The organism is Rhodoplanes sp. (assembly GCF_013377085.1).
In the GTDB taxonomy this organism is placed as follows: Bacteria; Pseudomonadota; Alphaproteobacteria; order Rhizobiales; family Xanthobacteraceae; genus Rhodoplanes.
This window is the reverse complement of record NZ_JACAAX010000031.1, coordinates 1-55,375: the sequence shown is the minus strand read 5'-3', so window position 1 is coordinate 55,375 and position 55,375 is coordinate 1. Positions and strand designations below refer to the sequence as shown.

Here is a 55,375-nt window from a genome sequence, read left to right as displayed (position 1 = left end):
CCCGAGCGCGGCGCCCGCGCCGAGCGCGCTGCCGATTATCACGACGCCGGCCGCGCCCCCCGTCATGCGTTCGTCGCCTTCTATCTGTGGCTGCGCCATGTCGCCGGAATCGATGCGCTGATCCACATGGGCGCGCACGGTACGCTGGAATGGCTGCCCGGAAAGTCGGTCGCGCTGTCGGGCGCCTGCTGGCCCGACGCCCTTTTGGGGCCGACGCCCGTCGTCTATCCGTTCATCGTCAACGACCCGGGCGAGGCGGCGACCGCCAAGCGGCGGCTCGGCGCCGTCACGATCGGCCACATGACGCCGCCGCAACGGCAGGGCCCGCTGCCCGAAGGTCTCCACACGGTCGAGCGGCTGCTCGACGAATACTCCAACGCCGACGGACTCGACCCGCGCCGCCGCGAACGGCTGGCCGCCGCGATCGTCGACGCCGCGCAGGAGACCGGGCTGGACCGCGACAGCGGGCTGTCGCCCGACATGGCGCCGCGCGAGGCCGTGGTGAAGCTCGATGCCTTCGTCTGCGACGTGAAGGCGACGCTGTTCTCCGACGGCCTGCATGTGTTCGGGCGTACGCCGGCTCTGCCGGAGATGACTGAATCCCTCGCGTCCATGCCGTTCGACCAGTGCGCCGAAGCGGAGCGCGGGGCGCTCCTCGCCGCATTGGATGGACGGCCGGTGGCGCCCGGCCCTGCCGGCTCGCCCTGGCGCGGCCGCCGCGACGTGCTGCCGACCGGCCGCAATCTGTTCGCCGTCGATCCCCGCGCCGTGCCGAGCCGGGCCGCCGACGACCAGGGCCAGCGCCTGGCCGATGCGCTCTTGACCCGACATCTGCAGGACCACGGCGAGTATCCGCGCAATGTCGTCGTCGATCTGTGGGGCTCGGCCACCATGCGCACCGCCGGCGAGGAGCTCGCCATGGCGTTGCGGCTTATCGGCGTCGTGCCGGTGTGGGACAATACCTCCGACCGCGTCTCCGGCTTCGAGATTCTGGCTTTGGCAAAACTCGGCCGGCCGCGCATCGACGTGACGCTGCGCATCTCCGGGCTGTTTCGCGACGTGTTTCCGAGCCTGCCGGTGCTGTTCGAGCAGGCCGCGGCGGCGCTCGCCGCCCGCGACGAGCCGGCGGAAGAAAACCCGTTCGTCGGGCGCGCCCCCAGCCCGAGAGTCTTCGGACCGGCACCGGGCGGCTACGGCGTCGGCGTCGCCGAAGCCGTCGATGCGCTGACGGACGAGACCATCGCGGCCGCGGCCGAGGCCTGGCTCGCCGGCAGCGCCTATGCGTATGGCGGCCGCGCCGACGGCGTCTTCGCCCGCGACGCGCTGGAAACACGCGCCCGCGCGGCCGACGCCTTCGTCCACACCCAGGACCTGCCCGAGACGGACCTCTTGATGGCGCCCGACTACGCCGCCCACGAGGCCGGCTTCGCGGCGGCGGCGAGAAAGCTCGGGGCCACGCCGGCGCTCTATCACGCCGATTCGGCCCGCGCCGAGGCGCCGCGCATGAGAACCCTGCCCGAAGAAATCGCCCGCGTCGTGCGCGGCCGCGCCGCCAATCCGCTGTGGATCGCCGGACAGATGCGGCACGGATTTCGCGGCGCCGCCGAGATCGCCTGGACGCTCGACCAGATGGCGCTGTTCGCGCATCTGGCCGGCGCCGTTCCGACCCATCACTTCGACCTCTATTACGACGCGACGCTCGGCGACGACGCTGTCCGCCGCTTCCTCGACGAGGCCAATCCGCGCGCCGCCGAGGCGATGCGCCAACGCTTCCGCCAGCTCGTCGACGCCGGCTACTGGACGACGCGGCGCAACAGCGTCATGGAGGCGATCGCGACCAGCGACGTCACCTCAACGACACGAGACACGATCGAAGCATTCGATGGTCATTCCGGGACGGCGCAGCGCGCCGGACCCGGAATCCAGCGGCAGATTCGGAAGTCGGGTCTGGATTCCGGGTTCGCACCTGCGGTGCGCCCCGGAATGACCGAGGAAAACCCTGCATGACTCACGTCTATGAAAAGGACGGCGCCGCGATCTACACGCGGTCCTTCGCCATCATCCGCTCGGAGGCGAAGCTGTCACGCTTCACCGCCGAGGAGGAGCGGGTCGCAGTGCGGGTGATCCATGCCAGCGGCATGGTCGAGATCGCCGACGACCTCGTCTTCTCGCCCGGTGCCGCCGCGGCGGGACGCGCCGCGCTGCGCGCGGGCGCCCCGATCCTGTGCGATGCCCAGATGGTCGCGCACGGCATCACCCGCGCCCGCCTGCCGATGGCCAACACCGTGATCTGCACGCTCGGCGACCCCGCCGTGCCGGCGCTCGCCGAAAAGCTCGGCACCACGCGCACCGCCGCCGCCATGGAGCTGTGGCGAGAAAAACTCGCCGGCGCCGTGGTGGCTATCGGCAATGCGCCGACCGCGCTGTTCCGCCTGCTCGAGATGCTGGACGACGGCGCCGGAAAGCCCGCCGCCGTGATCGGCATGCCGGTCGGCTTCGTCGGCGCCGCCGAGTCCAAGGAGGCGCTGCTGGCCGACCGCCGCATGCCCTGCATGATCGTGCGCGGCCGCAAGGGCGGCAGCGCCATGACGGCCGCCGCCGTCAACGCGCTGGCGAGCGACCGGGAATGACGATGGCTTTCGAACAAGGCAACAGCCCCGAGCTCCGCTCATTCCCGCGCAAGCGGGAATCCAGAGCCAAGCCCACCTGGGTCCCCGCTTTCGCGGGGACGAGCGGAGTGCGAGAGTCATGCAAGGGTACAATGGCTCGACAATCAAAGAGCCACCCATGACCGCGCCCGGCACCGTGTATGGCGTCGGGCTCGGGCCCGGCGATCCGGACCTGATGAGCGTCAAGGCGGCTCGGCTGGTGCGGACCGCCGGGGTCGTGGCGTATTTCTGCAAGGCGGGGAGCCGCAGCAATGCGCGCGGCATCGCGGCCGGCCTGCTGGCGCCGGGTGCGGTCGAGATCGGCATGGAATACCCGGTGACGACCGAGATCGCGGTCGCGGATCCAGCCTACAACGCGGCGCTACGCGGCTTCTACGAGACCTGCGTGGCGCGCCTCCTGGAGCACGCCGAAGGCGGACGCGACGTGATCGTGCTGTGCGAGGGCGATCCGTTCCTCTACGGCTCGTTCATGCATCTCTACACGCGGCTGCGCGAGCACGTCCCGGTGGTCGTGGTGCCGGGCATTCCCGGCATGTCGGGCTGCTGGACCGCCACGGGCCAGCCCATCACCTGGGGCGACGACGTGCTGACCGTGCTGCCCGGCACGCTCGACGAACAGACGCTCACCGACCGCATGGGCCGCGCCGACGCCATCGTGGTGATGAAGCTCGGCCGCAATCTCCCAAAAGTGCGCCGGGCCATGGCGGCGGCGGGCCTGCTCGATCGCGCGCTCTATGTCGAGCGCGGCACCATGGCGGGCGAGACGGTGATGCGGCTCGCCGACAAGCCCGACGACTCAGCGCCGTATTTTTCCATGGTGCTGGTGCCCGGCGAGGGCCGAAGACCATGACGGGTTCTTTGATTATCGTCGGGCTCGGTCCCGGCGCGGCGCGGCTGGTCACGCCGGAGGTGAGCGAGGCGCTCGGCGCGGCGACCGATCTGGTCGGCTACGGCCCTTATGTCGCCCGCGTGCCGGAGCGGCCGGGGCTCGCGCGCCACGGCTCCGACAATCGGGAAGAGCTCGACCGATCCCGGCTTGCGCTGACGCTCGCGGCCGAGGGCCGTCGCGTGGTGGTCGTGTCGTCGGGCGATCCCGGGGTCTTCGCCATGGCGGCCGCCGTGCTCGAGGCGATCGACGCCGGCGACCCGGCCTGGCGCGCCCTCGACGTCAAGGTGCTGCCCGGCATCAGCGCCATGATGGCCGCCGCGGCGCGGGTCGGCGCGCCGCTCGGCCACGACTTTTGTGCCATCAATCTCTCGGACAATCTGAAACCCTGGGAGCTGGTGGAGAAGCGGCTAAGACTCGCCGCCGAGGCCGACTTCGTGACGGCGCTCTACAACCCGGTCTCCAAGGCGCGGCCCTGGCAGCTCGGCCGCGCCCTCGAACTTTTACGCACGCTCCGCGCCCCCGACACGCCCGTGATCTTTGCCACCGCCGTGAGCGAGGCGAGCGAGCGCGTCGACACCGTGATGTTGCGCGATGCCGTCGCCGAGCGCGCCGACATGCGGACGCTGGTGATCGTCGGCTCGTCGCAGACGCGCCTGATCGCGCGCCCCGGCGGCGCGCCCTTCGTCTACACGCCGCGCTCGGCGTCTGCGGCGCCTGCGGCCGGGGCGTCGTCGTGAGCGAGCCACTCCATCACGGCCGCGACGCTGTCGACGCTCGGCCGTTCGGGAATGCGCGGCCGCCGCACCATCACGACCGGCAGCGCCAGCTCGCGCGCCGCCAAAATCTTGGCGACCGCGGCGGTGCCGCCGGCGTTCTTGGCCACCACGATCTCGGTGCCGTGCCGCTCCAGCAGGGCGCGGTCGCCGGCGAGGTCGAACGGCCCGCGCGCCACCACGACCTCTACGCGCGGCAGCGGCAGGTCTTCTCGCAGTGGATCGACCAGCCGGACCAGGTAGTCGTGCTGCGGGTTTCGCGCGAAGGCCGCGAGATGCAGGCGGCCGATACCGAGGAACACTCTTTTGGGATCGGCGCCGAGCGCGTCTGCGGCCTCTTCCAGCGTATCGACCTCGCTCCAGCGGTCGTCCTCGCCCGCCCGCCACGGCGCCCGCTCGAGCGCCAGCAGCGGGATTTTTACCGCCGCACAGGCCGCCACCGCGTGCGCGCTCATCTGCGCCGCGAACGGATGCGTGGCATCGACCACCCGGTCGATGCGCTCCGCCCGAAGGTAATCGATCAACCCGCCGATGCCGCCGAAGCCGCCGACCCGCCACGGGATCGGCACCGGCAGCGGGCTCTCGGTCCGCCCGGCATAGGACAGCACCGCATCGATACCCGGATCGCGCCCCAACACTTCGGCGAGCCGGCGCGCCTCGGTGGTGCCGCCGAGGATCAGGATTCGCGGGCGTGGTGCCGTAAGGGATCCCATGGTGCCGAGCGATGGCACACGGCGGGTCGGGCTGTCCATCCCGTGCGACGTCGCCTCTCCCGGCGGCGGCGCGGCATCGGTGGTTGCGCGGCGCGCGACCGGGATTCTAAATCCTGACCGGGGCATCCCCCTCCGACGATCGCCGCGCTCCCGGTTGCGGCATGAACATTTCGAGAGACCGCTGTCTCATGCAGGTTTCATCATCGCGCCTGGATGCGTCGCCGGCGGGCCGCCCCGAGGGCATGCCCACGGATCGCGTGCCGCCGCCGTGGGATCGCGTCGAGCTCGTCGTCGCCGGCACGCTCGCGGCGGCGCTGTTCGTCTATTTCTATCGCAGCTTCCTGCTGACCGGGTTCGACGGCATTTTCGGCGATCTCGGCGATGCCCGCATCCTGATCGCCATTCTCGAGCACTGGTTCGCCTGGGTTTCGGGCGCCGAACCGTCGTGGAGCGACACGGCCTATTTCCACCCGGCCAGCGGCGGGATCGGATTGACCGACGGCTATGTCCTCTACGGCCTGATCTATTCGGGCTTTCGCGCTACCGGGCTCGACATGTTCCGGGCCTTCATGGCCGTCATGCTGGTGCTGACGGCGATCGGTTTCGCATCGTTCATCGCCCTGGCGCGGGCCGTGTGGGGCGCGAGCCCGCTCGCTTCCGTGACGGGCGCGTCGCTGTTCGCCTTCGCCAACATGATGGCGGTCAAGATCGGTCACGCCCAGGGCGTCTGCGCGATGCTGCTGCCGGTGGTGATCCTGCTCGTGTGGTACGCCGTGGCTGCGTCGCGCCCGGTGGGCACCATCCTGGCAGGCGCGGCCGGCCTGCTGCTCGGCCTCGTCTTCTTCACCGCCTATCACACCGGCTGGTTCGCCGTGAGCTTCACGCTCGCGGTGTTCGTGATCCACCTCGGGCTCGGCGGCTCGGCGCGGCTGCGCGCCGTCGCGGCCACGGTGTTCGTCCGCCACGCCCACCTGACGCTCGGCTTCGCCGTGGGGCTCGGCATCGGCCTGGTGCCGTTCCTCGCCGCCTATCTGCCGATGCTGCGCGCCGGCAAGGCCTACGGCTTCGACGCCGTCGTGCTCTACGCCCCGCGCTTCGCCGACATCGTCAACACGGGCCACGGCAACGTCGCGTGGGGCATGCTCCTGACAGCGGCCGGAATTGCCGCCGTGGCGGGCCGGCCGCTCGTCGAGGTCGAGCTCGGCTATACGCCGCTGGTTTTCGCCACCGTCTGTGTCGCCGTGGCGGTGTGCACGGTCCGCTGGTTTCGCGGCCGGGGCGGCCGACGCGACGACGTCGCTCTCGCGCTCGGCCTCGCCCTCGTCGGCTACTGGCTGATGCAGCTCGACTATTTCGGCTTTCGCCCGTGGTCCCTGGTGTGGACGCTGGTGCCGGGCAGCATCGGCGTCCGGACCACGTTCCGCTCGCAGCTTGTCGTCAACCTCGCGGCCTGCCTGCTGGTCGCCTTCGCGATCGACCGTTTGGCGCGGCCGGCGCTGCGGCGCGCCGGGCCGGCCGGCATCATCGTGCTGGCCGTGCTGCTGGTCGGCGAGCAGGTGAACCGCAGCGCGCCGTCGCGCTTCTGGCGCAGCGAGCAGACGGCGTGGCTCGCCACCGTTCCGCCGCCGCCGGCAGGGTGCCGCGCGTTCTATCTGTCGCCGCAGCCGCAAGGCGGCCCCGACTGGTGGCGCCTGCAGTCGGACGCCATGATCCTCTCGGCGGCCTGGCGGCTGCCGACCCTGAACGGCAATGCGTCGCAATGGCCGGACGGCTGGCAGCTCGACGATCCGGCCGACCCGCGCTACCCCGACCGCGTCCGCGCCTGGATCGCCCGCCACCACATCACCGGGCCGCTGTGCGGGCTTGCGCTCGACAGCAAGACGTGGTCACGCGGGGCACCGTGAGATCGATGCGCACCAGACCCACCCGGACACGCCGACGGCTAGCCGCGCACCACCGGGGTGCGGGCGAGCAGCACGCCGGTGCGGTCGAACACCGCGACATCGATACCGACCGGCGTGCCGCGCAGCACCTGCGCCGCGGTCGCCACCGCCCGCGCCGCCACCACGGCCGCGATGTCGACGCCGTCGGCCTGCGCCTGCTGCAGCACGTCGAGCGCGCTGTTGGCGGCGGGTATTCGCTCCACCAGTGCGGCCGGCGCGCCGGCCTCGGCGGCGAGCCGTGCCAGATGGCCGAGATCGACCTCGCCGGCACGCGAGTGCAAATCCAAAAGGCCCTGCGAAAACTTGGTCATCTTGGCGAAGCCGCCCGCGACGGTGACGCGGTCGACCGGATGGGTGCGGACATATTTCAGCATGCCGCCGACGAAGTCGCCCATGTCGATGACGGCGACCTCGGGCAAGCCGTCGAGCGCGACGATGGCGGCCTCCGAGGTCGCGCCGGTCGCGCCGGCGATCTGCGCGACGCCCGCCGCGCGCGCCACGTCGATGCCGCGGTGTATCGAGTGGATCCAGGCCGAGCACGAGAACGGCACGACGATCCCGGTGGTGCCGAGGATCGACAGCCCGCCGACGATTCCGAGCCGCGGACTGAGCGTCTTCTGCGCCAGCGCCACACCGTCCGGCACCGAGATCTCGACCACGACGTCGCCGGCCGCGCCGGTCGCGGCGCACACCTCGGCGACGGCCGTGCGGATCATGGCGCGCGGCACCGGGTTGATGGCGGGCTCGCCGACGGCGAGCGGCAGACCCGGCCGCGTCACCGTGCCGACGCCGTCGCCGGCCCGGAACACGACGCCGGCGCCCGCCTCGCCCGGCCGCACCGTGGCGACGATCAGGGCGCCATGCGTCACGTCGGGGTCGTCGCCGGCGTCCTTGACGATGGCGGCGCGGGCAAACCCCTCGCCCCGCTCGCCGAGCGCGAGGCAGAACTCCGGCCGCTGCCCGCCCGGCAGGGCCACGGCGACGGGGTCCGGGAAGGCGCCCGTCACCAGCGCCTGGAAGGCGGCCCGCACCGCAGCGGCCGCACAGGTGCCGGTGGTCCAGCCACGCCGCAGCGGGGGTTTTTCGTTCATACGCGGGACTATAGGCGCGCGGCCCCGCAGTGTCAGGACGTGCACCATGGCTGACGCCTCCATCGGACACATCGCGCTGGTCGGGGCCGGGCCGGGCGACGCGGATCTGCTGACGCTGCGTGCCGTCGACCGGCTGCGCGCCGCCGACGTGGTGCTCTACGACGACCTCGCCAGCGGCGCGGCGCTCGCCCATGTCCGCGACGACGCCGAGCTGATCTCGGTCGGCAAGCGGGCCGGCCAGCACGCCCCCAAGCAGGCCGAGGTGAGCCGGCTGATGGTCGCCTATGCGCGGCTCGGCAAGCGGGTGGTGCGGCTGAAATCCGGCGACCCGACCATTTTTTCGCGGGCCGACGAGGAGATTTCGGCGGCGCGCGAGGCCGGAATCGCGGTCGAGCTGGTGCCCGGCGTCACCACGGCGACGGCGGCCGCCGCCTTCATCGGCACGGCGCTGACCAAGCGGCTGGTGGCAAGGCGCCTCCAGTTCATCACGGCCCACGAGGTCACCGGCGGCCTGCCCGACGACCTCGACCTCGCGGCGCTCGCCGACCCGGCCGCCACCACCTGCGTCTTCATGGGCAAGGCGACCTTCCCGGCGCTCGCCGAAAAGCTTCTGGCCCAGGGCCTGCCGGCCGACACGCCGGCCGCCTGGGTCGAGAACCTCGGCGCCGACACGCGCGCCGTCACCGGCACGATCGTCGAGATCGCTACGCGTTTACGCGAAGCTCCCCCGGCCGGCGCCTGTATGATAATCTATGGTAGAGCAATTTCGATTTCTCGCGTATAGAGAGACTCGCTCGACGCCTGACGAGGGTCGCGGCGAGAGGCGGTGCAGCCGAGGCGGACCGACAGGCGGCGGAGCAGCGTTTTGCCCGCGCGCGACTGGACGCAACGCGCATTTTTTCCGAGGGATCGGCGCCGCGCCAAGGCCGATCTTCTTTTCCGCACGGCGTTGACGGACCGCCGTTCGACGGGCCGAATGCGGCATCCCGTCGCGTCCCCGATGCGACCGGGTCGCGGGTTTTGATGGAGCAGCTTGCGCCGCGTCACCAACGCTAAAGCGCCACGAAGCGTCTTCGTGGGCTCCGATACTGGAGAGCGTCCCATGACGTTTCGTCCGCCGAGCCGAGCGCATCCGACCCGAGCGCAGCCGCCATCGCATCGGGACGCCCGCCGCGTCTCTGCCGCCACCGGCGTCTGTCGCGGCTGACTTTCGACACTGCGGAACGGCCTGCCCTGCCCGGCGCGAAATCGCCGGACGCTCCGTCGCGCCTCCGCGCGCCGGACGAATCCATTCGACCCTGGACCACCCGAAGGACACTGCCATGTCGAGCATCGATCAAGCGACATCGAGCGCCGCGCCGAGCGCCGCCGCACCGAGTGACGCCACGGCCCTGCCGATCCTCAACGAGGATTGGCTGTCGGTGGCGATCGGGCTGGCGATCTTCGGGCTGGCGCTCGGCACGCTGGCGGGTCCCGACCTGCTCGGCTGGGCCGTCTCCACCTCGGTGTGGACTGACCCGGGCACGGCGCTCGGCACCGTCTCCAAGGCCTATTCCGGGCTCGGCGGGTTCAGCGCCTTCGTCATCACGTATCTGGTCCTGCTCGCCGTGCTGACCGGCGGCGTGGCGCTCCTCAAGGCCAATCCCGTGCGCTTCGCCCTCGCGTTTACGGCGGTGTTCTGGATCGCCTATGCGAGCTGGGTGATCGGCTCCAACGCCTATCTGGCGGCGGTGACGCCGGCCGACCTGCAGAAATTCGGCATCGACTGGTCGCTCAAGCTGACCAACGAGGGCGGCTTCCTGGTGGCGCTGATCGCCGGGCTGGTCATCGCCAATGTCTTCCCGGCCTTCGCCGAGCGCATCAAGGAGGCGATCCGACCCGAGCTCTACGTCAAGATCGCCATCGTGATTCTCGGCGGCTTCCTCGCCGTCAACGCCGCCGGCAAGCTGTCCCTCGCCACCTCGGTGCTGTGGCGCGGCACCGCCGCGATCGTCGAGGCCTATCTGATCTACTGGAGCGTGGTGTACTTCGTCGCGCGAAAATGGTTCGGCTTCACCCGCGAATACGCCGTGCCGCTCGCCTCCGGCATCTCGATCTGCGGCGTCGCCGCGGCGATCGCCACGGGCGGCGCCATCCGGGCCCGGCCGGCCGTCGCCGTGCTGGTGTCGTCGCTGGTCGTCGTCTTCGCCGTCGTCGAGGTGCTGGTGCTGCCGTTCCTGGCCCAGCAGTTCCTCTCGCACGAGCCGCTGGTCGCGGCCGCCTGGATCGGCCTCGCCATCAAGACCGACGGCGCCGCGGTGGCCGGCGGCGGCATCACCGAGTCGCTGATCCTGGCCAAGAACGCGGCCGAGGGCGTCGTCTACCAGCCGGGCTGGATCCTCGGCACCACCGCGACCGTGAAGGTGTTCATCGACATCTTCATCGGCATCTGGGCCTTCATCCTCGGCTGGATCTGGACCCACCACATCGACGCCCGCCCGGACGGCGAGCGTGCCCGGCCGATCGAGATCTGGCACCGCTTCCCGAAATTCATCCTCGGCTTCATCGTGACGTTCGGGATCGGCCTGGCGCTCGCGCTGGCCGCCCCGGCCGCCGTCACGGCGAAGCTGCCGGCCGCGGTCGGCGAGGCCAACACGTTCCGGGTGATCTTCTTCATCCTGACGTTCTTCTCCATCGGCGTGCTGTCCAACTTCCGCAAGCTGTGGGCGGAGGGAATCGGCAAGCTCGCCGCCGTCTACGTGGTCACCCTGTTCGGCTTCGTCATCTGGGTCGGGCTGCTGATCTCGTGGCTGTTCTTCGCCGGCGTGACGCCGCCGCTCGCCGGCTGACCCCCTCGACCATCATTTGGAGCGACACGATGTCCGAGACCGACCTGAAGTCCGAGATCCAGACGCCCGTCCACGAGCCGCTGCTGCCGATCGAGAAGAAGCTGGTCGCCTGGAGCCTCGGCAGCGGCCTGGTGCTGCTGACGATCCTGATCCTGCTGACCCGGGTGAGCTGGGGCGGGTGATCCCTGCGGTCGGGTCTGAGCCGGGCGCAAGTCGGCGATCGCCGACTCGCGCGGCCGAGCTTTGAAGGATGTGACACCGCTCCCGGGGGGGATGCCCATCGGCCATTGCGATCGGGCGCCGCTCATACAAGACGCAAGGAATTCACGTCAATATATTGATACAAAAGATATTTTTGGAGCGGGTGAAGGGAATCGAACCCTCGTCATCAGCTTGGAAGGCTGTTGCTCTACCATTGAGCTACACCCGCCGGCGACTCGCGCCCCGAAGATGCGCTCCGGCGCCGAGGCCGTGGCCTTGAGGCCCGGCCGGCTTCTCGCATAGGACCGCGACGACTTCAACCCTGGTGCGGACCCGGTTGCGTCGCCGATGTTCCGTCGTGTGCCGCACAATAAAGCCAATTCGGCCACTTCGTGATCCGAAACTCTCCTTGGTCGCGTCACGCTTTCTTAAGGCTTGTCATACAGCCTCGTTCAAGTGTTCGCAGGGTAGCAATGCATCGATTGCATGTGCCCTTGTAGCGAAAAGTATTTTCGGCATGGTGATCTCTTTGGAGAGCGCAATCGTACATTGGAACGACTTGACCTTCGGCCAGACGTTGGTACCGATGGCGCCCTCCTGAAACCGGTAGACAAGAGACACCCCCATGACCCCCCATCGACATCCCGCTTCGAACGATCCCCCCACGGCGGTCCTCGCCATCCTGGACACCTTCCGGCACTCGCCGCATGCCGTGTCCGATCAGGCGCTCGAGACGCTGCGGGCGTTTGGCCTGATCGAACCGACGGACGCCGGCGCGCAGCGGCCCAAGCACCGCTGCTGAGCCCAAGCCGAGGCGAGGCGGACCACCGCCTCGCCTCGGCCGCTCCCGCGTCCCCGCACCGCGGTCGAGCTGTTCGGCCGAAAAAGCTCCCCAGACGATCCCTTTCGCCGCGCCGATGGTATCGCGCAGCGGCCACGGCGACTTGGCAGTGGCGACTTGGCCGCGGCGACTTGGCCGCGGCAGAGCCGGGTGGCCAGCACAAGCGTCGCGGACTGGGGCGCAGCGCCGGCCGGCGCACCGGCGGTGCGGGCGTATGGCGTCCACCGCCGCGCCACTTCACGAACATGAGATATGACAAGCACTTCGAGAGTCGGTCTTCTGCCGGCGAGTTGACCATCGTCAACTCGACCCGAGGGCTCGCGCGTAGTCTTGCGCCGCAATCAGCCCATCAGGCCACCGCGGCACGCCCGCGGCGGCTTTTCCAACGAGGAGACGAGCCATGAGTCGTCGAACGATCATCTCGCTCGGTGCGGCTGCGCTGGCGGGACTTTTCCTGGCCGCATCGATTCCGTCCGAGGCGGACGCACGAGGCGGTCGCGGCGGAGTGGGCGTCGGACGTGTCGGCGGATTTGGAGGCGCGCGGGTCGGTGTAGGCGGCGGCGTCTATCGCGGCGGCGTATACCGCGGCGGCGGCTACTATCGCGGGCCCGTATACGGCGGCTATCGCGGCCCCTATGTGCGGCCGGGCGTCGGCTGGGGTCTGGGCGCCGCGGCCGTGGGTGCTGCGGCCGGCGCGGCAGCCTATGGAGCCTATGCACCTTACGGATACGGCTATCCGGCCTACCAGTGCGGGTATTATCCGTATCCCGCGTGCTACTGACGTCCGGGGCACGGCCCCCTGCAGGCTGAGGGGTCGCCCTTCGGGGCGACCCGTCTGGTCGCCTGATTATCGGCGAGCGGCCGGTCAGCCACCCGGCCGCGCGTTCAGCAGTGGCGCGGGCTGTCCTGATCGATGCGGGCCTGGGCGAGCAGGATCACGGATCGTTCGTCCGTGCGCGGGCTCGCCACGGTGCCCACCAGACCATAGGTGCCGGGCGCATAGATTTCGGCGCACCACTCTTCCGTGCGCTTGGTGATGATGCGGTATCCACGGTAGTCACAGTCAGTCATGGTCGTCCTCCGTTCGTCCCGTGTAGAGGGAATTCCTGACCAGACCGTGGATGAATTGCGACGTTTGCCTAAAACGCTGCCCGAATGATTACCGGAACGGCAACGGATACGTGTTCTCCCGCGGGTGGACCGGCCGGGCTGCGCGTCGTCGTCCGGCGGATTCTGGCATCGGCGGCCCGGAACCGGGCCGGACACCGGGCTCGGCGGGCCTCTCGGCCCGGTTCACGAGTCGTCCGTGAAGAAAGCCGTTGCGCGTTTGGATCAGGCGCAACGCGGTGTGGCGACGGCGTAGAGGATGGCGGCCCAGAGGGTGCGCAAAAGCGCCTCGAACCACCGCAGGAGCAGGCGGACGGCGTAGCCGGCGGCGGCCAGGATGGCGTTGGCGCGGTCGCCATGTCTGCCGTCGAGGTGGTTTCGGCCCATGCGGTGCTCGGCCTTCGGGTGACCGATTACCGGCTCGACGGCGGCGCAGCACTTCATCTCGCGGCGGATCGCCTCGGTCGATGGACTCCCGTAAACGTCAAACTGCTGCTGCCACCCCGGCAGAGCCGGCGGGTCTCTCGCATTTTACTGGGCCGTGTACTCATAAACACGCGAGCCTACTTTGCTCGCCGAAAGACCCCCCTCTGCTGCAACGAGAACGCCGAAGATAGTCCGGAGTCTGCCAATAGCGCATTGCTTTGCGAAAGTTCGCGAGTCGCATCGCACCTGACTCGAAATCGTTGGCCGCGACAGCGGCGGCGCTCCAACTCTGCGGGGATCAGTCCGCGCGTAGGAAATTTACGAGCAATGCAACGAGCTCTTTACGGAAGGCGGGGTCCGTCAGCCATTCCGGCCGTTCGCAGACCGCCTCGTGAACAACCCAGGTCAGGGCATGGCGGGTGATGAACAGCATCATGTCCGGATCCTTGCCGGCGCGGCTCTTGGGCAGCAGAATTGCTGCGATCCTCGCTATTCGATCCGCCTCGAAGTCATCATGAGAGTGCCGTGTCTGGCGCGGCAAGGTGTCGAGGAACAGCCTGTGCATCGTCGGGTTCGCGGCATGCATCTCGAGCGCGACGTCGACGACGGAACGCACGACCTCCTCGAGCGACAGATCCCGCAGGCGCTCCAGCCACTGTGCATAGCCGTCATCCGGCGTCGCAATATGGCGGGTCTGTAGTGCCTCCAGAATCGCGAGCTTGTTGGGAAAATACTGATACAGCGACGAGATGTTCACGCCGGCACGTTCAGCGATGTGGTTGGTCGTAAAACCGGCGAGCCCACGCTCGGCCAGAATGTAAGCCGCCGCGTCAAGAATGAAGTCGACGGTCTGGTGCGCCCGCGTCTGGCGCGGAAGTTTCCTCATTTTTGCAATCACTTGGCCGGACCTCTCGATGGTCCGCTTTGCCACGTTTGAATGCGAGTTGTGAACATAAGTTATTACTTACATAGTCTTCAGCGTGAACGCAACCAATTTCGAAAGGACTCCACGTCCATGAAGCCGATGCTTGAACTCCTGCTGTTCGGGTTGGCGACCATTCTCCGCCGAAGCTCAAAGAATCCTCTCGTCCAAGCGAAGCTCCGTGATCGCAAGTGCGCCGTCCAGGTGCGCACCCGAGACAACAGCGTGGGAAGGTCCTTCGTCTTCTGCGGCGGTGCGGTCTTCTCGCAACGCGGCGTGCTTGCGAACCCCGACGTCTCACTCGTCTGGAAGGATGCGGCTGCAGCCACGTGCGTACTTCGAAGCTCTGATCTCGATGCACTCCAGAAGGCGCTCGCCGACGAATGGTTGAGCATTATTGGGAACGGCGAGGTCGCGACCTGGTTCGGAGACCTCGTGCGTTCGGCGCGGAACCGCACGCCGGCCGTGACGGGCGCAAAGCCTTCTGTGGCGGTCATCGGCCTCGGTCGCATGGGCTCCGGGATTGCTCGCAGTCTCCTGCGGGCCGGCTTCCCGGTGACGGTCTATAACCGCACCGAGGAAAAGACGCGTCCGCTTGTCGAGGCGGGTGCGACGGCGGCCGCGACTCCAGCGGCTGCCGCGCGGGGCGCTAATTTCGTCATCACGTCTCTGATGGGCGATGCTTCGGTCTTCGCCGTCGTCGAGGGGACGGACGGAATCCTCGCGGGCCTCGGGCGCGATGCGGTTCATATCGGCGCTTCGACCATCTCGGCAGACGCGACCCGTCGGCTCGTCGGGCTGCATGTCGGGCATGGTAGCGAGTACTTGGCTGCTCCGGTCCTTGGCCGACCTGATGCCGCCAGCGCGGGAGAACTCGTGGGACTTGTCTGTGGCAAGCAATCGGTTTTCGAGGCGAGCCGCGGGATCATTCAGAGCTACACGCGCCAGATTCAATACCTCGGCGAGGATCATGCGGTCGCGCTGGCCATGAAGCTGGCGGTGAACTACTCCGCGGCGATCGTCATCGACTTGATGGGGCAGGTTTACGCGTTCGGCGAGAAGAGCGGAATTCCGCTGACCGTCCTGCATACGATGTTCAGGATGTTGTGGGCGCAGCCGGTCTTGCAGGGATACGCAACGAGGATCTGGCGGAGGGACTTCGACGACTTGGGCTTCGATCTTCGAGGCGGTCTCAAGGACCTCACGCTCATGGTCGATGCCGCCAAGGAGATGGGAGTGCGCTGGGACTTCGCCGAACTGGTCCAGCGCAAGATGGCTCGGGGCGTCGAGATGGGACTCGGCCAGAAGGACTGGAGTTCCGTGTACGAGGTCACGCGTGCCGAGGCCGGCCTTGGCACCTAGCCGGGACGGCTCTTTGGGTGCTTATCGACCGACTGAAGTCCGTTAGAGTTGCCCTTGGCCACCACTCCAGCTGCCGGCTCGCGCCAGCAACTCAGCGGGACTCCTCAGCGCTCCTGGAGTCATCCCACGCGTTCAGCGTCGCCGAGAGATCTCGGCTAGCGGGATCGAGTGGGTAGCGGTGACGATCGCTTCAATGTGGCCGCAGCGATCACGCTGCGGACGACCGAGTCCAGAGTCCAACGACGACGTGACGATGGAGCAGCTTCGATCAGGCTGCAAAAATCGACGTCATGCCGCTCTAGACCGCAGCCCGCACGCGATCCCAGGCGCTCTCCATGTGCGCCGTCAACGCACGACCCAGGCGTTCGGCGTTTCTGGCCTCCAGTCCCGCGATGATCTCTTCGTGATCAGCGACCGCGGCAGCCCAGTTCTCCGACCCTTCGTGGCCCAGGTAGCGAATACGTCTGATCCGCGCCTGCATGATGCCGTGAACATAGGCGAGCGCGTCGTTTCCCGAAATGGCGACGATCTTCGTGTGAATGGCCTGGTTCAGCTTGAAATAGGTCAGCCTCGTTCGCTTGTTGTACATGTCGATCATCCGATCGTGGAGGTCCCTCACCTCCCGGATCTGCTGATCGGTCGCTTGGGCACAAGCCAGCCGGCCGGCCAGAGCCTCCAGATCACCGATCACGACCAGACTGTCGTGGATGTCCTTCCGGGTGAACTGCCGGACAACGGCGCCGCGCCCGGGAGACAGTTCGATCAACCCCTCGCTGGCCAGGCACTTGAGTGCTTCGCGCAGCGGCGTCCGCGAGACGCCGAGCTCGTGGACCAGGTTGCTCTCGTTGATGCGGGTTCCCGACGGGAGCGTGCCCTCGATGATCATGTCCCGGACACGCGTCACCACGGCCTCGTGCAGCGTTTGCCGCACGATCGGTCCGCGTTTCTCTGACGTCGCCAACACCATGTCTCCGGACTTCTCGGGCGCTCGCTGATCCATCGAAGCCAGTCGATTCATCGCCACTGGATTCGACATATCCGGAACCGCTTGTCTCTTCTATCGGATTTCACGCCTACGCACAATTGCATATTGCATGCAATATCCTTGATTTTGAATTCGACGGTGCTACGACTCCGCTGTCCACCAGGGGAGGCTCTCTCGGTGCACTCGCCCCAAAGTTCCATGGCAGGCAGTCGGCCGATCATCGCCCTCGCCATGGGCGACCCCGCCGGCATCAGTCCTGAGCTCGCAGCGAAACTGCTCAGCCAAGCCGACATCAGGTCCGCGGCCCGGATCGTGGTCTTCGGAGATCTCCGGGTTCTCGACCGCGGCGCTGCCGTCGCAGGGGTTTCGCTCGACATCGAAACGGTGTCGGCCGAGGACCAGATCCCGACCGACCCGACGCGGCCGATCCTGGTCGATCTGAAGAACCTCGACCCCGGCGACGTGACGATCGGTGCGGCGACGCTGCCGGGCGGCCGCTTCGCCACCGAGAATTTCCGACGCGCCCTGCAGTTCGCCGCCGCCGGACGGGCGCAGGGAGTCGTCTTCACGCCTTTCAACAAGAAGGCGATGCGGATGGCCTATGCGGGCTACGACGACGAGATCCGGTTCATCGCGGACGTTCTGAAGTTCGACGGTCCGGCGCGTGAGTTCAACGTTCTCGACGAGTTGTGGAACGCGCGCGTCACCTCCCATATTCCGCTTTCGGAGGTGGCCTCGTCGATCACCCCGGAGGCGATCCTGCGCAACCTCGCCTTGGCGGACGCCTGCATGCGCGCCGCCGGGTTCGAGCGTCCGCGGATCGCCGTGGCGGGCCTCAATCCGCATGCGGGCGACGGCGGCAACTTCGGTCGCGAGGAAATCGACGTCATCGAGCCCGCCGTGCAGCAGGGCATCGAGCGGGGCTTCGCCGTGGCGGGCCCGTTCCCGGCCGACACGGTCTTCGTGCGCGCCAAGCGCGGCGATTTCGACGCGGTGCTCACGATGTATCACGACCAGGGGCAGATCGCGATGAAGCTGATGGGCTTCGATCGCGGCGTCACCCTGGTCGGCGGATTTCCCTTCCCGATCTGCACGCCGGCGCACGGCACCGCCTACGACATCGTCGGCCGCGGAATTGCCAATATCGGCGCCGCCCGTCAGGCAGTGCTGCTCGCCGTTCGCATGGCGTCGCAGCCGCACCTCGACGACGCGCGGGATCCGACCCACGCGTGACAGCGGAGACGACGACCACCACCTTGCTTCGACGATACGAGATGACATGCACGCCGGGGCGCATTGAACGGAGGAAAAGATGCGCAAGCTCATCTCTCTCTCAGTCGCACTGCTCGCATCCGTGCCGATCGCGGCCGACGCCGCGTCATGGCAGCCGATAAAACCGATCGAGTTCGTCGTGACGTCCGGCGCGGGCGGCGGCACCGACAACTTCGCCCGCGTCGTTCAGGCGATCATCCTCAAGTACAAGTTCATCGATCAGGCGATCATCGTCACCAACAAGGGCGGCGGCAGCGGCGCCGAAGGCTTCGTCTACGCCAAGATGCAGGCCAAGGATCCCTACAAGCTGACCTTCGGCACCAGCAACGAGTACCTGCTGCCTTACGTCGCGCGGCTCGGCTACAAGCCGGCCGACCTGACCCCCGTGGCGAACATGGCGGCCGACGAGTTCCTGCTCTGGGTGAATTCCGCCTCGTCCTTCAAGGACGCGAAGGCCTATATCGACGCGGCCAAGGCGAGCCCGGGCACCTACAAGGCGGGCGGCAGCCAGTCGAAGGACACGGACCAGATTCTCACCGGCATGATCGAGGCTGCGACCGGCGCCAAGTTCATCTACGTGCCGTTCCAGGGCGGCAACGCCGCCGCCGTGCAACTGGCCGGCGGTCACATCGACTCCAACGTCAACAATCCGAACGAGAACATCGGCCACTGGAAGTCCGGCGCCGTGCGGCCCCTCTGCGTCTTCAGCCCGACGCGTCTGCCCGGAACCGCCAAGGTCGTCGGCGACATGGCCTGGTCGGACATCCCCACCTGCAAGGAAGCCGGACTGCCGGTCGATCAATTCCAGATGCCCCGCACCGTGTGGCTGCCGCTGGGCGTGCCGGCGGAAGCGGTCGACTTCTATGTCGACATCCTCAAGAAGGTCAGCGAGACGCCCGAATGGAAAGAGTGGCTCGACCGCAACCTGCAGACGCCACGCTTCCTGGCCGGTAAGGACTTCACCGACTTCATCGTCGCCGATGATCTCAAGAGCAAGAAGGTCATCGAGGCGCAGGGCTGGATCGTGAAGTAACGTCCGGCCGTCGCCGGTCGGGCCGCGAGGGCACTGCGCCCTCGGCCCGGACGGAGGCATGGAGAGCTGACATGATATCCCGGTTCACCGCCGAGCTCGCCACCGCCGTCGGCACGGCGACATTCGGTGCCGTCGTCCTCGGCGGGGCGGTCGAGTACGGGATCGGGTGGGACAGCGCCGGACCGGAGCCGGGCGCGTTTCCGTTCTACATCGGCGCCATGATCGTCGTCGCGAGCGGCGTGAACGCGGCGCGAACCGTGATGCAGCGGCCGCTCGCCGGCCGGGTGTTTCTCGATCGCGCGCGCTTCTCCCGAATCGCCAGCTTCTTCGGCCTCGCTGCCGCGTTCGTCCTGTTGTCCGTCTACCTCGGACTCTATGTCGCGACCGTCCTGTACCTGTCGGCGGCGATCTGGTGGCAGGGACGATACCGACCGTGGGTGGGCGCCGTCTGCGGGATCACGGCGAGCCTGTTCTTTTATTTCGTCCTCGAGAAGGGCTTTCAGGTACCGCTGCTGAAGGGCCCCATCGAGGCGATGCTCGGCATCTACTGACGGGAGGCCGGCTTGGAGAACATCGCCTCGCTCTTCTACGGCTTCGGCGTCGCGCTGTCGGCCTATCACATCGGGCTGATGCTGGTCGGCGTCCTGCTCGGCATTCTGGTCGGCGTGTTGCCCGGCCTGGGAGCGCCGAACGGGGTTTCGCTGCTCCTCCCGCTCACCTTCTCGATGGACCCGGTCGCGGCGATCATCCTGCTGACCAGCATCTATTGGGGTGCTCTGTTCGGCGGCTCGACCACATCGATCTTGTTCAACATCCCGGGCGAGCCGTCGTCGGTGGCCACGACCTTCGACGGGTATCCGCTCGCCCACAAGGGAAAGCCGACCGAGGCGCTGAGCTACGCGTTCCTGTCGGCCGGGTTCGGGGCGATGGTCGGCATCATCCTCATCACGCTGCTGTCGAGCTCGGTCGCCGAGTTCGCGTTGAGGTTCTCGTCGCCCGAGTTCTTCGCCGTGTATCTGCTCGCCTTCTGCAGCTTCGTCGGCCTCGGCGGGTCCTCGCCGTTCAAGACCATGGTGTCGATCGGCTTCGGCTTCGCCTTCGCGGCGGTCGGCATGGACTCGGTCTCGGGAAATCTCCGGCTCACCTACGGCATCGACGAGCTGCTCGCCGGCATCAGCTTCCTGGTGGCCGTGATCGGGCTGTTCGGGATCGGCGAGCTGATGCTCACGATCGAGGAGGGCTTCGAGCTGGCGGGAATTCGCGCCCGGATCAGCGTGAAGGACGTGCTCTCGACGGCAGCGACGATGCCGCGCTACTGGGTCGCTCTCCTGCGCAGCGCCGCGATCGGCTGCTGGATGGGGATCACGCCGGGCGGGCCGACAGCGGCATCGTTCATGAGCTACGCGCTCGCCAAGCGGTTTTCGCGCAATCGCGACAAGTTCGGCACCGGCGAGCCCGAGGGCATCATCTCGCCCGAGACCGCCGATCATTCGGCCGGGACCAGCGCCATGCTGCCGATGATCGCCCTGGGCGTGCCTGGGTCGGCGACCGCCGCCGTCATGATGGGCGGCCTGATGATCTGGGGGCTCAATCCCGGGCCGATGCTGTTCGTCGAGCGGCCGGACTTCGTCTGGGGCCTGATCGCCAGCATGTATCTGGGCAACGTCGTCGCCGTCATCCTGGTCCTCACGACCGTCCCGCTGTTCGCTGCGATCCTGAGAATCCCGTTCTCGATCATCGGCCCGATCATCGTCGTGACCTGCTTCATCGGCGCCTACACGGTCGGCAATCGCGCCTTCGATCTCTGGCTCGCCCTCGGGTTCGGCGCCATCGGCTATGTCTTCAAGAAACTCGATTATCCGATCGCCCCGATGGTTCTCGCGATGGTGATCGGGGACAAGGCGGAGGATGCATTTCGCCAGTCGATGATCATGTCCAGCGGCTCGATGAAGATCTTCTGGTCCAACACGCTCGTCGCGTCGTTGATGGCCGGCGCCCTGCTGCTCGCCTTTTGGCCGCTGATCACCGCCGGCGTCGACCGTCTGCTCGGTTCCGTCGGTGCAGCCCGCCGAGGACACACCTGAGACTCCCGATGGACTCGGCCGAGGCCCGAAGGCATTTCGACATGACAGCCCGAAGCAGCACCGTCGCATTTCTCGGAACCGGCCTCATGGGCTCGCGGCAGGCACGGCGCCTGCTCGATGCCGGCTACCACGTCGTCGTCTGGAACCGGTCGCCCGACAAGGCGCACGCGCTCGTGCCGTTCGGTGCGCGCGTGGCCGAGACGGCGGCCGCGGCTGCCGCCGCGGCTCCGCTCACCATCGCGATGCTGGAGAACGGGCGGATCGTCGACGAGGTGCTGTTCCGGCATGGCGCCGCCGCCGCGATGCCGCGCGGCGGCATCTTCGTCGACATGAGCTCGATCAAGCCGGCCGAAGCGCAGCATCACGCCGCGCAGCTCGGCGAGTCGGGGGTCCGGCACATCGACGCCCCGGTCTCGGGCGGCACGGTGGGGGCCGAGCAAGGGACGCTGGCGATCATGGCGGGCGGTGACGCCGATGCGTATCGGGCGGTCGAGCCGGTGCTGCGGATCATGGGGCGCCCGACCCATGTCGGCGGGCACGGCGCCGGACAGCTCGCCAAGCTCGCCAATCAAATCATCGTTGCGGGCACGATCGGGGCAGTCGCCGAGGCACTGATCCTGGCCGAGCGCGGCGGCGCCGATCCCGCCAAGGTCCGCGACGCGCTGCGCGGCGGGTTCGCCGACAGCCGCGTCCTGGAGCTTCATGGCGATCGCATGATCCGGCGCGACTTCACGCTCAAGGGCCGGTCCGTCACGCATCTCAAGGATCTCGACAACGCCCTCGATGCCGCGCGTACGCTCGGCCTCGGCTTCACGCCGTTCACGGCCGCGACGGAGGAGCTGTTCCGCGGCCTGCTCGAGCATTTCGGCGACCTCGATCATTCCGGCCTGTTCGCCGAGATCGAGCGGCGCAACCGACCGCTCCCGAACCCCGCCAATGAGGCCTAGAATGCGAGCCCTCGTCTATCATGGTCCCGAAGACCTTCGTCTGTCCGACGTCCCGGAGCCGAAGCCCGCGCCGGGCGAGGTGCTGGTCCGCGTGAAGGCCTGCGGCATCTGCGGCTCCGACGTGCACGGCTATCTCGGCATCACCGGGCGCCGCCTGCCGCCGATGATCATGGGCCACGAGTTCGCCGGCGAGGTCGCCGCCCTCGGCGCCGGCGTCGCCGGCGTCGCGGTCGGCGCTCGCGTCGCCGTGTATCCGATCGCCTTCTGCGGCGTGTGCGCCCAGTGCCGGCGCGGCAGCGTCCATCACTGCCTGAACAAGAAGGCGCTCGGGGTGCTCGATTGCAACGGCGCCATGGCCGAGTACGTCTGCGTTCCGGAGAGGAGCCTGTTCGAGATCGGCGACAACGTGCCGTTCGAGATCGGATCCATGATGGAGCCGCTGGCGGTCGCCTGCCGGGCCGTCAATCTCGCCGGGGACCTCGCCGGCAAGACCGTCGTGGTGGTCGGGGCCGGCACGATCGGTCTGTTCATCACGGTGCTGGCCAAGGCGAAAGGGCCGGCCAGGCTCATCGTTTCGGATCTGAGCGACTCCCGCCTCGCCGTCGCCAGGCGGATGGGTGCCGACCGCGTCGTCGATCCCTCGAAGGAGAAGCTCGCCGAGGTCGCCCGGGCCGAGTCCGACGGCGCCGGCGCCGACGTCGCCCTCGAGGCGGTCGGCGCGACGCCGACCGTGCAGCAGGCGATGGGATGCCTGCGGCTCGGCGGAACCGCGGTCTGGGTGGGCAACTCGGCCAAGATGATCGAGGTCGACATGCAGGAGGTGGTGACCCGCGAGCTCACGGTGCTCGGGTCGTTCCTCTATTCGCTCGAGGAGTTCCGCATCGTCGCCGAGCTGTTGAACGCGCGGACGATCGACGTCTCGCCGATCATCAGCGCGCTCGCCCCGATGGAACGGGGCGTCGAGTACTTCCGCCGGTTGGCGAAGGATCCGGGGCCGCTGCTGAAAGTCGTCTTGAACGCCTGAGACTCGAGCACGGCTCGCCGGAACAACACAGGAGATCCATCGTCATGGTCGCGCAAGAGCTGGTCCGGTCTCTCGAAGAGAAGGCGCTGCGCCTGAGAGAACTGATCGTCGACGATCTGATCGGCACCGAGAAGGTCGGGCATCTGGGCGGCTCGTGCTCCAGCGCCGAGATCGTCGCCGCGCTCTACTTCCACAAGATGAAGCACGATCCGGCCAGCCCGCACGCCCCGGATCGCGACCGCTTCCTGTTGAGCAAGGGCCACGCGGCGCTGGTGCAATACGCCGCGCTGGCGCTCGCCGGATATTTTTCGACGAGCGAGCTGAAGACGGTCAAGTCGCTGGGGTCGATCCTGCAGGGGCATCCGGACATGACCAAGACGCCGGGCGTCGAGGCGAACACCGGCTCGCTCGGCCAGGGGCTGTCGATCGCCAACGGCATGGCGCTCGGGCTGAAGCTCGATCACAGCAGCCGCAAGGTCTATGTCATCCTCGGCGACGGCGAGCTGAACGAGGGTCAGATCTGGGAAGCGGCGATGGCCGCCGCCCGGTTCAAGCTCGACAACGTGGTGGCGATCCTCGACCGCAACCGGCTGCAGGCCACCGGCCCGATCGCCGACCGGTTCGACATCGGCCCGGTCGCGCCGAAATGGGCGGCGTTCGGCTGGCACGTGATCGAGATCGACGGCCACGACGTCGCCGCCGTGGTCGAGGCTCTCGACGAGGCCGACGCGGTCAAGGGGCAGCCGACCATCATCGTCGCCAACACCGTGAAGGGCAAGGGCGTGTCGTTCGCCGAGAACAATCCGGCGTTCCACAACGGCGCGATGACGGCCGAGCAGTACGCTGTCGCGATGAAGGACCTGCAAGGGCTGCGGCACTGAGGACACTGGATCATGAGCACAAAGAGCCTTCGCACCGCCTACGGCGAGACGCTGGTCGAGCTCGGCCGGACGGACGAGCGGATCGTCGTCCTCGAGGCCGACCTCGGCAAGTCGACGATGTCGATCCTGTTTCAGCAGGCGTTCCCGGACCGGTTCTTCGAGATGGGGATCGCCGAGCAGAACATGGCGTCGACGGCCGCGGGCCTGGCCCTGACGGGTAAGATCCCGTTCATGAGCACGTTCGCGGTGTTCGCGTCCGGCCGCGCCTACGACCAGCTCCGCCAGACGATATCGATCGCCAGGCTGAACGTGAAGATCTGCGGGTCGAGCTCCGGCCTGTCCGATTTCGGCGACGGCTCGACGCATCAGGCGATCGAGGACGTCGCCATCATGCGGGCGATCCCGAACATGACCGTTCTGGTGCCGGTCGACGCGGTGGAGACCCGCAAGATGGTCGCCGCCATGGTCGAGTGGCCCGGCCCGGTCTACCTCCGGATCAACCGCAATGATCTTCCGATCTACACGGCCGACGACGCGTCGTACCGGATCGGCAGGCTCCATCCGGTTCGCGACGGGCGCGACGTCGTGGTCTTCGCCAACGGCGTCATGGTGTCGAAGGCGATCGCGGCGGCGGATGCGCTCGCCCGCGAAGGCGTGTCCGTCAAGGTCGTCAACGTCAGCACGGTGAAGCCGCTGGATCGGGACGCTGTTCTCGCGGACGCCAAAGGCTGCAAAGCCGTGGTGACGGCCGAGGAGCACAGCATCATCGGCGGCCTCGGCAGCGCGATCGCCGAGGCGCTGCGCGGCAACACCGGACAGCCGATCGAGTTCGTCGGCATCGACGACTGCTTCGGCACGTCGGCACACGGCTACGACGAACTGCTGGCCCACTACCGGCTCACGCCGGAGGCGATTGCCGATGCGGCGAGGTCGGTCCTGCGCCTGCCTGCCGGGTCGAGCAGCGGCGTGCGCCAGCTTCCCCGGGCGGCCAACTCGTGAGTCTCGACCGGCGGGCTCGGCGCGGTCCGAGCCCGCGGGTCATATGCGACCCAGGAAGGCGACCATGCGGGCAGACGCCTCCGGGCGGGAGGCGATCGCCGCCGCCACGGTCGAAGCCCGTCCGGACCGTCACCACCCCCGTCGAACGCAGTGTCCGATGCCTCGCCTCTCCGCCGATCTCGGCATCCTGTTCGCCGACCGCCGTCGAGTCCGACAACTTCGGTGTGCCGGTCGTCGTCATCAAGGCCTCGGATCTGCCGGCCGATCACACCTGATCGGACGCAGGCACGGCCGGCCATAGTCTCTCCGGAACCGACAGGACTCCGTCGATGAACTTCCACAGTTATTATGCGGGCGCGAAACGTGTCGTCGAATGCTGTGTGATCGGCACCGGCGGCTTCGGTCAGACGTTCATCACGCAGGCGATTCGGGCTCCGCTGCTCGCCGCTCGCGTGGCCGTCGACGTCGACGCGGAGACGGCTGCGAAGGCGTTCGCGAACGCCGGCATCGCCAGACGCGAGATCCGCATCTGCCGGACGACAGCCGAGGCGGCGCGCGCCTGGGCCGACGGCGAAACCATCGCGGCGAGCGATTTCGCCGCCGTCGCCGAGCTTCCGTTCGACGTCGCCGTCGAGGCGACCGGTCGGCCGGAGGCGGGAGCCCGGCATTGCCGTCTCGCCATCGCGGCCGGCAAGCACGTCGCCATGGTGTCGAAGGAAGTGGACAGCGTCGTCGGTCCCGGGCTCGCCCGGATGGCGGCCGACCGTGGATGCGTAGTCACTTGCGTCGACGGAGATCAGCCCAGCCTTCTGATCAACCTCGTCTCCTGGGCCGAGGTGCTCGGGCTCGACATCGTCGCGGCCGGCAAAGCGAGCGAGTACGACTTCGTGTTCGATCCGCCGAGCGGACGGATCGACAGCAACGGCTGCGCCCGCGAGGTCCCGGGCCTCACCCCGTACTGGGATCTGGGCGATCGTGACGCCACGGACGTCGTGTCGGCGCGCGCTGCGGCGCTCGCGGCTTTCCCGCAGCGCGCCGTTCCCGACCTCTGCGAGCTCGGCATCGTCGCGAATGCCACCGGTGTGATGCCGGATCGGCCGGACTTTCACGCGCCCGTCGCGCGCCCGATCGAGGTGCCGACCTTTTTCGCCGAGCGCGGCGATGGCGGTCTCCTCGGCGGAGGGCGACGCATCGACGTCTTCCACTGCCTGCGCCGTCCCGACGAAGCGAGTTTCGCGGGTGGCGTGTTCGTGGTGGTGCGGTGCAACGATCGCCCGAGCTGGGACGTGCTGCAGCAGAAGGGACACGTCGTCAGCCGGACCGGCGCGACCGCGATGCTCTATCTGCCGCGCCATATTCTCGGACTGGAGGCGGCGACGAGCGTGCTCGACGCCGCGATACATCGTGTTTCCGGTTACGGTGCCGATTATCGTTCACGCGTCGACCTGGTCGCCGTAGCGACGGCCGATCTGCCCGCCGGCACACGGCTCGGCATGGGCGGGCATCATCATGACATTGCAAATGTCACCGCCGAATTGCGGCCGGCCTGCCCTCTCGGCTCGACCGCGCCATCCCCGTTCTACCTCGCGGCCGACCGGCGCCTGACACGCGGCGTCTCGAAAGGCGAGGCGATCACGCAGGGCGACATCGAAACAGAGTCGGGGTCGCACCTGATGGCGGTGCGTCGCTTCCAGGATGCAGCCTTCTTCGGCACGGCGGTGGACGGATAGAATCCGGCCAGCATTGCCGCGGCGGCGTTCCTCGCCACGTTGCGGGCCGATCTCCAGCGGTCCGCACCTCTCGGCACCCTGGCAATCAAACAGCCTCGATCCCGCCGAAGGGCTCGTCGGTCCGCTGACGAATACACACCATCTCGCCGGCACTCGCTGCTGGCCTCACGGCGGGTCCAACCGGCGACCTCGCCATTACGAAGTCGACCGTGCATACCGCCGGGTCAACTCGTCGTGTCCCCCGCAAGTCCCCTGCATTTCGGGGGCGCATACCCTGACTTTCACAGGGCGCCCTGGGGTTCCGTTTTAGATTTCTCTTTGGAATCAAGGTGGTGGGGGAGGTAGGACTCGAACCTACGAAGGCGTAGCCAGCGGATTTACAGTCCGCCCCCTTTGCCGCTCGGGACACTCCCCCACGCTGCGGTCGGCACCGCCCGGGATCGAGGCCATCGAGCCGTCGACCCGGCGGCGCGCCGCGTGCCGGAGCCGGTCTTATGAGTACCCACCCCCTTGGTGTCAACTCGGAAAAACCCCCGTCCCCGCCCCAGGCCTCCGCCCGCGCCTTGCGGGCCGTGCCACCTCGCCGGCGCAGGAGCGATCCGCCGGTGTGGCAGGGACCTGCCGGACAATGCCGGGGTGGCGGTCCGGCCGCCCGGGCGCTATGCACATCGTCACCTGCGCACCGCCGGCCCCGCTTCGCCGGGTCGCCGCGCGCTCCGTCCCGGATCCGCCATGACCGACCGCGATCGCCCGAAAAAGCCGTTCCGTCCCGCCGGCAAGAAGCCCTGGCGCCCTGAGGGCGCTGGGCGTCCCGAGGGCACCGGCAAGGCGACGCCGTGGCCCAGGAAGGACGGCGGTGGCCCCGGCCACGGCGGTGGCGCCGGGCGCGGCGGCGCCGGCAAGCGCCCGTTCCGGCCGCCGCCGCGCGACCATGACGGCCCGGCGATCCTCTATGGCTGGCACACCGTGAAAGCGGCGCTGGAGAATCCGCAGCGCCGTTTCCACCGCCTGCTCGCCACCGAGAACGCGGCGCGGCGGCTCGAGGAGGACGGGGTTGCGCTCCCGGTGACGCCCGAGGTCGTGCGGCCGGAGACGATCGACGGCATGGTCGGGCCGGACGCCGTGCACCAGGGGCTTCTGGCCGAGGCCGATCCGCTCGACTCGCCCGACATCCAGGACCTTCCGGCCGAGGGCCTGATCCTGGTGCTCGACCAGATCACCGATCCGCACAATGTCGGGGCGATCCTGCGCAGCGCCGCCGCCTTCGCGGTCGCCGCCGTGGTGACGACGGCGCGCCACAGCCCGGAGGCGACCGGCGTGCTCGCCAAGGCGGCCTCGGGCGCGCTCGACCTGGTGCCGATCGTCACGGTCGGCAATCTCTCCCGCGCGCTGACCACCCTGAAGGACAACGGCTGGATGACGGTCGGGCTCGACAGCGCCGGCGACGCGGACCTCGCCGCGACGCCGCTGCGCGGGCCGCTCGCCCTCGTGGTCGGCGCCGAGGGCAAAGGCCTGCGCCACCTCACCCGCCAGACCTGCGACGCGGTCGCCCGCATCGACCTGCCCGGCAAGATCACCAGCCTCAACGTCTCGAACGCGACGGCGCTCGCCCTCTATGTCGCCTCGACGCGGCTCGCCAGCGGCGCGTAGACGCCGGCGCCTGCTCAGGCCGGTGGGCCGGCGGGGTCGACCGCTTTGGCCCGGCGGGCGCGCCGGCCGGTTGGTGCCACTGCGGCCGCGCGGCGCTGCAGCTCGGCCCGGCACAGCTCGGCGGTGCGCTGGAAGTGCCGGTTGAGGAGATCGACGGCGCGATCGGCATCGCGCGCCACCGCCGCCTCCATGATCTGCCGGTGCTCGTCGCGCACCCGCGCCATCGCTGCCTTGCGGGCGATGTGGCGATAGCGGTCGGCGACGTCGAAGAGCTGCTCGCAGAAGCCGATCAGCCAGCCCGAGCCGCAGGCCTCGATCAGGGCACGATGGAACGCGCGGTGCGCGCTCTCCCACTCCGGATTGGCGATCCCCTCCGCCTCGTCGGCCCAGCGCGGCAGCCGCGACAGCCGGTGGAAGGCGACCAGCAGCCGCTCCTCCCAGTCCGGGCCGCCGAGCGCGATCGATTCGCGCAGCGCCCGCTCGTTGAGCCAGCAGCGCGCCCTGATCATGTCCGCGAGGTCCTGCTCGCTGACCGCCGAGACGACGAAGCCGCGCTGGTCGTTGTGCGACACCAGATCGTCGCGGGTCAGCCGGTTCAGCGCCTCGCGCACCGGGCTCAGGCCGGTGCCGAACTGCGCCGCGAGCTGACGCACCCGCAGCCGTTGCCGCGGCGGAATCGCGCCCGAGATGATCTGGGCCCGCAGCTCGGCGAACAGCCGGCTGGCCAGCGTCGGGTCGCTCGCCGGCTTCGCCCCCCTGCCCGGCGCGCTCGTCCCTCCGCCCGGCGCGGATGCCGGCCCGCTGGCCGCGCCGCTCCCGGCTCCGCTCTTCTGCTCGCCCATCGGCGCGCCCCCTTGGTCGATCGTCCGATTATCAGGCGCGGCGCTCGCCGCCAATCTTCTGTCAATATATCGATCATTTTTGAATATACAAAAAATGATCGATCATCTGTTGACCCATCCGGCAGCCGGGGCTAACGCTGGGGTCCGAACCGGAGCGGCAGCGGCCCCCGCGGCATCGCGCGACAAGCGTCCGGAGCGAGATCGGCCGATCACGCGCGCGGTCGGCGGCCTGGAGGACAGAATGGATCAGCTCAGCGTCCACACCGGCGGCACCGAAATCCCGCTTCCCGAAAACTTTCGCTGGCCGGGCGGCAAGCGCCTCGCGGTGTTCTTCCGCGTCGCCTTCGAGGGCTGGTCGGACGGCCACTGGCCCGGCGTCGGCCCGATGGGCAATCCGCTGAAACCCGGCTTCCCCGACCTCAACGCCATGGGCTTCGCCGAGTACGGCCACCGCCGCGGCATTTTTCGCGCGCTCGACACGCTGGCGCGCAACGGCGTCAAGGCGACCATGATGGTCTCCGGCGTGATGGCCGAGCGCCATCCGGAGATTGTCAAGACGATCGCCGAGCAGGGCCACGACATCGTCGCGCATTCCTACGCCATGGACGTGATCCCGATTTATCTCGACGAGGAGGCCGAGCGCGCCAACATCCGCCGCACCGTCGACCTGATCGAAAAGGCCTGCGGCCAGCGGCCGACCGGCTGGATCAGCCCACGCGGCACCCCGAGCCCGCGCACCGGTCGCCTGCTGGCCGAGGAAGGCTTCGAGTGGCATGGCGACTCGCTCAACGACGACCTGCCCTACGGCGTCCGCTTTCCGGCCGGCACCATCGTGGCGTTCTCCAGCAACATGGAGTGCAACGACATGCCGCTCTACATGCGCTACGGCAACCCGCCCGGCCTGATGGTCGAGATCTTCAACGAGTGGCTCGCCTGGGTGCGCACCTACGAGACGGGCCCGGCGCGGCTCGATCCGACCATCCACTCGCATGTGTTCGGCCGACCGCTCGGCATGGCGGCGTTCAACAAGATCATGGAGATCGCCACGGCCGCCGACGACATCTGGATCGGCACCCGCTCGGGGGCCGTGAAGCACGTCCTCTCCGTGCTGCCGCGCTGAGCCACCTCGTCTCGGACCCATCGCCATGGATCTCGGACTGACCGGACGTCGTGCCCTCGTCTGCGCCTCCTCGAAGGGGCTCGGCCGGGCCTGCGCCACCGCCCTCGCCCGCGAGGGCTGTGAGGTGGTCATCAACGGCCGCAGCGCGGCAACGCTGGACGAGACAGCGGCCGACATCGCCGCCGCGACCGGCGCGCGCGTGCGCGCCGTGCGGGCCGACATCGACACCGAGGACGGGCGTCGCCTGCTGCTCGCGGCGTGTCCGGAGCCGGACATCCTGGTCAACAACAATGCCGGGCCGCCGCCCGGCCGGTTCACCGACTGGAGCCACGACGACTGGCTGAAGGCGATCGAGTCCAACATGCTGGCGCCGATCTTGCTGATCCGCGCCGTCCTGCCCGGCATGCGGGCGCGAAAATTCGGACGCATCGTCAACATCACCTCGGCGATGGTGAAGTCGCCGCGCGGCCACATGGGCCTTTCCACCGCGGCGCGCACCGGCCTGACGGCGCTGTCCAAGGCGATCTCGTTCGAGGCCGCCGCCGACAACGTCACCATCAACAACCTGCTGCCGGAGCGCATCGATACCGGCCGCCAGGTCTTCATGGTCGAGCGGCTGGCGAAGGCCGACGGCATCACGCTCGCGGAAGCGCGCAGCCGCATCACCGCGACGGTCGCGGCCAAGCGGTTCGGCCGGCCGGAAGAGTTCGGCGACGCCTGCGCCTATCTGTGCAGCGCCCAGGCGGGATTCATCTCGGGACAGAACCTGCAGCTCGACGGAGGATCGTATCCGGGTCTGATGTGAGGCCCGCAGTCACACGTTCAGACGCGTCATGCCCGCGCTTGTCGCGGGCATCCACGGTCTCGAAACGTCCGCCGACGAGGACGTGGATGGCCGGGACGAGCCCGGCCATGACGACGGAGAGACAATCGGATCACGCGGTCCGCAATACAATCCGGATCCCCAGATCACAACGAAGGGACCGGGAGGACGTAGGAAGGGAGACCCGGATGAAGCCACTTCGCATCCTGATCGCGGTCGTTCTCGTCGCGCTCGCGACCGGCCCGGCGCCGGCCCAGAAATTCCCGTCGAAGCCCATCACGCTGGTGGTGCCCTATGCGGCGGGCGGCAATGTCGACACCACGGCCCGCATTCTGCAGGGCGCGATCGGCAACTCGCTCGGCCAGCCGATCATGGTGGAGAACCGGCCCGGCGCCGCCGGCTTCATCGCCGGCGCCGTGGTGGCGCGATCGGAGCCCGACGGCCATACGCTGTTCGTCGGCTCCAACGGCCCGCTGCTGCTCGGCCCGCTGGTGCTGAAGGCGCCCTATACGCTCGAAGCATTCGAGCCGATCAGCCTGCTCACCGTCGGCACCAACGTCCTGCTGGTCCGCCGCGACCTGCCGGTGAGCTCGGTGAAGGAGCTCGTCGCCTACGCCAAGGCCAATCCGAGCAAGTTCCAGGTCGCCGTCGATACCGGCGCCAGCATCAACAACTTCCTCAGCGAGATGCTGAAGCTGCATGCCGGCATCGACTGGGTGGCGGTGCGCTATCGCGGCAACGCGCCTGCCCTGACGGATCTCATCGCCGGGCATGTCGACGCCGGCTTCGCCCAGCTCACCGAGTCGATCGAGCACATCAACGCCGGCAAGCTGCGGGCGCTGGCCGTGATGATGACGGACCGCTCGCCGGCGATCCCGGATGTCCCGACCATGGCGGAGGCCGGTTATCCGGGCGTCGAGGGGATCATCTTCATCGGGCTTCTCGCGCCCAAGGGCACGCCGGCCGATGTCGTCGACACGCTCAACGCCGCTGTGCGCAAGGCCCTGGCGCAGCCGAGCGTGGCCGATCAACTGGCGACCTTCGGGGCCAAGGTGGTGACCGGCTCGCCGGCCGAGTTCGCCACCTTCCTCAGGGTCGAGAACGACAAGTGGACCGAGGTCGCCAAGAAGGCGAACATCAAGGTCGCGGAGTGAGCAGAGCTGGATTGATCATACCGGATCCGGTTGATCGCGTCCGCGGTCCGGGATGGCGCGAAGCGCCGGGCCCCGAGTCCAGCCCCGGCCTTCGCACAGATCTCGTTTCACCGAGGCGATCTGTTTGTCGTGCGCGGCGGATTCCGTCGGCTTCCGCGTCATCGCCGGCTTGACTCGGCGATCCATCGTCTTGCGAAGGAGCCCTTTTTTCTGCGTTCTGGACGGATGCGCGGGTCGAGCCCGCTCAAGACGGCTCTCGTGCATCGCAAGCGATGTGTGCATGCCATGACGCAACGACGGGAAGCCGATCAGCCAGATGTCGTGTCAATCGGTGCCCACGGCGAAGAACTCCATCGGGCCGGCCCCTAAGAGTGCGAGCCTGGCGCGGGCCGCGAGCGGGATCGGCAGCCGCCGGAACGCCGGGCGCCCCCAGAACAGCGCCATGCGGGCCGCGTTGACATAGACGATGCGGATCGCGCGCGGGCCGGTCTGGCTCGCAGCCTCGATCCGGTCGGCGACCGCGTCGAGCACCGTCGCGGTGAACGGGTTGTAGAAGAACAGCATCAGATCGCCGGCCGGCGGCACGAAATCGGCCGCGTTCATGTGCACGACCTGCAGGTCGCGGCAGGCCAGCCGGTCGCGCGGATAGGCGGCGATGTTGTCGCACGCTTCCGCCTGCAGGGTGGCGGAGAACTCCACGCCGATGCAGCGCGCGAACGGCAGCCGCGCCGCCGTCAGCAGCGCGCGACCGCGGCCGGCGCCGTAGTCGACAAAGGTGTAGCGGGCCGGATCGATCCGCAGGGCGGCGATCGACCACAAAAGCGGCAGGCGCGGAATGGCCTCGTAGCGGCGGTCGCGATGATGTCCGGGGGCGCCGACGACATCGTCCGACGCGACGGTCAGGCTCTGCCCCGTCGGCCAGCGCTCCACCGCATCGCACGCCCGGTCGTAGAGCGCGTGATGGGCGAGGATCCGGGCCTGCCGGACATAGTAGCTCACGGGGTCGGTCGACCGGTCTCAGCGCTTGCCGCGGGTTTCGGGCCGCGCCGGGACGGACCCTGTCGCGCCGGGAACCGCCGGCTGTTCGGCGTGGGCGAGCTGTTGGACCTGGATGATCTTGGCGCCGGCGGCCGGCCGGACCTCGTAGGCGCCGTAGGGTGGCGCACCGGCGACGCGCGTCTCCGGTCCGATATAGCCGTAGCGCCGCGGCGGATAGGCGTTGGGGCGCTTGTAAGGACCATGGCCGCCGTACCACGGGCCGGTGGTGTAGGGGTAGCGGATCGAATAGGCGTAGCCGCCTTCCGAGAAGGTCGGCACCGCATAGATGCCGGGCCCGCGATAGACCGGCCCCTGGTTCACCACATAGATGGGCGGACGGGCGTCGGACGGATCGAGCATATAGCCGGTCGGCGGCACGGCGGGCGGCACCGGCGAGGCGCCGTAGACGATCACGGGTCCGCCGACGCAGCAGCCCGCCTGGGCCACGGCCGGCGTGACGCCGAACGCCAGGGCACCGAGGACCGCGCCGCTCACCGCGGCGCCGACGACGACGCCGCTCGCAAAACTCCGACGCTGAACGCTCCGACGCATGACATGTCCCTTCTGGTCGGCACTTGCCGTCGCGGACTCGGCGGCCCGCGATGGAAAAACTCTACGACGGGCCGGGCCCGGCGGGAAGCCGCGCCCCGCCGTCCGTCCCGCCTGCATGGTCACCAGCGCCGGCCGCCTCCGCGCCCGTATGGCGCGACGACGACACCGGGCATGTCGTAGGAATAGTCCGGCGGCATGATGGTCGCCGGCAGGTCCTGCGATTTCGCCGACCAGGACTCGTGGTACGCCTGCGCCTGTTTCGGCTTGCGGTTCTTGCCCGGATCGTATTCCAGACGGCCGTAGCCCGGCATCTGCCCGGTGGTCGGGTAGTAATGCTCGAACCCGTGGCCGCGCACCGGCGGGCCGCCGCGGCTCCACAGCGGCTTGATCACGGTCGGACTGATCCAGCCCGCCCGATAGAGCCCCCAGTCGCTTTCGACGACGGCGTAGGACGCCTCGCGACCGTTGATGAAGACCGGGACGTCGTGCCGGCCCGGAATGACGATCACGGGCCCGTTGTCCTGGGCGACCGCCGGATCCCCGACCGCCGCGACGGCCAGCACGGCCAGTCCGATCATCCGCGCAAACGACGTCATGTCCCCCTCCCGCCCGGCTCGGACCGGGTCTGCGAACCCCCGCCGGGCGAGACGCCCGCACGCCCCCAGCACAACCCACAAGGGTCAAGATTCCGCTGGGTTCGACGCCGGCCGTGCGGGATTTCAGCCGGTAACCCTAACAACTCTTCGCGCTGCGATGCGGGACCCGTCCGGCCGTGCGATCCGCCACCTCCAAGCTGGTCAGGCGACGCCCCGCCCCGTTCAGGTTCGACTTTCGGCTAGGACCGGCAATCCGCAGGAGACTTGCCGCAGCCTGCGCCTTACATCTGTGGGGGACGGACGACGCGACTGCGTCGGACCAGTCCGAACGACAAAAAGACGACACGCGGAAACGTCGAGGGCAGAGATGGTGGTGCAGACCCGGATTTCGGCGCGCGGCGCCGGCATGACGAAGGACGAGAAGTTCGTCATCTTCGCCTCGTCGCTCGGCACCGTCTTCGAGTGGTACGACTTCTATCTCTATGCGACGCTGGCGCCGTTCTTCGCGGCGCTGTTCTTTCCGCCCGGCAACGACACCGCCGCCCTCCTCTCCGCCTTCGCGACCTATGCGGCGGGCTTCCTGGTGCGCCCTTTCGGGGCTCTGGTGTTCGGTCGCATCGGCGACCTGGTGGGGCGCAAATACACGTTCCTGATCACCATCTTCGTGATGGGCGGCGCGACCTTCCTGGTCGGCCTGCTGCCGACCTTCGCGACCATCGGCTGGGCGGCACCGCTGCTGCTCGTCGGGCTGCGGCTGGTGCAGGGGCTGGCGCTGGGCGGCGAGTATGGCGGGGCGGCGACCTACGTGGCCGAGCACGCGCGACGCCGCGATCGCGGCTTCTCGACGAGCTTCATCCAGATCACGGCGACGCTCGGCTTCTTCCTGGCGCTCCTGGTGATCGGCGCCTGCCGCATCATCATGGACGCGGAAAACTTCGCGCTGTGGGGCTGGCGCATTCCGTTCGTGATCTCGCTGGTGCTGCTGGTGTTCTCCGTCTACATCCGGCTGCGCCTGAACGAGACGCCGATCTTCCAGCGCATGAAGGAGGAAGGCAAAGGCTCGAAGGCGCCGCTGACCGAGAGCTTCTTCCGCTACCCCAACAACAAGTACGTGCTGCTGGCGCTGCTCGGCGCCACCGCGGGCCAGGGCGTCGTCTGGTACACGGGCCAGTTCTACGCGCTGTTCTTTCTACAGATCACGCTGCGGCTCGACTATCTGCTCGCCTATCTGCTGGTCGGCGTCTCCGTTCTGATCGGCACGCCGCTGTTCATCGCCTTCGGCTGGCTGTCGGACCGCATCGGCCGGCTGCGGATCATCCTGCTCGGCTGCCTGCTCGCCGCCGCCACCTATTTTCCGCTGTTCGAACTGCTGACGCGCGCCGTCAATCCGGATCTCGCCGCCTTCCAGGCCCGCTCCGCCGTGACCGTGTCGGCGGACCGCGCGACCTGCGGCGTGCACGTCTTCGCCGGGCCGTGGTCGAGCTTCTCCGACTGCGACCGTGCGCAGGACTTCGTCACCAAGCTCGGCGTGTCGTTCCGCCGCGTCGACACGCCCGGCGCCCCGATCGCCCTGTCGATCGGCGACACCCGGGTCGAAGGCTGGAGCCAGGCCCGCTGGCAGGCCGCGTTCGAGGGCGCCGGCTACCCGACCTATGCGGATCCCGGCAAGGTCGACTGGCTGATGGCGGAGCTCGTGCTGCTCGTGATGGTGCTCTACGTCACCATGGTGTACGGGCCGATGGCGGCCTTCCTGGTCGAGATGTTCCCGACCCGCATCCGCTACACCTCGATGTCGCTGCCCTATCACATCGGCAACGGCTGGTTCGGCGGCATGCTGCCGCTGCTCGCCACCGCGATCGTCGCCGGCACCGGCGATATCTATGCGGGCCTGTGGTATCCGATCGTCGTCGCCGGCGTGACCGTGGTGATCGGCGCGATCTTCCTGCGCGAGACCAAGGACGTCGACATCTCGACCGAGTCCGGCGTCGACATCTCGCGACGCGGATGACGCTCAGGCCGGGCGCGGCCGCATGATCAGGGCGTGCAGCACCCACACGGTCAGCGCCGTGAGCACGGCCGACATCAGCACGTCGGAGGCGAAGTGGCCGCCCATGGCGATGCGCACGCCGCCGACCGTCGCGGCCCAGAGAAGCACGAGCGCGACGCCGAGCGGGCGCCAGCGCGGCGGCAGCAGCACGGCGACGGCGAGGAGCCACATGGCGCTCGACATCTCGCCGGAGGCGAACGAGCAGTTGCCGTCGCAGCGGCCGTACGGGCTCCACCACGGCACGAAGTCGAGCGTGCCGCCGAACTGCGTCACCTCGATCGGGCGCGGCCGCCCGCCATGCGGCTTGAGCAGCCCATTGATGATCAGCCCCGGCGCCACCGCCAGCGTCGCCAGCACGAACAGGGCGGCGCGCAGCGACAGCCCGGCGGGGAGACGCTCGCGGGCAATGCGCGGCACGGCGAGCCGCAGGATCAGCACCAGGCCGGCCGCCACCGCGACGCCGCGCACCACCGCGTCGTTGACGTCGCGGATGCCCTGCAGGGACGGCGTGTAGGCATAGGGCCAGGCGCGCTGAGCGGCGTCGTAGATCTGCGCCGTGACGGCGAGGTCGAGCTGCGGCCAAAACCCGAAGACGAGCCCGACCGCGAGCCCGACCACCAGGATGGCGGCGAGCGCGAGGCGCGCACCGCGGCGCGGCGGGCGCGCCAGCGTGGCGGGCGGCACCCGCAGGGCAGTCGGGAACGAGGTCGGCATGATCACTCCGGCCGGGGGGATCGGCACGGCCGGACGCGGACGACCCGCGTCGCCCGGCTGCCCGGCCCGGAGCCCTTAAAGCAAGTCCCGGCCGCCGACGGAAGAGGCCCCGCCCTGCCCGGCTGACGGCCGTCCGGCTCGCCGCGTCAGCGGCCGGCCTCCTCGACGGGCGCGACCGCGATCGCCAGGCGGTCGACCGTCGCGCCGCTGAGCTGCACCACGGCCGGGCCGCTGCCGAGGCGGAACCGCACGCTCTTGCGCAGCCCGGGACAGTCGGTGCGCCCGGAAAAGCCGGCCGAGGGCAGCCGCGCGCCGTCCTGGACCACGTCGATCCAGGCCTCCGCCGACAGCGTGATCTGATAGACGCCGGTCGGCACGGCGGCGAGCGGCAGCACGGCCCCACGCGTGTCCGGCGTCTTCGGGGCGCGCTCGGGCGGACTCGTCCAGGTGACTGCGGCAGCCGGGCCGAGCGCGACCTCGACGGCCGTCCCGAGCGGCAGCGGGGCGCCGGCCCCGAGAGTCGCCGGGCCGGCCGCGAACCACGCTTTCTCCCGCCCCAGCGACCAGGCGAAGCTCCGGCAGCCGTCCTCGGCACGCGCGGCCGGGGCGGCGGCGAGGATCGAGACCGCCAGCGCGACGCCGAGCGCGCATCGCGCCGTCATTTCGCCTCCGGCGCCAGCACGGTAAATCCCTGCGCCACGAACACGGCGCGGGCTGCCGGCGCGCGGAGATAGGCAAGGAATTTGGCCGGGCCGTCACCCTTCGCGCCGACCGTGAGGGCGAACGGATAAACCACCGGAGGATGCGAGTCGGCCGGGAACACCGCCACCACCTTGACCCGCGGCTCGGCCTTGGCGTCGGTCTCGTAGACGATGCCGAGCGGCGCCTCGCCGCGCGCGACCAGCACCAGCGCGGCCCGCACGCTCTCGGCCTGGGCGAGCTTCGGCTCGATCGCGCCCCACAGGCCGAGCGTCTCCAGCGCCGTCTTGGCGTATTTGCCGACCGGCACCGAGGCGACCGCGCCGGTGGCGATCCGGCCGTCGCCGAGCGCCGCGCGCACGCCCGCCTGGGTGAGCTCCACGGATGCGATCTTGCCGTCGGTCGGCGCCACCATCACGAGGCGGTTGCCGAGCAGACTCGCCCGGGTCTTCGGATCGATGAGCTTGCGGGTCTCCGCCCAGTCCATCCATTCGAGGTCGGCAGAGGCGAACAGGTCGGCCGGCGCGCCCTGTTCCATCTGGCGAGCGAGCGTCGATGACGCCGCATAGGAAAACCGCACCGGCACCTTGGTCTCGGCCGTGAACGTCTTGGCGATGTCGTTGAGGGCGTTCTGCAGCGAGGCCGCGGCGAACACCGTGACGGGCGCGGCGTCGGGCGCCGGCTGGGCGCAGGCCGGCTGCCCGATCGACACCGCAAGGAGGGCTGCGACGAGCGCGTGGACGACGGACCGGATCATGGCGAAGGAGTCTCCGTATGACGATGGCGTGCCGACCTCGCCCGCGGCCGGGCCGACACGACGACCGCGGACCGGCAAACGACGGCGCGGCACGCCGCTGAGCTATATTAAGTACGATATAGCTTCCACGGTTCCGGCCGGTCAAGCCGCGGCTGACCGAGGGGCCGCCCGCCCCTGCGCGGCCGGCCCTCGGCAGCCGTGGCGTCCGCGCCCGGTGTTTGTTATAGAGCGCGGGTTCGACGGGACGGCCCCGCGGCCGGACCGACCCGGTCGCGGCAACGGCCTTGCCGCTCGTCGGCACGCCGGCTTAGCTCAGCAGGTAGAGCACCTGATTTGTAATCAGGGGGTCGGGGGTTCGAATCCCTCAGCCGGCACCAGGCACCTAAGACGATCATCTCGACATATCGAATGATCTGCGTCCCGCGCGTCATCTGGCGCCGGGCGACATTCCGGTGACGTTCGAGCCCATGGGCCCGGCGAAGCGACGGAACGACGCGCGAAACCCATCGCGCACGGCGGCACTTCGTCGCGTCGCGTTCCGCCCCGTTGCGCTCAGACCCGTGCCGGGCATTCGCCGGCGACGCCGACGACGACCGCCGGGATGCGGACGTCACGGTCTCGACAGGGACACGCTCCCGGATGTCCGCAGCCGCGTCGCCGATCGTGTCCTGAAATTCAACGGATGGTAAAAATTAGAAAATGGACGTGCACGGTGCTTTGGGCAATCGATGGTGGCAGGACAACTGAATGAGGTCTGCGGAGCGCATGCCGACCACCATCCTCGTCACCGTTCCGGCCCTTGCCCCGGCAGGGCTCGAGGTGCTTCAGGCCGAAGGATGCCACGTCATCCTCACCAGCAAAGGCGGCGGCGTGCCGGAAGTGCTGCGGCACTTGGCACGGGAGTCGGTCGACGGCGTCATATCACGCACCCTGCCATTTGGCGCCGAGGCCTTCGCGGCCGCCGGCCCGAGCCTCAAGGTGGTGTCCCGCCATGGCGTCGGCTTCGACAATGTCGACGTCGCGGCGGCGACGGCCCGCGGCATTCCGGTCCTCATCGCCCCGGCCGGCAACGGCCAGTCTGTGGCGGAGCTCGCCATCGGCCTGATGCTCGCGGCAGCGCGCCGAATCACGGTGCAGAATGCCGCGATCCGCGCCGGCACATGGGATCGCAGCGGCAACGGGCTACAGCTTTCCGGCCGGACACTGGGACTGGTCGGCTTCGGCGGCATCGGCAAGGCGGTGGCGCGCGGCGCGCTCGGGCTCGGCATGCGGGTGATCGCCTTCGATCCGGTCGCCAGGCCGGAGCCCGGCCTCGCGGTGGAGATGGTCGAAGACCTCGCCACCCTGCTCCCGCGCAGTAATTTCCTTTCCCTCCACGTGCCGCTCACGGCGCAGACACGCGGCCTGATCGGCGCAGCCGAGCTCGCCGCCCTGCCGCGCGGCGCCGTGGTGGTGAACACGGCGCGCGGTGGCCTCGTCGACGAAGCCGCTCTGGTGGCCGCGCTCGCGAGCAGCCATCTCTCCGGGGCCGGGCTCGACACTTTCGCCACCGAACCGCTGCCGCCGACCCATCCGCTCTGCACCCGCCCCGATGTCGTGATGACGGCGCATATGGGCGGCTCGACCGACGCCGCGCTCGACGCCACGGCCCGCACGGCTGCGCTGCATGCGCTGGCGATCATCCACGGCCGGCCAGTCGACCGCGCCGTCTGCGTGAACCCCGAAACCTTGAAGGACGTCCGCTCGTGACAGACACCAAGACGTGGCCACCGGGCTACAAGGTCAATCCTCGCGTGGACGTCCTCCCGCCGGCGCTGATCGCTGCGTTCAAGGGCGTGCCGGCGGCGCAGGCGGGCGACAATATGGGCCGCGCCCTCGGCGCTGTCGGCCTACGCTTCTACCACAACGACCTCAAGCTGATGGTCGCCGGCCCGGCCATGACCGTGCGGGTGCGGCCCGGCGACAATCTGATGATCCACCAGGCCATCGCGATGGCGCAGCCCGGCGACGTGATCGTCGTCGACGGCGGCGGAGACGTCAGCCAGGCCCTGATCGGCGGACTGATGCGGACCTCGGCGATCAAGCGCGGCATCGCGGCCTTCGTCATCGACGGCGCCGTGCGCGACATCGCCGAATGGGCCGAGGGCGGCATTGCCTGCTATGCGCGCGGCCACACCCATCGCGGCCCGACCAAGGATGGGCCGGGCGAGGTGAACATTCCCATCGCTTGTGCCGGCATGTCCGTCTGCCCGGGCGACCTCGTGCTCTGCGACGCCGACGGCGTGATCGTCGTGCCCGCGGCCGAAGCCGAGGCGCTGCTCCCCCGCGTGAAAGCTCATGCCAAACGGGAGGATCAGATCCGCGTCGCCAACGCCGCCGGCACCACCGATCCGGAGCGATTCAACGCACTGCTGCGGTCGAAGGGATGCCCTGTTTGACGCGACCTCCGCCAGATCTGCTGGCCTCTCTCCCCGGGGATGGCCCTTCCTTCGTCTCGCTGCCGGTGGCGGAGGCCGCGGGAATCGCGCGCTTCAGCGACCTGCCGGCCAGCCTGATGATCCTGGCCGAGGACGCACTGCGCCACGGCGAGACAGCCGCGGCCGCCGCCATCGCGGGCCGTCGCCACGACGCCACCGTGTTGTTCCGACCGGCCCGCATCCTGATGCAGGACAGTTCCGGCATTCCGGTTCTGGCCGACCTCGCGGCACTGCGTGACCAGGCGCCGGACGGCGCCCGGGTGGAGCCGCAAATCCCGGTCGACATCGTCGTCGACCATTCGGTCGAGGTGGACGAGCACGGTTCGGCAGGCGCGCTGGAGGCCAATCTCGCCATCGAGTTCAGGCGCAACACCGAGCGGTATCGTTTTCTGCGCTGGGCCGAAGACGCGTTCGAGGCGCTGCGCGTGGTGCCGCCCGGCCGCGGCATCTGCCACCAGATCAATCTCGAGGTGCTGGCGGACGTGGTCGGCGTGCGCGACGGCATCGCGCGGCCCGATACCATGCTGGGCACCGACAGCCACAGTACCATGGTCAACGCGCTGGGCGTGCTGGGATGGGGCGTCGGCGGCATCGAGGCGCTGTCCGCCATGCTGGGCCGGGCCGTCGCCCTGCGGGTGCCGAAGGTGGTCGGCGTGCGCCTCGCGAACCGGCTGCCCGCCGGCAGCACCGCCACCGATCTGGCGCTGACCCTGACCGCGCTGCTGCGGCGCCACGGCGTGGTGGAGAAGGTGGTCGAGTTCCACGGCCCCGGTCTCGGCGCGCTGCGCCTGCCGGATCGCGCCACGGTCGCCAACATGGCCCCCGAGTACGGCGCCACCATGGGGTTCTTCCCGGTCGACGAGGAGACGCTGGCCTATCTGCGCCTGACCGGGCGCTCCGCCGCGCAGGTCGCGCTGGTGGAGGCCTATGCCCGGGCGCAGGGCCTGTGGCACGCCGCGGAAGGGCGCGTTTTCGACGAACAGCTCGACTTCGACCTCGCCGGCGTCGAGCCGAGCGTCGCCGGCCCGTCACGTCCCAACCAGCGGCTGAGCCTGTCGGCCGTGCCGGCGTCCCTGCCGGCGCCGCGCAAGGATATGGCCGCCGCGGCGGCCGGTCCGCTCCGGCACGGCGACGTCGTCATCGCCGCGATCACGAGCTGCACCAACACGGCCAACACCGACGCCATGCTGCGCGCCGGCCTGCTGGCCCGCGCGGCGCGGGCGCGCGGCCTGATGCCGCCGGCCCGGATCAAGGCGTCGCTGGCGCCCGGCTCGCGCGTCGTCAGCGACTATCTGGGCGCCGCCGGCCTCTTGGACGATCTGGCCGCGCTCGGATTCGCGCTGGTCGGCCACGGCTGCATGACCTGCATGGGCAATTCCGGCCCGGTCGCGCCCGAGATCGAGGCCGCGATCCGCGCCGACGACCTGACCGTCGCCGCCGTGCTCTCCGGCAACCGCAATTTCGAAGGCCGCATCCACCCGCTGTGCCGCGCCGCCTATCTGGTGTCGCCGCCGCTGGTCGTCGCCTATGCGCTCGCCGGCGACATGCGCCGCGATCTTACGCGCGAGCCGGTCGGGACCGACCGAGAGGGGCGGCCCGTGATGCTCGCCGACCTGTGGCCCGACGATGCCGCCGTCGCGGCCGCCGCAGCCGTGCTGACGCCGGAGCGCTACGCGGCGCGGGCCGCCACGACCTTCGAGGGGCCGGCAGCCTGGACGGCGATCGCCGTGCCGGCGGGCGAACGCTTCGCCTGGCAGCCGGACAGCCAGTTCATCCGGCCGCCGCCGTTCGCGGCCGGCGCGATGGCGGCACCGTTGATCGCGGGTGATCTCACCGGCGCCCGCATCCTGGCTTTGCTCGGCGACGACGTGACCACGGATCACATCTCCCCCATCTCGCGTATCCCATCGGACTCCGAGGCCGGACAGTGGCTCCTCGAGCACGGCGCACCGCCGGCGGGGCTACAGTCCTACAGCGCCCGGCGCGTCAATCACGACGTGATGGCGCGCGGCACCTTCGCCAATCTGCGCCTGCGCAACCGGCTGGTGCCGGAGCGCGAAGGCGGCTTCACCCGTCTCGCTCCCGGCGGCGATATCGTCACCATCCACGCCGCCGCGCAGGTGCTCCGGCATGCCGGAACGCCGCCCGTGATCGTCGCCGGGCGAAACTACGGCGCCGGCTCGGCCCGCGACTGGGCCGCCAAGGGAACGCGCATCCTCGGCATCTCGGCCGTCATCGCCGAGAGCTTCGAGCGCATCCACCGCGCCAATCTGGTCGCGCTCGGCGTGCTGCCGCTGCAATTCGCCGACGGACAGGGACCGGAGCAGCTCGGCCTCGACGGCTTCGAAACCATCGACATCACGGGAATGCGGAGGCTGCGTCCCGGCGGCGCCGTGATCGCCCGCTTTCACAAGCCGGACGGCCGGATCGTCGAGGCGACGCTGCTCTGCCGCATCGAGACCGACGAGGAGGCCGCGGATCTGCTGGGCGGAGGTGTTCTGCCGGTCGTTCTCCGCGGCTTCGCCGCGACGGCGGAGGCCACGCACCGCTGAGTCGTCTGCGTTCAGGCGCGGGTTCTTTTCAAACAGAGAGAGACCTGTCCATGCAAAGCCGCCGTCGTTTTCTGAAGACTGCGCTCTGCGCAGCACCGGCCATGGTCGTACCCTTCGGCACGGCGCGGGCCACGGACTGGCTGCCCGGCCGGCCGATCCGGCTGATCGTGCCCTATGTCGCCGGCGGCGCCACCGATATCGCCGGGCGGATCCTGGCCGAGGCCATCGCCGAGCCGCTGAAGCAGCCGATGGTGGTCGAGAACCGCGGCGGGGCGGCCGGCAATATCGGCGGCGCGTATGTCGCCAATGCCGATCCGAACGGGCTGACCCTGCTGCTCGGCGCGGTCGGACTGCTGACCACCAATCCGTTCCTCTACAAGAACATGGGCTTCAGCCCGGCGAAGGACCTGACGCCGATCTCGATGGTCTACACCTCCGACCTCGTGCTGGTGGTGCGCGCATCGCACCCCGCAAAGACCGTGCAGGAGTTCGTGGCGCTGGCGAAAGCCAAGCCCGGGAGCATGAATTTCGGCTCGAGCGGCAACGGCGCCTCCACCCACACGGCGATGGAGCTGTTCAAGCTCGTCGCCGGAATCGACGTGCAGCACGTTCCCTATCGCGGCAGCGCCGCTGCGTTCGCCGACCTTCTCGGCGGCCACCTCCAGGTCATCATGGTACAGGTGCCGACCGTCGTCGCCTCGATCCAGAGCGGCGATCTCCGCGCCCTGGTCGTGACGGGGGAACGGCGTAATCCCGCCCTCCCCGACGTCCCCACGATGGCGGAAGCCGGCTACAAGGGCGCCGACGCCATGGCGTGGGGCGGCCTCTTGGCGCCGGCGCGGACGCCACGCGACATCGTCCAGACGATCAGCGCCGCGACCGTACTCAGCCTCGGCAAGCCGGACGTCAAAACCCGCATCGCCAACACGGGTCTCGACGCCGTGAGCTCGACGCCCGAGGCGATGGCGGCATACATGGACGAAGAGACGCGCAAGTGGGAGCGCGTGGTCCGCGAGGCTCACATCACGGCCGATTGAACGCAGACGCCGGCACCGTATCGGCGACGGCGCTCAGCGCTGCACGCTCGCGACACGATCCGGCGCGCGCCCGGCAGCGCGCGAATCCCGTCCCACGGGTCGGCGATCCGGTGTCGCTACAACCGGATTTCCGACGGCGAACCGGTCCCGCTTCGCCGAGAAAATACTCTAGCGCTTGAGCACGAAGATCCGGCACCAGCCCTTCGCGGCGATCTCGCCGTCGACGGTGGCGCAGCCGTTCGGCGGACGCCAGTTCGAGCAGATGTCGCACGTCTTGTCGTCTTTCGGCGTGTCCTGGTAGCCGACGGCCTTCTGCGCCATCTTGGCCGACGCCGTGGTCACACCAGCGCCCAGAACGGCAGCCGCGCCGGCGGCGGTCGCCGCCGTTCGCAGCAGCTTGCGGCGCGAGACCTCGGTCGAATCGTGTGTCGGCTTCTCACTCATTGATGCTCTCCCACTGAAATATCGAAAGACCTGCGACATCCGAGCGATGACCGCATACCGCGGGCCTGCGAATGATCGTGCCATGGTAGAATCACTTTAGAATAATGACAAGATTTGTTGACACCGGAAGGTGTCAACATTGCTGTAAATCGGGGCATGACGAGACGAAATTTCCGCGTCCGCGCACGCGCGGGCCGGTTCCCGGCTCGGTTGCAGTCGGCGCTGTGCCGGCCAGAGGGCTCCGACGGGGATGGCGGGCGGGATGTTGCACTCGCGCGACCCGTCACCACATCGGTGACATGTCGACCACGCCCCTGACCAAACTGCCCCCACGCCGCGTTCGTGCGCTTTCGGAAGCCGCGCGATCCACCGACCTGCCGGCGCCGCGCTTCGGCCCGCGGCTCGAGCCGGACGGCACCCGGTTCCGCCTCTGGGCCCCGAAGGCGGATCGCGTCACGCTCGAGCTGGTGCGGGACGCCCGCCGCCTGCCGATGACCCCGGCGGAGGACGGCTGGCACGAGCGCGTCGTCGCCGACGCGGGTCCCGGCACGCTCTACCGCTTCGTGCTGCCGGACGGGCTCGCGGTGCCGGACCCCGCCTCGCGCTTCCAGCCCGACGACGTCCACGGACCGAGCGAGGTGATCGACCCGGCGGCCTATCGCTGGACCGCCACCGGCTGGCGCGGCCGGCCGTGGGACGAGGCGGTCGTCTACGAGCTGCATGTCGGCGCCTTCACGCCGGAGGGCACGTTCCGGGCCGCGATCGACAAGCTCGATCATCTGGTCGCGCTCGGCGTCACGGCGATCGAGCTGATGCCGGTCGCGGATTTTCCCGGCCGGCGCAACTGGGGCTATGACGGCGTCCTGCCCTTCGCCCCGGACGCCAGCTACGGCCGGCCCGAGGATCTGAAAGCCCTCATCGACGCGGCGCACGCCCGTGGCGTGATGATGCTGCTCGACGTCGTCTACAATCACTTCGGCCCGGACGGGAACTATCTCGCCGCCTATGCGCCGATCTTCACCGAGCATCACCACACGCCGTGGGGCGCCGCCGTCAATTTCGACGCCGCCGGCGCCGCCATGGTACGGGCTCTGGTGATCGAGAACGCCGTCACCTGGATCGACGAGTTCCGCTTCGACGGCCTGCGGCTCGATGCCGTGCATGCAATTCTGGACGACAGCGACGACCACATCCTGCACGAGATCGCCCGCACGGTGCGGGCCGTGACGCCGGACCGGCCCGTGCACCTGACCCTGGAGAACGAGGCGAACGCGGCGACGCTTTTGACACGCGGCGCCGGCGGCGCGGCGACGCTCTACACGGCACAATGGAACGACGACGTCCATCATGTGCTGCACTGCGCGGCGAGCCGGGAGAGCGCCGGGTACTACGTCGACTACGCCGGCGATACCGAGAAGCTCGGCCGGGCGCTCGCCGAAGGCTTCGCGTTCCAGGGCGAGATGATGCCCTATCGCGCCGCGCCGCGCGGCGAGCCGGCGACCGACCTGCCCTCCACCGCCTTCGTCGCCTTCATCCAGAACCACGACCAGGTCGGCAACCGCGCCTTCGGCGATCGGCTGACCGCCTTCGCCCCGGAGGAGGCGGTGCGTGCCATCGCGGCGACCTATCTGCTGCTGCCGCAGGTGCCGATGCTGTTCATGGGCGAGGAATGGCGAGCCGAGCAGCCGTTTGCGTTCTTCTGCGACTTCGAGACGCCGCTCGCCGATGCCGTGCGCGAAGGCCGGCGCGCCGAGTTCGCCCGCTTCCCCGAGTTCCGGGATCCGAAGCAGCGCGAAAACATCCCCGACCCGACCGCGCCGGAGACGTTCCTCTCGGCGAAGCTCGACTGGACGGCGCTCGGTCGCGAACCGCATGCCACGTGGCTCGCCTTCTATCGGGATATCCTGGCGGTCCGACACCGCGAGATCGTGCCGCGGCTGCGTGGCGGCACACGCGCCGGCCGCTACGAGGTGATCGGCCCCGGCGCCGTGCGGGTCGCGTGGCGGCTCGGCGGCGCGACGCTGCGTCTCCTCGCCAATCTCTCGGCCGATCCGCTCGACGGCGTCGAGGCGCCGGCCGGCCGGCAGATCTGGTGCGAGGGAGCCGTCCAGATGGTCGGCTTCGCCCCGTGGACCGTGGTGTGGACCCTGGATGACGGCAGTGCCTAGGGTCGTCGCCGCCACCAGCAGATGCGCGAAGGCGCGCCCCATCGGAGCGCGCCTTCGGCCTGCTTCGGCTCGCGTCTTCATGGACGCGAGCCTTTGTTATCCGCGGCGAACGGCGTCGACCGCTACGCCTTCTTGGCGACGGCGATCAATTTGGTCGGATCGATGAACGCCATCGCGATGATGCCGATGATCGGCAGCAGCGAGAGCTCGATCAGCGCGGCCCCGCCCCAGCCGAAGGCGCCGACCAGGTAGCCCATCAGCCAGCCGGCCGTCGACGCCGCCCCGAACACCGAGGTGAGGAAGATGCCGGAGGCGCGACCGACCATGTGCGGACGTACGCTGCGCTGGAGCAGCGTGAGCAGGTTGACGAACACGAAGCCGGACGCGAAGGCGCCGGTGAGGAACGACAGCATCGACTGCATCGGCAGCGTGGTGGCGACGTTGTACATCGTGTAGCCGACCAGCGAGAGCAGCGCGAAGGCGATCGCCGTCACCCAGCGCTGCGGGAAGCGGTCGCCGAACCACCCGCCGACGAACGACATCAGCCCGCCCAGCCCGAAATAGCTGAAGGCCGCGGCCGCGTCCGCCTGCGAGAAGTGCAGCGTCTCCTTCACATAGGTCGTGTAGAGGCCGAGATAGCCGTAGAGCGAGAAGCCGAGAATCACGCAGCCGACGAAGGCCAGGATGACGTTGCGGTTCCACAGCTCCGTCGGCATGTGGGCGAGCGCCGCCTCGTCCATGGCGCTGGTGCTCTGCGGACCCTTGCTCTCGGTGAACTCCTTCGGCACGACGACGAGGACCACCAGGGCGAGCACGATGCCGACCCCGGCGAACCAGACGAACGGCGTCTGCCAGGCGCCCGAGGACTGCACCAGCATGGCGCCGGCGCGCGGGCCCAGGAAGGCACCGACCCCGTAGGCCAGGATCATCCAGCCCATGAAGAACGAGCGCTTCTTGTAGAAGAAGCTGCCGATCGCGGCGAACAGGGCCGCCATCTGCATGCCCTCGCCGACGCCGGTCAGGGCGCGGTAGAACAGCATGTCCCAGAAGCCGAACGCCAGGACGGTGGCGAGCGTGAACACCGAGTAGATCACCATCGCCGTGATGATGATGGTCTTGCGCGAGGTGCGGTCGACCAGATAGCCGGACGGGATGCCGGCGATCGCCAGACCGAGCGTGAAGATCGTCGACATCAGCCCGGCCGTCTTCAGGTCGTAGCCGAAATGCTCGCGGATCGCCGGCAGCAGGGTCGGGAAGATCTGCCGGTCGGCCGCGTTGATCGAGTAGGCCAGGCAGAGAATGACCAGAAAGGCGATCGAGGCTGCCGAGTAGCCGAGCGCCGTGCCGGCGCTGGGACGCTGGGATTTGCTGTCGAGCGAATTCGTATGCGCGCTCATGTTTCCCCCTTGCGCGTTGTCCGCCGACCCCTCGGGCCGGCGGCGAAAAGTCTGGCCCGCACGGGCATGCGGTCGAGCTTCGACGGTCGCGGAGCGGGACGCGCGCGAACGCAGCTCCACTGCGCCCGGCACGTCCGCGCCGCGGTTTTTTCTCGTGACAAGGTGTGGCAGAGGTCGGCGAAACGCCGACTTGATGTAACAATCATTGTGTCCGGCCATTGCCGGCTTCGTCCGCACTATCCCGGATCGGGACGGCATGGATGCCATGCTTTTCAGGGGGAGCCAGAGGCGCGCAATTGGCACCGAATCCAGCCGCGTTTCGCGAATCTCGGGCTCACGCTAAAAGCGTCGCATCGGGACCGCGCCCGCCGGGCGACGCGACCCGCCGTGGAGCCCGCCTGCATGCGCCTCGCCGCCTTCACCAATCTCGATTTGCCGCAGTTCCTGGACACGCTGATCAGCCTGACCACGGCCTTCGTGCTGGGCACCGCGATCGGCGCCGAGCGGCAGTGGCGGCAGCGCACTGCGGGCTTACGCACGGCGGCGCTGGTCGCGGTCGGCGCCGCCGCCTTCGTCGACATCGGCATGCGCCTCAACGGCAACGCCTCCGCCGTGCAGGTTCTTGCCTATGTGGTGTCGGGCGTCGGCTTCCTCGGCGCCGGCGTGATCATGAAGGAAGGCCTCAACATCCGCGGCCTCAACACGGCCGCGACCCTGTGGGGCTCCGCCGCGGCGGGCGGCGCCGCGGGCGCCGACCTGATCGGCGAGGCCGTGACCATTGCGGCGTTCGTGCTGATCGCCAACACGGCGCTGCGGCCGCTGGTCGACCTCATCAACCGCCAGCCGCTCGACGAGGCCACGACCGAGGCGACCTACGACATCCGCGTCAATGTGTCGGCCGACGAGATGCCGGTGGTCCGCACCGCCCTGCTCGATCAGCTCGAGGCGAAGAGCTATGCGGTGCGCCAGACCGCCGTGCAGGAGCAGGCCGAGGAAGCGCTGGAGCTCGCCGTGACGCTGGCCGGCTCGACGGCCCGCGCCGCCGATCTCGACGCGATCGTCAAGACCATCGAGGCGTTGCCCGGCGTCGAGCACGCCTCCTGGGCGATGCGCACGGCGGACTGACGGTCAGGGACCGGTCCGGCTGCATTGCGGCGACGCGTTTGACGGCGACGTTCTTGCAAGGCGCAGGCGCTGATCGATGCGACCGGGATGACCGCGGGGGGGGGGGTCGGCGCCGGCGCGTCAGCGGATCGGCAGGTGACGAAACGCGACCGGCGGCGGACCGAGGCCCGCCGCCGGAAAATTCGAACGCGCCGTCAGGCGTTGCAAGGCGACGGCCTTACTGGCCGGCCGCCATCAGCGGGATCGACGGGTCCATCGGGCCACGCGCGATTTCCGGCCGCGGATCGTCGTTGAGCGCATAGGTGAGGTCGGCCGCAGCGCCGTCCTCGAAGGCGGCCCGGATGGTCGCCGCGTCGAACTGCGCGCAGGACCAAGTCTCGGACACCGGCGCTGTCGCCATCCAGCGCTGCTCGATGAGCTGGCGCACGTCCAGCGACTGGGTCTCGGCGCTGGCGGCGCTGATACCGGCGATGGTGAGCAGCAGGGTCAGGGTCTTCATGTCCACCTCCCGTTCGAACACCGGCCTGTCGGGCAGCCTTTCGGCGTCACGACCCTGAACAGACTCTGGCGTCGGCCTCGACAACATCCGGTCGGCTTCGAAACACGGTGGAACGACGACGTCGTGCTCCCCCTCACGACCGAACCGGCTGCCATTACAACCGTCGAGGCGGCCGCCGGTTCCAAGCCACCAACAGATAATTAGGCATGTTGCGTCGATGCGGCCGGCCTGGCCCGGTGGAGCAGACGCCCCCCGCCCGGCCTGGCTCAAAAGCTCGCCTGTCCGCCCGACAGGTCGAACACCGCGCCGCTGTTGTAGGTGCAGGCGTCGGAGCACAGCCAGGCGACCAGCTCGGCCATCTCGGCGACGGTGCCGAGGCGCTTCATCGGGCTCCTGGCGATCATGCCGTCGATCGCCGCCTGCGGCATCACCCGCACGAACTCGGTGTCGATCGCGGCCGGCGCGACGCAATTGGCCCGCACGGGCGTGTCGGCGAGCTCCTTGCCCAGCGCCTTGGTGAAGGCGACGATGCCGGCGCTCGCCGCCGAGAAGGCTGCGAGCCCGGGCCGGCCCTCCTTGGCGGCCAGCGAGGCGACCGTGACGATGCGGCCGCGTCCCGCCGCCCGCATGTGCGGCACCACGGCACGGCAGACCTGGAAGACGCCCGTCAGGGTGATGTCGAGAACCTGCCGCCACTCGGCCTCGGTCACGGTCTCGAGCGGGTGCCGCGAGCCGCCATAGCCGGCCGCCATCACCAGCATGTCGATGCCGCCGGCCGCGACGGCGCGCACCACCGCTGCCGCGACCTGGTCGGCCGACGTGACGTCGACCGCGACCGACGCGATCCCGTCGACCGGAACCGGCGCGATGTCCCAGGCCTCGACCATGGCGCCGGCGTCGCGCAGCCGCTCGGCAATGCCGCGACCGAGCCCCCTCGCCCCGCCCGTCACCACGGCCCGACGGCCCGAGAAGTCGTAGCAGACCGTCATGGCGCTCTCCCGCCTGCGACCCCGACGAGCACCGCCGGTCAGGCGGCGCCGGCGTCGCGGGCCGGCCGGTCGCCCTCGGCGGCGTAGCGGTCGGACGCTTCGCGCAGGATGCGGGCGACGTGGCGCGGGCCCAGCGCCTGCGCGAGGCTGCGCGCGGCGACCTCGAGCAGGACCACGGCGCCGTCGCCGGCACCGGCCTGCACGGCCTGCGCCTGCAACTGGGCGATGCCGCTGCGCCAATAGGCGTCGCTGCGGGCCCGCTCGGCGGCCAGAATATCGGTGATCGGGGCGGTCCCGTCGGCCGCGGCAGCCGGTACGGCCGGCGCCACATAAGGCGTGAGGGACGGCGCGTCGGAGGCGATCGGAGTGAACGACGAAGTCGCCTTGACGCCCAGCTTCGGCGTGCCGCGCGGCGGCGCCCATAGATCCACCGGCCGGCCCTCGCGCAGGGCTTGGATGGCCGACTTGCTGCGACGGATGTCGGCGGCGAGGCCGTAGAGCCCGACCACCAGGGCCAGAATGGCGGCGCCCAGCACCATGTAGTTGCCACCGTCGCCGCGCACCAGCATCAGGGTCTGAATGGCGACCAGCGCACCGCCTATCGCAGTCGCGCCGACCGTGAAGAAAAACGACACCAAGCGGATCATCTGCCGTCCTATCGCGCCGCACCGGCGGATGCCAAAAATGGGCCGGCAGGCAGCAGATCCTCACGCTCCGGCCCCTCTCCTTGTCAAGCCGGGAAAACCCGCAGGGCACCGGGCGGCATGCCCGACCCGCCTGCCGCGGACGGCTCGGCCGTTCAAGGGCGAGGCTCGGGTGCAACCGACGATGCGTTACGCGATGTTGCGGGCCGCCGCCCTCGCCAAACTGCTGCCGCCTTGGCGGTGCGTCAGTGCGCCGGACCGGAGAGACCACAATGCGACACGCGTTCACGATGCTGCTTTTGCTCGCCACCACGGCCGCCGCGTCAGCCCAATCGGGCGGCGGGTTCGGCGGCTCCGGACTGCCGGGCATGTCCGACCGCCCGCCGCCGGACATCCGCAGCCTGAACCGCGCCGGCGAGGATCCGGTGCGCCAGTCGGCCCCCGCCTGGGACGCCAATCGCGACGGGATTTTCACCTGCGACGAGTGGAAGCAATACGCGACCCGGCTGTTCATCATGGCCGACCTGAACCGCGACGGCTTCCTCGACGCCAAGGAGTTCGAGACGCTGAAGCGCTCCGACCCCTCGTTCAAGAACGCCGAGCCCGGCTATTTCGACGACAACCATGACGGCCGCGTCGCCCGGACCGAGTTCGTCGACAAGAAGAGCCCGCTGTTCGCCCGCTACGACCGCAACAACGACTGCCGGGTGACGGCCGAGGAGCTGCGCGGCGGCGGTGGTGGTGGCGGCGGCAACCAGCGGGTGCGTCCGAGCGTCGGGCCCGGCGGTGTCGGCGGCAGCATCCCGTTCTGACCGGGCCGCACGGCCGGACAAATCCCGTCGGCGCCAGCCATCCGGCCTTCGGTTGCGGCCCCCGGATTCGTCTGTAATAGGAGGGTTGCACCGCGCGCCCGCGCGAGCTTCGCCCCCCGCATCCTCCCGCCCGAGACCAGCCCCCATGAGCAGCGCCCTGTTCGCCCCGATCGAGATCGCCGGCAAGACCTTCGAGAACCGGATCGTCGTCGCGCCGATGTGCCAGTACAGCGCCAATGACGGCTGCGCCAGCGACTGGCATCTCACCCATCTGGGCATGCTGGCAAATTCGGGCGCCGGCCTGGTGATCGTCGAGGCGACCCATGTCGAGCGGCGCGGCCGCATCACCCATGGTTGCGTCGGCCTCTATTCCGACGCCTGCGAGGCGGCGCTGGCCCGCGTCGTCGACCACTGCCACCGGATCGGCACCGCCAAGATCGGCGTCCAGCTCGCCCATGCGGGCCGCAAGGCGTCATCGCAACGGCCCTGGGAGGGCGGCAAGGCGCTCGCCGCCGACCAGGACGCCTGGCCGACCGAGGCCGCCTCGGCGCTGCCCTTCGGCAAAGGCTGGCACGTCCCGCAGGCGATGACCGAGGACGACATGGAGCGGGTGGTCGCGGCCTTCGCCGAGGCGGCGACCCGGGCCGTGCGGATCGGCTTCGACGCCATCGAGCTGCACGCCGCACACGGCTATCTGGTGCACCAGTTCCTGTCGCCGGTGTCGAACCGCCGCTCCGATTCCTACGGCGGCTCGCGCGAGAACCGCATGCGCTTTCCGGCGACCATCGCCCAGGCGGTGCGGGCCGCGGTGCCGAGGAGCGTGCCGCTCGGCGCCCGCATCACCGGCAACGACTGGCTCGACGGCAGCATCGATATCGAGGAGGCGATCGTGTTCGCCCGCATCCTGAAGGAGAACGGCTACGACTATGCCGACGTCTCCTCGGGCGGCCTGACGGCGGACGCCCGCAATCCGACGACGCCCGGCTACAACGTGCCGCTCGCCGAGGCGGTGCGGCAGGCGACCGGCCTGGTCACCCGGGCCGTCGGCCTGATCGTCGACCCCAAGCAGGCCGACGCCGTCGTCGCCGAAGGCAAGGCCGACATGGTGGCACTCGCCCGCGCCATGCTGGACGATCCGCACTGGGGCTGGCATGCCGCCCGCGCGCTCGGCGCCGAGACCCGCCGGCCGCCGCAGTATCTGCGCGCCGGCCCGAGCCTGTGGGCGCCGGCCGCCCGCCAGGGCTGAGCGGATCGACCGCCTGCCGGCGAGACGGACCTTGCGGGCCGGGCGCGTCTGGGCTTCGATCGCGAAAAGCCGATCGCATCGGCAGGAGCAACGTCATGATCCCAAGGCTGCTTGCTTGTTGGTGGCTCGGGCTCGCCGTGGCCACCTTGTCGGCCGTGGGGGCAGCATCCGCCGCCGATATCCGCGTGATGATCTCGGCCGGTTACTACGAGGTCTATTCCCAGCTCGGACCGGTCTTCGAGCGTGCCAGCGGCCACCGCCTGGTGACGACACGCGGCCCCTCCATGGGCGACTCTCCTGAAGCGATCCCCACACGCCTCGCCCGCGGCGAGGCCGCCGACGTGGTGATCCTGGACGGCGGTGCGGCGGACGAGCTCGCCACGCGCGGCGTGGTGCGCGCCGGCAGCAAGGTCGTGCTCGCCCGCTCGCTGATCGGCATGGTGGTGCGCGCCGGGGCAGCCAAGCCGGACATCGGCACGGCCGACGCGCTGAAAAGCACGCTGCTCGCGGCGAAATCGATCGCCTATTCGGACAGCGGCAGCGGCACCTATCTGTCGACGACGCTGTTCCCCAAGCTCGGCATCGCCGACCAGATCATGGGCAAGAGCCGCAAGGTGCGCGGACCGCCCTCCGGCGAGCCGGTGGCGGCGGTCGTCGCGCGCGGCGAGGCCGAGATCGGGTTCCAGCAGGTCAGCGAGCTGATCCACACGCCCGGCGTGACGGTCGTCGGCCCGATCGCGGCCGAGGTCCAGCCGATGATCTTCTTCGCCGGCGCGCTCACGAACACGGTCCAGCAGCCGGAGGCGGCCGCGGCGCTGCTCCGCTTCCTCACCTCGCCCGAGGCGGCGCCGGTGATCTCCAAGGCCGGGCTGATCCCGCTGCCGGAGCGATAGGGCTCGCACCACCGCAGGACCAGTTAGCGACTCGCCAACCCGGCGCCGCTATCCTGCCGGGATGCGCGATCCTGCTCCCCCTCACGCCGATCCCACCCGCCGCACGGTGCTGAGCCTCGCGGCCGGCGCCGCCGCAACGTTCGTCGCCACCGCACCGGCCGATGCCCAACCTCGTCCGCCTCGCGCCGGCGCGGGTGGCGGCCCGGTCTCGGCCTTCGGGGTCGACGCCGCGACGCTCGGTGTGCGGCCCGGCAGCCCGGACGATCAGACGGCGGTGCTACAACGGGCGCTCGAGCGCACCGCCGCGGCCGGCGCGCCGCTGGCGCTGCCGCCCGGCGTCTACCGGGTCGGCGGCGTCGGGCTGCCGGACGGCGCCCGCC

The 55,375-nt window shown here is 69.4% G+C and carries 51 protein-coding genes, 3 tRNA genes and 2 pseudogenes (1 of these 56 cut by a window edge); 36 read left to right on the top strand and 20 right to left on the bottom strand.

Annotated elements, in window-relative coordinates:
• The 4 genes from cobN to cobJ all read left to right on the top strand — a co-directional run.
• Nucleotides 1-2,007 carry the 3' portion of a cobaltochelatase subunit CobN gene (gene cobN, locus HXX10_RS20025; protein ID WP_296524614.1) on the top strand. The gene continues 1,467 nt to the left of window position 1, outside the view, so the window shows 2,007 of its 3,474 coding nt (coding positions 1,468-3,474); its start codon lies off the left edge, out of view; it ends in the stop codon at nucleotides 2,005-2,007.
• Nucleotides 2,004-2,630 carry a precorrin-8X methylmutase gene (locus HXX10_RS20020; RefSeq protein WP_296524613.1) on the top strand — a complete coding sequence of 209 codons (627 nt, stop codon included), beginning with the start codon at nucleotides 2,004-2,006 and terminating at the stop codon, nucleotides 2,628-2,630. The genes cobN and HXX10_RS20020 overlap by 4 nt, the downstream gene beginning before the upstream one ends.
• Before the next feature lie 157 nt (nucleotides 2,631-2,787).
• Complete coding sequence (locus tag HXX10_RS20015) at nucleotides 2,788-3,519, top strand: precorrin-2 C(20)-methyltransferase (RefSeq protein ID WP_296524612.1); 732 nt, start codon at nucleotides 2,788-2,790, stop codon at nucleotides 3,517-3,519.
• A complete protein-coding gene (cobJ, locus tag HXX10_RS20010) occupies nucleotides 3,516-4,295 on the top strand; it encodes a precorrin-3B C(17)-methyltransferase (RefSeq protein WP_296524611.1) in 780 nt (259 codons plus the stop codon). The genes HXX10_RS20015 and cobJ overlap by 4 nt, the downstream gene beginning before the upstream one ends.
• Here cobJ and HXX10_RS20005 read toward each other — a convergent pair.
• On the bottom strand, nucleotides 4,244-5,044 hold the full coding sequence (locus HXX10_RS20005) for a cobalt-precorrin-6A reductase (RefSeq protein WP_296524637.1): 801 nt from the start codon (nucleotides 5,042-5,044) through the stop codon (nucleotides 4,244-4,246). The genes cobJ and HXX10_RS20005 overlap by 52 nt on opposite strands.
• Nucleotides 5,045-5,286: 242 nt before the next feature.
• On the opposite strand from HXX10_RS20005, the gene HXX10_RS20000 reads away from it, so the two are divergent.
• A complete protein-coding gene (locus HXX10_RS20000) occupies nucleotides 5,287-6,948 on the top strand; it encodes a hypothetical protein (protein ID WP_296524610.1) in 1,662 nt (553 codons plus the stop codon).
• Between the two features lie 38 nt (nucleotides 6,949-6,986).
• Here the strand turns inward: HXX10_RS20000 and HXX10_RS19995 are convergent, their stop codons facing one another.
• Nucleotides 6,987-8,078 (bottom strand): cobalt-precorrin-5B (C(1))-methyltransferase, encoded by a 1,092-nt coding sequence (locus HXX10_RS19995; RefSeq protein ID WP_296524609.1) that lies wholly within the window; start codon nucleotides 8,076-8,078, stop codon nucleotides 6,987-6,989.
• A 46-nt stretch (nucleotides 8,079-8,124) separates the two neighbouring features.
• Here HXX10_RS19995 and cobA point away from each other — a divergent pair, with 46 nt between their 5' ends.
• From cobA to HXX10_RS19980, 3 genes are all read left to right on the top strand, one after another.
• Entirely contained in the window at nucleotides 8,125-8,862 is a 738-nt protein-coding gene (cobA, locus tag HXX10_RS19990) for a uroporphyrinogen-III C-methyltransferase (protein ID WP_296524608.1), read from the top strand.
• Between the two features lie 538 nt (nucleotides 8,863-9,400).
• Nucleotides 9,401-10,906: a putative sulfate exporter family transporter gene (locus HXX10_RS19985; protein WP_296524607.1), complete on the top strand. Its 1,506-nt coding sequence runs from the start codon at nucleotides 9,401-9,403 to the stop codon at nucleotides 10,904-10,906.
• Nucleotides 10,907-10,935: 29 nt separating this feature from the next.
• Nucleotides 10,936-11,088, top strand: a complete 153-nt coding sequence (locus HXX10_RS19980) for a hypothetical protein (protein WP_296524606.1) — start codon at nucleotides 10,936-10,938, stop codon at nucleotides 11,086-11,088.
• A gap of 174 nt (nucleotides 11,089-11,262) precedes the next feature.
• Here the strand turns inward: HXX10_RS19980 and HXX10_RS19975 are convergent.
• Nucleotides 11,263-11,336: transfer RNA gene (locus HXX10_RS19975), tRNA-Gly, on the bottom strand.
• Between the two features lie 396 nt (nucleotides 11,337-11,732).
• Between HXX10_RS19975 and HXX10_RS19970 the strand changes: the two genes are divergently transcribed.
• Nucleotides 11,733-11,909: a hypothetical protein gene (locus HXX10_RS19970; RefSeq protein WP_296524605.1), complete on the top strand. Its 177-nt coding sequence runs from the start codon at nucleotides 11,733-11,735 to the stop codon at nucleotides 11,907-11,909.
• 439 nt (nucleotides 11,910-12,348) lie between these two features.
• Nucleotides 12,349-12,729: a hypothetical protein gene (locus tag HXX10_RS19965; RefSeq protein WP_296524604.1), complete on the top strand. Its 381-nt coding sequence runs from the start codon at nucleotides 12,349-12,351 to the stop codon at nucleotides 12,727-12,729.
• Nucleotides 12,730-12,833: 104 nt separating this feature from the next.
• Here HXX10_RS19965 and HXX10_RS19960 read toward each other — a convergent pair whose 3' ends face one another.
• The 3 genes and pseudogenes from HXX10_RS19960 to HXX10_RS19950 form a co-directional block, all read right to left on the bottom strand.
• Nucleotides 12,834-13,019, bottom strand: coding sequence for a hypothetical protein (locus HXX10_RS19960; protein WP_296524603.1), 186 nt, complete (start codon nucleotides 13,017-13,019; stop codon nucleotides 12,834-12,836).
• A 261-nt stretch (nucleotides 13,020-13,280) separates the two neighbouring features.
• A pseudogene (locus tag HXX10_RS19955) lies at nucleotides 13,281-13,520 on the bottom strand (IS5/IS1182 family transposase); the annotation flags it as partial.
• A gap of 259 nt (nucleotides 13,521-13,779) precedes the next feature.
• Nucleotides 13,780-14,367 carry a TetR/AcrR family transcriptional regulator gene (locus HXX10_RS19950; RefSeq protein WP_296524602.1) on the bottom strand — a complete coding sequence of 196 codons (588 nt, stop codon included), beginning with the start codon at nucleotides 14,365-14,367 and terminating at the stop codon, nucleotides 13,780-13,782.
• A 129-nt stretch (nucleotides 14,368-14,496) separates the two neighbouring features.
• On the opposite strand from HXX10_RS19950, the gene HXX10_RS19945 reads away from it, so the two are divergent.
• Nucleotides 14,497-15,765, top strand: a complete 1,269-nt coding sequence (locus HXX10_RS19945) for an NAD(P)-dependent oxidoreductase (protein WP_296524601.1) — start codon at nucleotides 14,497-14,499, stop codon at nucleotides 15,763-15,765.
• 298 nt (nucleotides 15,766-16,063) lie between these two features.
• Here HXX10_RS19945 and HXX10_RS19940 read toward each other — a convergent pair whose 3' ends face one another.
• Nucleotides 16,064-16,732, bottom strand: coding sequence for a GntR family transcriptional regulator (locus tag HXX10_RS19940; RefSeq protein WP_296524600.1), 669 nt, complete (start codon nucleotides 16,730-16,732; stop codon nucleotides 16,064-16,066).
• 216 nt (nucleotides 16,733-16,948) lie between these two features.
• On the opposite strand from HXX10_RS19940, the gene HXX10_RS19935 reads away from it, so the two are divergent.
• From HXX10_RS19935 to HXX10_RS19895, 9 genes are all read left to right on the top strand, one after another.
• A complete protein-coding gene (locus HXX10_RS19935; protein ID WP_296524599.1) occupies nucleotides 16,949-17,983 on the top strand; it encodes a 4-hydroxythreonine-4-phosphate dehydrogenase PdxA in 1,035 nt (344 codons plus the stop codon).
• 79 nt (nucleotides 17,984-18,062) lie between these two features.
• A complete protein-coding gene (locus tag HXX10_RS19930) occupies nucleotides 18,063-19,055 on the top strand; it encodes a tripartite tricarboxylate transporter substrate binding protein (RefSeq protein ID WP_296524598.1) in 993 nt (330 codons plus the stop codon).
• Between the two features lie 71 nt (nucleotides 19,056-19,126).
• On the top strand, nucleotides 19,127-19,606 hold the full coding sequence (locus HXX10_RS19925) for a tripartite tricarboxylate transporter TctB family protein (RefSeq protein ID WP_296524597.1): 480 nt from the start codon (nucleotides 19,127-19,129) through the stop codon (nucleotides 19,604-19,606).
• 12 nt (nucleotides 19,607-19,618) lie between these two features.
• Entirely contained in the window at nucleotides 19,619-21,139 is a 1,521-nt protein-coding gene (locus HXX10_RS19920) for a tripartite tricarboxylate transporter permease (RefSeq protein WP_296524596.1), read from the top strand.
• Between the two features lie 41 nt (nucleotides 21,140-21,180).
• The gene (locus tag HXX10_RS19915; RefSeq protein ID WP_296524595.1) at nucleotides 21,181-22,086 is read left to right on the top strand and encodes an NAD(P)-dependent oxidoreductase; all 906 of its coding nucleotides are present in this window, start codon (nucleotides 21,181-21,183) and stop codon (nucleotides 22,084-22,086) included.
• Nucleotide 22,087: 1 nt separating this feature from the next.
• On the top strand, nucleotides 22,088-23,110 hold the full coding sequence (locus tag HXX10_RS19910) for an alcohol dehydrogenase catalytic domain-containing protein (protein ID WP_296524594.1): 1,023 nt from the start codon (nucleotides 22,088-22,090) through the stop codon (nucleotides 23,108-23,110).
• A gap of 44 nt (nucleotides 23,111-23,154) precedes the next feature.
• On the top strand, nucleotides 23,155-23,991 hold the full coding sequence (locus HXX10_RS19905) for a transketolase (protein WP_296524593.1): 837 nt from the start codon (nucleotides 23,155-23,157) through the stop codon (nucleotides 23,989-23,991).
• Nucleotides 23,992-24,003: 12 nt separating this feature from the next.
• On the top strand, nucleotides 24,004-24,990 hold the full coding sequence (locus HXX10_RS19900; RefSeq protein ID WP_296524592.1) for a transketolase C-terminal domain-containing protein: 987 nt from the start codon (nucleotides 24,004-24,006) through the stop codon (nucleotides 24,988-24,990).
• Between the two features lie 380 nt (nucleotides 24,991-25,370).
• Nucleotides 25,371-26,720 carry a flagellar biosynthesis protein FlgA gene (locus tag HXX10_RS19895; protein WP_367142002.1) on the top strand — a complete coding sequence of 450 codons (1,350 nt, stop codon included), beginning with the start codon at nucleotides 25,371-25,373 and terminating at the stop codon, nucleotides 26,718-26,720.
• 330 nt (nucleotides 26,721-27,050) lie between these two features.
• Here HXX10_RS19895 and HXX10_RS19890 read toward each other — a convergent pair.
• Nucleotides 27,051-27,135: transfer RNA gene (locus tag HXX10_RS19890), tRNA-Tyr, on the bottom strand.
• A 317-nt stretch (nucleotides 27,136-27,452) separates the two neighbouring features.
• Between HXX10_RS19890 and rlmB the strand changes: the two genes are divergently transcribed.
• Entirely contained in the window at nucleotides 27,453-28,370 is a 918-nt protein-coding gene (rlmB, locus tag HXX10_RS19885; protein ID WP_296524590.1) for a 23S rRNA (guanosine(2251)-2'-O)-methyltransferase RlmB, read from the top strand.
• A 14-nt stretch (nucleotides 28,371-28,384) separates the two neighbouring features.
• Here the strand turns inward: rlmB and HXX10_RS19880 are convergent, their stop codons facing one another.
• Nucleotides 28,385-29,212: a GntR family transcriptional regulator gene (locus HXX10_RS19880; RefSeq protein WP_296524589.1), complete on the bottom strand. Its 828-nt coding sequence runs from the start codon at nucleotides 29,210-29,212 to the stop codon at nucleotides 28,385-28,387.
• 241 nt (nucleotides 29,213-29,453) lie between these two features.
• Between HXX10_RS19880 and HXX10_RS19875 the strand changes: the two genes are divergently transcribed.
• From HXX10_RS19875 to HXX10_RS19865, 3 genes are all read left to right on the top strand, one after another.
• Entirely contained in the window at nucleotides 29,454-30,332 is an 879-nt protein-coding gene (locus tag HXX10_RS19875; RefSeq protein ID WP_296524588.1) for a polysaccharide deacetylase family protein, read from the top strand.
• 25 nt (nucleotides 30,333-30,357) lie between these two features.
• The gene (locus HXX10_RS19870; protein ID WP_296524587.1) at nucleotides 30,358-31,137 is read left to right on the top strand and encodes an SDR family oxidoreductase; all 780 of its coding nucleotides are present in this window, start codon (nucleotides 30,358-30,360) and stop codon (nucleotides 31,135-31,137) included.
• A gap of 206 nt (nucleotides 31,138-31,343) precedes the next feature.
• On the top strand, nucleotides 31,344-32,309 hold the full coding sequence (locus HXX10_RS19865) for a tripartite tricarboxylate transporter substrate binding protein (protein ID WP_296524586.1): 966 nt from the start codon (nucleotides 31,344-31,346) through the stop codon (nucleotides 32,307-32,309).
• Nucleotides 32,310-32,633: 324 nt separating this feature from the next.
• On the opposite strand, the gene HXX10_RS19860 is transcribed toward HXX10_RS19865, so the two are convergent.
• The 3 genes from HXX10_RS19860 to HXX10_RS19850 form a co-directional block, all read right to left on the bottom strand.
• A complete protein-coding gene (locus HXX10_RS19860) occupies nucleotides 32,634-33,308 on the bottom strand; it encodes a hypothetical protein (RefSeq protein ID WP_296524585.1) in 675 nt (224 codons plus the stop codon).
• Nucleotides 33,309-33,326: 18 nt separating this feature from the next.
• Nucleotides 33,327-33,899, bottom strand: a complete 573-nt coding sequence (locus HXX10_RS19855) for a hypothetical protein (protein ID WP_296524584.1) — start codon at nucleotides 33,897-33,899, stop codon at nucleotides 33,327-33,329.
• Between the two features lie 119 nt (nucleotides 33,900-34,018).
• Nucleotides 34,019-34,495, bottom strand: coding sequence for a hypothetical protein (locus HXX10_RS19850; RefSeq protein ID WP_296524583.1), 477 nt, complete (start codon nucleotides 34,493-34,495; stop codon nucleotides 34,019-34,021).
• Between the two features lie 367 nt (nucleotides 34,496-34,862).
• Between HXX10_RS19850 and HXX10_RS19845 the strand changes: the two genes are divergently transcribed.
• On the top strand, nucleotides 34,863-36,503 hold the full coding sequence (locus HXX10_RS19845; RefSeq protein WP_296524582.1) for an MFS transporter: 1,641 nt from the start codon (nucleotides 34,863-34,865) through the stop codon (nucleotides 36,501-36,503).
• Between the two features lie 3 nt (nucleotides 36,504-36,506).
• On the opposite strand, the gene HXX10_RS19840 is transcribed toward HXX10_RS19845, so the two are convergent.
• From HXX10_RS19840 to modA, 3 genes are all read right to left on the bottom strand, one after another.
• Entirely contained in the window at nucleotides 36,507-37,256 is a 750-nt protein-coding gene (locus tag HXX10_RS19840; protein WP_296524581.1) for a phosphatase PAP2 family protein, read from the bottom strand.
• 146 nt (nucleotides 37,257-37,402) lie between these two features.
• The gene (locus tag HXX10_RS19835; RefSeq protein ID WP_296524580.1) at nucleotides 37,403-37,918 is read right to left on the bottom strand and encodes a hypothetical protein; all 516 of its coding nucleotides are present in this window, start codon (nucleotides 37,916-37,918) and stop codon (nucleotides 37,403-37,405) included.
• Entirely contained in the window at nucleotides 37,915-38,712 is a 798-nt protein-coding gene (modA, locus tag HXX10_RS19830; RefSeq protein WP_296524579.1) for a molybdate ABC transporter substrate-binding protein, read from the bottom strand. Before modA ends, HXX10_RS19835 begins: the two co-directional genes overlap by 4 nt.
• Nucleotides 38,713-39,013: 301 nt before the next feature.
• Here modA and HXX10_RS19825 point away from each other — a divergent pair.
• The 5 genes from HXX10_RS19825 (at nucleotide 39,014) to HXX10_RS19805 (ending at nucleotide 44,778) form a co-directional block, all read left to right on the top strand.
• Nucleotides 39,014-39,089, top strand: a tRNA-Thr gene (locus HXX10_RS19825).
• 370 nt (nucleotides 39,090-39,459) lie between these two features.
• A complete protein-coding gene (locus tag HXX10_RS19820; protein WP_296524578.1) occupies nucleotides 39,460-40,461 on the top strand; it encodes a hydroxyacid dehydrogenase in 1,002 nt (333 codons plus the stop codon).
• Nucleotides 40,458-41,150: an RraA family protein gene (locus HXX10_RS19815; protein ID WP_296524577.1), complete on the top strand. Its 693-nt coding sequence runs from the start codon at nucleotides 40,458-40,460 to the stop codon at nucleotides 41,148-41,150. Before HXX10_RS19820 ends, HXX10_RS19815 begins: the two co-directional genes overlap by 4 nt.
• Nucleotides 41,138-43,741, top strand: coding sequence for an aconitate hydratase AcnA (gene acnA, locus HXX10_RS19810; RefSeq protein ID WP_296524576.1), 2,604 nt, complete (start codon nucleotides 41,138-41,140; stop codon nucleotides 43,739-43,741). The genes HXX10_RS19815 and acnA overlap by 13 nt, the downstream gene beginning before the upstream one ends.
• A gap of 101 nt (nucleotides 43,742-43,842) precedes the next feature.
• Nucleotides 43,843-44,778 (top strand): tripartite tricarboxylate transporter substrate binding protein, encoded by a 936-nt coding sequence (locus HXX10_RS19805; RefSeq protein ID WP_296524575.1) that lies wholly within the window; start codon nucleotides 43,843-43,845, stop codon nucleotides 44,776-44,778.
• Between the two features lie 168 nt (nucleotides 44,779-44,946).
• On the opposite strand, the gene HXX10_RS19800 is transcribed toward HXX10_RS19805, so the two are convergent.
• Nucleotides 44,947-45,222: a high potential iron sulfur protein gene (locus HXX10_RS19800; RefSeq protein WP_296524574.1), complete on the bottom strand. Its 276-nt coding sequence runs from the start codon at nucleotides 45,220-45,222 to the stop codon at nucleotides 44,947-44,949.
• Between the two features lie 299 nt (nucleotides 45,223-45,521).
• On the opposite strand from HXX10_RS19800, the gene treZ reads away from it, so the two are divergent.
• Nucleotides 45,522-47,390, top strand: a complete 1,869-nt coding sequence (gene treZ, locus HXX10_RS19795; protein ID WP_296524573.1) for a malto-oligosyltrehalose trehalohydrolase — start codon at nucleotides 45,522-45,524, stop codon at nucleotides 47,388-47,390.
• Nucleotides 47,391-47,512: 122 nt separating this feature from the next.
• Here the strand turns inward: treZ and HXX10_RS19790 are convergent, their stop codons facing one another.
• Nucleotides 47,513-48,787, bottom strand: a complete 1,275-nt coding sequence (locus HXX10_RS19790; RefSeq protein WP_296524572.1) for an MFS transporter — start codon at nucleotides 48,785-48,787, stop codon at nucleotides 47,513-47,515.
• Nucleotides 48,788-49,189: 402 nt separating this feature from the next.
• On the opposite strand from HXX10_RS19790, the gene HXX10_RS19785 reads away from it, so the two are divergent.
• A complete protein-coding gene (locus HXX10_RS19785) occupies nucleotides 49,190-49,912 on the top strand; it encodes an MgtC/SapB family protein (RefSeq protein WP_296524571.1) in 723 nt (240 codons plus the stop codon).
• 217 nt (nucleotides 49,913-50,129) lie between these two features.
• Here the strand turns inward: HXX10_RS19785 and HXX10_RS19780 are convergent, their stop codons facing one another.
• The 3 genes from HXX10_RS19780 to HXX10_RS19770 all read right to left on the bottom strand — a co-directional run bounded on the left by HXX10_RS19780 (nucleotide 50,130) and on the right by HXX10_RS19770 (nucleotide 52,047).
• Nucleotides 50,130-50,411, bottom strand: coding sequence for a hypothetical protein (locus HXX10_RS19780; protein WP_296524570.1), 282 nt, complete (start codon nucleotides 50,409-50,411; stop codon nucleotides 50,130-50,132).
• Nucleotides 50,412-50,677: 266 nt separating this feature from the next.
• Nucleotides 50,678-51,400, bottom strand: coding sequence for an SDR family NAD(P)-dependent oxidoreductase (locus tag HXX10_RS19775; protein ID WP_296524569.1), 723 nt, complete (start codon nucleotides 51,398-51,400; stop codon nucleotides 50,678-50,680).
• Between the two features lie 38 nt (nucleotides 51,401-51,438).
• Nucleotides 51,439-52,047, bottom strand: coding sequence for a hypothetical protein (locus HXX10_RS19770; protein ID WP_296524568.1), 609 nt, complete (start codon nucleotides 52,045-52,047; stop codon nucleotides 51,439-51,441).
• 269 nt (nucleotides 52,048-52,316) lie between these two features.
• On the opposite strand from HXX10_RS19770, the gene HXX10_RS19765 reads away from it, so the two are divergent.
• The 4 genes and pseudogenes from HXX10_RS19765 to HXX10_RS19750 all read left to right on the top strand — a co-directional run.
• A complete protein-coding gene (locus tag HXX10_RS19765; RefSeq protein WP_296524567.1) occupies nucleotides 52,317-52,856 on the top strand; it encodes a hypothetical protein in 540 nt (179 codons plus the stop codon).
• A gap of 145 nt (nucleotides 52,857-53,001) precedes the next feature.
• Nucleotides 53,002-54,102, top strand: coding sequence for an NADH:flavin oxidoreductase/NADH oxidase (locus HXX10_RS19760; RefSeq protein ID WP_296524566.1), 1,101 nt, complete (start codon nucleotides 53,002-53,004; stop codon nucleotides 54,100-54,102).
• Between the two features lie 95 nt (nucleotides 54,103-54,197).
• Entirely contained in the window at nucleotides 54,198-54,995 is a 798-nt protein-coding gene (locus tag HXX10_RS19755) for a substrate-binding domain-containing protein (protein WP_296524565.1), read from the top strand.
• A gap of 61 nt (nucleotides 54,996-55,056) precedes the next feature.
• Nucleotides 55,057-55,375: pseudogene (locus tag HXX10_RS19750) on the top strand (hypothetical protein); the annotation flags it as partial.

Excerpts from the sequence above, each read along its gene's own strand:
- HXX10_RS19820 (WP_296524578.1), top strand. The coding sequence starts at position 39,460 with ATGAGGTCTGCGGAGCGCATGCCGACCACCATCCTCGTCACCGTTCCG.
- HXX10_RS19985 (WP_296524607.1), top strand. The coding sequence starts at position 9,401 with ATGTCGAGCATCGATCAAGCGACATCGAGCGCCGCGCCGAGCGCCGCC.
- treZ (WP_296524573.1), top strand. The coding sequence starts at position 45,522 with ATGTCGACCACGCCCCTGACCAAACTGCCCCCACGCCGCGTTCGTGCG.
- HXX10_RS19950 (WP_296524602.1), bottom strand. The coding sequence starts at position 14,367 with ATGAGGAAACTTCCGCGCCAGACGCGGGCGCACCAGACCGTCGACTTC.
- HXX10_RS19840 (WP_296524581.1), bottom strand. The coding sequence starts at position 37,256 with ATGCCGACCTCGTTCCCGACTGCCCTGCGGGTGCCGCCCGCCACGCTG.
- HXX10_RS20000 (WP_296524610.1), top strand. The coding sequence starts at position 5,287 with ATGCCCACGGATCGCGTGCCGCCGCCGTGGGATCGCGTCGAGCTCGTC.
- HXX10_RS19905 (WP_296524593.1), top strand. The coding sequence starts at position 23,155 with ATGGTCGCGCAAGAGCTGGTCCGGTCTCTCGAAGAGAAGGCGCTGCGC.
- HXX10_RS19775 (WP_296524569.1), bottom strand. The coding sequence starts at position 51,400 with ATGACGGTCTGCTACGACTTCTCGGGCCGTCGGGCCGTGGTGACGGGC.
- HXX10_RS19800 (WP_296524574.1), bottom strand. The coding sequence starts at position 45,222 with ATGAGTGAGAAGCCGACACACGATTCGACCGAGGTCTCGCGCCGCAAG.
- HXX10_RS19765 (WP_296524567.1), top strand. The coding sequence starts at position 52,317 with ATGCGACACGCGTTCACGATGCTGCTTTTGCTCGCCACCACGGCCGCC.
- HXX10_RS19995 (WP_296524609.1), bottom strand. The coding sequence starts at position 8,078 with ATGAACGAAAAACCCCCGCTGCGGCGTGGCTGGACCACCGGCACCTGT.
- HXX10_RS19900 (WP_296524592.1), top strand. The coding sequence starts at position 24,004 with ATGAGCACAAAGAGCCTTCGCACCGCCTACGGCGAGACGCTGGTCGAG.
- HXX10_RS19855 (WP_296524584.1), bottom strand. The coding sequence starts at position 33,899 with ATGCGTCGGAGCGTTCAGCGTCGGAGTTTTGCGAGCGGCGTCGTCGTC.
- HXX10_RS19945 (WP_296524601.1), top strand. The coding sequence starts at position 14,497 with ATGAAGCCGATGCTTGAACTCCTGCTGTTCGGGTTGGCGACCATTCTC.
- HXX10_RS19790 (WP_296524572.1), bottom strand. The coding sequence starts at position 48,787 with ATGAGCGCGCATACGAATTCGCTCGACAGCAAATCCCAGCGTCCCAGC.
- HXX10_RS19845 (WP_296524582.1), top strand. The coding sequence starts at position 34,863 with ATGGTGGTGCAGACCCGGATTTCGGCGCGCGGCGCCGGCATGACGAAG.
- HXX10_RS19760 (WP_296524566.1), top strand. The coding sequence starts at position 53,002 with ATGAGCAGCGCCCTGTTCGCCCCGATCGAGATCGCCGGCAAGACCTTC.
- HXX10_RS19780 (WP_296524570.1), bottom strand. The coding sequence starts at position 50,411 with ATGAAGACCCTGACCCTGCTGCTCACCATCGCCGGTATCAGCGCCGCC.
- HXX10_RS19930 (WP_296524598.1), top strand. The coding sequence starts at position 18,063 with ATGCGCAAGCTCATCTCTCTCTCAGTCGCACTGCTCGCATCCGTGCCG.
- HXX10_RS19805 (WP_296524575.1), top strand. The coding sequence starts at position 43,843 with ATGGTCGTACCCTTCGGCACGGCGCGGGCCACGGACTGGCTGCCCGGC.
- HXX10_RS19880 (WP_296524589.1), bottom strand. The coding sequence starts at position 29,212 with ATGGGCGAGCAGAAGAGCGGAGCCGGGAGCGGCGCGGCCAGCGGGCCG.
- HXX10_RS19865 (WP_296524586.1), top strand. The coding sequence starts at position 31,344 with ATGAAGCCACTTCGCATCCTGATCGCGGTCGTTCTCGTCGCGCTCGCG.
- HXX10_RS19755 (WP_296524565.1), top strand. The coding sequence starts at position 54,198 with ATGATCCCAAGGCTGCTTGCTTGTTGGTGGCTCGGGCTCGCCGTGGCC.
- HXX10_RS19935 (WP_296524599.1), top strand. The coding sequence starts at position 16,949 with ATGGCAGGCAGTCGGCCGATCATCGCCCTCGCCATGGGCGACCCCGCC.
- HXX10_RS19970 (WP_296524605.1), top strand. The coding sequence starts at position 11,733 with ATGACCCCCCATCGACATCCCGCTTCGAACGATCCCCCCACGGCGGTC.
- HXX10_RS19870 (WP_296524587.1), top strand. The coding sequence starts at position 30,358 with ATGGATCTCGGACTGACCGGACGTCGTGCCCTCGTCTGCGCCTCCTCG.
- HXX10_RS19910 (WP_296524594.1), top strand. The coding sequence starts at position 22,088 with ATGCGAGCCCTCGTCTATCATGGTCCCGAAGACCTTCGTCTGTCCGAC.
- cobJ (WP_296524611.1), top strand. The coding sequence starts at position 3,516 with ATGACGGGTTCTTTGATTATCGTCGGGCTCGGTCCCGGCGCGGCGCGG.
- cobA (WP_296524608.1), top strand. The coding sequence starts at position 8,125 with ATGGCTGACGCCTCCATCGGACACATCGCGCTGGTCGGGGCCGGGCCG.
- HXX10_RS20005 (WP_296524637.1), bottom strand. The coding sequence starts at position 5,044 with ATGGGATCCCTTACGGCACCACGCCCGCGAATCCTGATCCTCGGCGGC.
- HXX10_RS19925 (WP_296524597.1), top strand. The coding sequence starts at position 19,127 with ATGATATCCCGGTTCACCGCCGAGCTCGCCACCGCCGTCGGCACGGCG.
- HXX10_RS19915 (WP_296524595.1), top strand. The coding sequence starts at position 21,181 with ATGACAGCCCGAAGCAGCACCGTCGCATTTCTCGGAACCGGCCTCATG.
- rlmB (WP_296524590.1), top strand. The coding sequence starts at position 27,453 with ATGACCGACCGCGATCGCCCGAAAAAGCCGTTCCGTCCCGCCGGCAAG.
- HXX10_RS19785 (WP_296524571.1), top strand. The coding sequence starts at position 49,190 with ATGCGCCTCGCCGCCTTCACCAATCTCGATTTGCCGCAGTTCCTGGAC.
- modA (WP_296524579.1), bottom strand. The coding sequence starts at position 38,712 with ATGATCCGGTCCGTCGTCCACGCGCTCGTCGCAGCCCTCCTTGCGGTG.
- HXX10_RS20020 (WP_296524613.1), top strand. The coding sequence starts at position 2,004 with ATGACTCACGTCTATGAAAAGGACGGCGCCGCGATCTACACGCGGTCC.
- HXX10_RS19980 (WP_296524606.1), top strand. The coding sequence starts at position 10,936 with ATGTCCGAGACCGACCTGAAGTCCGAGATCCAGACGCCCGTCCACGAG.
- HXX10_RS19965 (WP_296524604.1), top strand. The coding sequence starts at position 12,349 with ATGAGTCGTCGAACGATCATCTCGCTCGGTGCGGCTGCGCTGGCGGGA.
- HXX10_RS19940 (WP_296524600.1), bottom strand. The coding sequence starts at position 16,732 with ATGGTGTTGGCGACGTCAGAGAAACGCGGACCGATCGTGCGGCAAACG.
- HXX10_RS19875 (WP_296524588.1), top strand. The coding sequence starts at position 29,454 with ATGGATCAGCTCAGCGTCCACACCGGCGGCACCGAAATCCCGCTTCCC.
- HXX10_RS19960 (WP_296524603.1), bottom strand. The coding sequence starts at position 13,019 with ATGACTGACTGTGACTACCGTGGATACCGCATCATCACCAAGCGCACG.
- HXX10_RS19835 (WP_296524580.1), bottom strand. The coding sequence starts at position 37,918 with ATGACGGCGCGATGCGCGCTCGGCGTCGCGCTGGCGGTCTCGATCCTC.
- HXX10_RS20015 (WP_296524612.1), top strand. The coding sequence starts at position 2,788 with ATGACCGCGCCCGGCACCGTGTATGGCGTCGGGCTCGGGCCCGGCGAT.
- HXX10_RS19770 (WP_296524568.1), bottom strand. The coding sequence starts at position 52,047 with ATGATCCGCTTGGTGTCGTTTTTCTTCACGGTCGGCGCGACTGCGATA.
- HXX10_RS19850 (WP_296524583.1), bottom strand. The coding sequence starts at position 34,495 with ATGACGTCGTTTGCGCGGATGATCGGACTGGCCGTGCTGGCCGTCGCG.
- acnA (WP_296524576.1), top strand. The coding sequence starts at position 41,138 with ATGCCCTGTTTGACGCGACCTCCGCCAGATCTGCTGGCCTCTCTCCCC.